Annotated in this window: 46 protein-coding genes and 1 pseudogene; 15 read left to right on the top strand and 32 right to left on the bottom strand. The window is 63.6% G+C overall.

The features are described from left to right. The 5 genes and pseudogenes from UB48_RS28020 to UB48_RS21680 all read left to right on the top strand — a co-directional run. Positions 1-538 (top strand): annotated as a pseudogene (locus UB48_RS28020) (hypothetical protein); the annotation flags it as partial. Then, entirely contained in the window at positions 513-1,172 is a 660-nt protein-coding gene (gmtX, locus tag UB48_RS21665; RefSeq protein WP_045200850.1) for a gamma-mobile-trio protein GmtX, read from the top strand. The pseudogene UB48_RS28020 and the gene gmtX, both read left to right, overlap by 26 nt. 608 nt (positions 1,173-1,780) lie before the next feature. Beyond that, positions 1,781-3,001 (top strand): hypothetical protein, encoded by a 1,221-nt coding sequence (locus UB48_RS27765; RefSeq protein WP_156160231.1) that lies wholly within the window; start codon positions 1,781-1,783, stop codon positions 2,999-3,001. 25 nt (positions 3,002-3,026) lie between these two features. Continuing rightward, a complete protein-coding gene (locus UB48_RS21675; protein ID WP_045200855.1) occupies positions 3,027-7,637 on the top strand; it encodes a hypothetical protein in 4,611 nt (1,536 codons plus the stop codon). Between the two features lie 240 nt (positions 7,638-7,877). Further along, positions 7,878-8,195: a hypothetical protein gene (locus UB48_RS21680; RefSeq protein ID WP_045200858.1), complete on the top strand. Its 318-nt coding sequence runs from the start codon at positions 7,878-7,880 to the stop codon at positions 8,193-8,195. A gap of 7 nt (positions 8,196-8,202) precedes the next feature. Here UB48_RS21680 and UB48_RS21685 read toward each other — a convergent pair whose 3' ends face one another. After that, positions 8,203-9,819: a hybrid sensor histidine kinase/response regulator gene (locus UB48_RS21685; protein WP_045200860.1), complete on the bottom strand. Its 1,617-nt coding sequence runs from the start codon at positions 9,817-9,819 to the stop codon at positions 8,203-8,205. 114 nt (positions 9,820-9,933) lie between these two features. On the opposite strand from UB48_RS21685, the gene UB48_RS21690 reads away from it, so the two are divergent. After that, a complete protein-coding gene (locus UB48_RS21690) occupies positions 9,934-10,548 on the top strand; it encodes a response regulator transcription factor (protein ID WP_045200862.1) in 615 nt (204 codons plus the stop codon). 130 nt (positions 10,549-10,678) lie between these two features. After that, positions 10,679-12,445: a GMC oxidoreductase gene (locus tag UB48_RS21695; RefSeq protein ID WP_045200864.1), complete on the top strand. Its 1,767-nt coding sequence runs from the start codon at positions 10,679-10,681 to the stop codon at positions 12,443-12,445. Between the two features lie 77 nt (positions 12,446-12,522). Here the strand turns inward: UB48_RS21695 and UB48_RS21700 are convergent, their stop codons facing one another. From UB48_RS21700 to UB48_RS21730, 7 genes are all read right to left on the bottom strand, one after another. Beyond that, positions 12,523-14,169, bottom strand: coding sequence for a fatty acid--CoA ligase (locus UB48_RS21700; protein WP_045200866.1), 1,647 nt, complete (start codon positions 14,167-14,169; stop codon positions 12,523-12,525). 11 nt (positions 14,170-14,180) lie between these two features. Beyond that, the gene (locus UB48_RS21705; protein ID WP_045200868.1) at positions 14,181-15,953 is read right to left on the bottom strand and encodes an acyl-CoA dehydrogenase C-terminal domain-containing protein; all 1,773 of its coding nucleotides are present in this window, start codon (positions 15,951-15,953) and stop codon (positions 14,181-14,183) included. Next, a complete protein-coding gene (locus UB48_RS21710) occupies positions 15,946-18,420 on the bottom strand; it encodes an RND family transporter (protein WP_045200870.1) in 2,475 nt (824 codons plus the stop codon). The genes UB48_RS21705 and UB48_RS21710 overlap by 8 nt, the downstream gene beginning before the upstream one ends. Positions 18,421-18,435: 15 nt before the next feature. Then, positions 18,436-19,512: a YCF48-related protein gene (locus tag UB48_RS21715; protein WP_045200872.1), complete on the bottom strand. Its 1,077-nt coding sequence runs from the start codon at positions 19,510-19,512 to the stop codon at positions 18,436-18,438. 32 nt (positions 19,513-19,544) lie between these two features. Then, positions 19,545-20,903, bottom strand: coding sequence for a DUF1329 domain-containing protein (locus tag UB48_RS21720; protein ID WP_045200874.1), 1,359 nt, complete (start codon positions 20,901-20,903; stop codon positions 19,545-19,547). Between the two features lie 21 nt (positions 20,904-20,924). Continuing rightward, positions 20,925-22,880 carry a DUF1302 domain-containing protein gene (locus tag UB48_RS21725; protein WP_045200876.1) on the bottom strand — a complete coding sequence of 652 codons (1,956 nt, stop codon included), beginning with the start codon at positions 22,878-22,880 and terminating at the stop codon, positions 20,925-20,927. A 74-nt stretch (positions 22,881-22,954) separates the two neighbouring features. Beyond that, on the bottom strand, positions 22,955-23,524 hold the full coding sequence (locus tag UB48_RS21730) for an alpha/beta hydrolase (protein WP_045200949.1): 570 nt from the start codon (positions 23,522-23,524) through the stop codon (positions 22,955-22,957). Positions 23,525-23,799: 275 nt separating this feature from the next. On the opposite strand from UB48_RS21730, the gene UB48_RS21735 reads away from it, so the two are divergent. Then, positions 23,800-24,810 (top strand): AraC family transcriptional regulator, encoded by a 1,011-nt coding sequence (locus UB48_RS21735; protein ID WP_045200878.1) that lies wholly within the window; start codon positions 23,800-23,802, stop codon positions 24,808-24,810. Positions 24,811-24,880: 70 nt separating this feature from the next. Here the strand turns inward: UB48_RS21735 and UB48_RS21740 are convergent, their stop codons facing one another. The 7 genes from UB48_RS21740 to UB48_RS21770 form a co-directional block, all read right to left on the bottom strand. Further along, on the bottom strand, positions 24,881-25,891 hold the full coding sequence (locus UB48_RS21740) for a YeiH family protein (protein WP_045200880.1): 1,011 nt from the start codon (positions 25,889-25,891) through the stop codon (positions 24,881-24,883). Further along, positions 25,888-26,214, bottom strand: a complete 327-nt coding sequence (locus UB48_RS21745) for a Rieske 2Fe-2S domain-containing protein (protein WP_045200882.1) — start codon at positions 26,212-26,214, stop codon at positions 25,888-25,890. The genes UB48_RS21740 and UB48_RS21745 overlap by 4 nt, the downstream gene beginning before the upstream one ends. After that, positions 26,211-26,864: a DsbA family oxidoreductase gene (locus tag UB48_RS21750; RefSeq protein ID WP_045200884.1), complete on the bottom strand. Its 654-nt coding sequence runs from the start codon at positions 26,862-26,864 to the stop codon at positions 26,211-26,213. Before UB48_RS21750 ends, UB48_RS21745 begins: the two co-directional genes overlap by 4 nt. Continuing rightward, positions 26,861-28,141, bottom strand: coding sequence for an MFS transporter (locus tag UB48_RS21755; protein WP_045200886.1), 1,281 nt, complete (start codon positions 28,139-28,141; stop codon positions 26,861-26,863). Before UB48_RS21755 ends, UB48_RS21750 begins: the two co-directional genes overlap by 4 nt. 124 nt (positions 28,142-28,265) lie before the next feature. Further along, a complete protein-coding gene (locus UB48_RS21760) occupies positions 28,266-29,318 on the bottom strand; it encodes a 3-keto-5-aminohexanoate cleavage protein (RefSeq protein ID WP_045200889.1) in 1,053 nt (350 codons plus the stop codon). Positions 29,319-29,363: 45 nt separating this feature from the next. Then, on the bottom strand, positions 29,364-30,212 hold the full coding sequence (locus UB48_RS21765) for a TauD/TfdA family dioxygenase (protein WP_045200891.1): 849 nt from the start codon (positions 30,210-30,212) through the stop codon (positions 29,364-29,366). Positions 30,213-30,225: 13 nt separating this feature from the next. Beyond that, complete coding sequence (locus UB48_RS21770) at positions 30,226-31,206, bottom strand: quinone oxidoreductase (RefSeq protein WP_045200893.1); 981 nt, start codon at positions 31,204-31,206, stop codon at positions 30,226-30,228. Positions 31,207-31,394: 188 nt separating this feature from the next. On the opposite strand from UB48_RS21770, the gene UB48_RS21775 reads away from it, so the two are divergent. The 3 genes from UB48_RS21775 (at position 31,395) to UB48_RS21785 (ending at position 35,348) form a co-directional block, all read left to right on the top strand. Then, the gene (locus UB48_RS21775) at positions 31,395-32,891 is read left to right on the top strand and encodes a PLP-dependent aminotransferase family protein (RefSeq protein ID WP_045200895.1); all 1,497 of its coding nucleotides are present in this window, start codon (positions 31,395-31,397) and stop codon (positions 32,889-32,891) included. A 104-nt stretch (positions 32,892-32,995) separates the two neighbouring features. Beyond that, positions 32,996-34,060, top strand: coding sequence for a TIM barrel protein (locus UB48_RS21780; RefSeq protein WP_045200898.1), 1,065 nt, complete (start codon positions 32,996-32,998; stop codon positions 34,058-34,060). A 31-nt stretch (positions 34,061-34,091) separates the two neighbouring features. Further along, complete coding sequence (locus UB48_RS21785) at positions 34,092-35,348, top strand: MFS transporter (protein WP_045200900.1); 1,257 nt, start codon at positions 34,092-34,094, stop codon at positions 35,346-35,348. An 8-nt stretch (positions 35,349-35,356) separates the two neighbouring features. Here the strand turns inward: UB48_RS21785 and UB48_RS21790 are convergent, their stop codons facing one another. Then, complete coding sequence (locus UB48_RS21790; protein WP_045200902.1) at positions 35,357-37,258, bottom strand: potassium transporter Kup; 1,902 nt, start codon at positions 37,256-37,258, stop codon at positions 35,357-35,359. 182 nt (positions 37,259-37,440) lie between these two features. Next, entirely contained in the window at positions 37,441-38,322 is an 882-nt protein-coding gene (locus UB48_RS21795) for a Dyp-type peroxidase (RefSeq protein WP_045200904.1), read from the bottom strand. Positions 38,323-38,448: 126 nt separating this feature from the next. On the opposite strand from UB48_RS21795, the gene UB48_RS21800 reads away from it, so the two are divergent. Together UB48_RS21800 and UB48_RS21805 are read left to right on the top strand one after the other, a co-directional pair. Then, on the top strand, positions 38,449-39,357 hold the full coding sequence (locus UB48_RS21800; RefSeq protein ID WP_045200907.1) for a bile acid:sodium symporter family protein: 909 nt from the start codon (positions 38,449-38,451) through the stop codon (positions 39,355-39,357). Between the two features lie 25 nt (positions 39,358-39,382). Then, a complete protein-coding gene (locus tag UB48_RS21805; protein WP_045200909.1) occupies positions 39,383-40,279 on the top strand; it encodes a TauD/TfdA family dioxygenase in 897 nt (298 codons plus the stop codon). Positions 40,280-40,292: 13 nt separating this feature from the next. Here UB48_RS21805 and UB48_RS21810 read toward each other — a convergent pair whose 3' ends face one another. The 6 genes from UB48_RS21810 to UB48_RS21835 form a co-directional block, all read right to left on the bottom strand. Beyond that, the gene (locus UB48_RS21810; protein WP_045200911.1) at positions 40,293-41,093 is read right to left on the bottom strand and encodes an AraC family transcriptional regulator; all 801 of its coding nucleotides are present in this window, start codon (positions 41,091-41,093) and stop codon (positions 40,293-40,295) included. Continuing rightward, positions 41,094-42,011 carry a pyridoxal-phosphate dependent enzyme gene (locus UB48_RS21815; RefSeq protein ID WP_045200913.1) on the bottom strand — a complete coding sequence of 306 codons (918 nt, stop codon included), beginning with the start codon at positions 42,009-42,011 and terminating at the stop codon, positions 41,094-41,096. A gap of 79 nt (positions 42,012-42,090) precedes the next feature. Next, positions 42,091-42,555 carry a sterol desaturase family protein gene (locus tag UB48_RS21820; protein WP_045200915.1) on the bottom strand — a complete coding sequence of 155 codons (465 nt, stop codon included), beginning with the start codon at positions 42,553-42,555 and terminating at the stop codon, positions 42,091-42,093. Between the two features lie 54 nt (positions 42,556-42,609). Then, positions 42,610-43,551 (bottom strand): HlyD family secretion protein, encoded by a 942-nt coding sequence (locus UB48_RS21825; protein ID WP_045200917.1) that lies wholly within the window; start codon positions 43,549-43,551, stop codon positions 42,610-42,612. 3 nt (positions 43,552-43,554) lie between these two features. Next, a complete protein-coding gene (locus tag UB48_RS21830) occupies positions 43,555-43,755 on the bottom strand; it encodes a DUF1656 domain-containing protein (protein WP_010226052.1) in 201 nt (66 codons plus the stop codon). Next, positions 43,745-45,892 carry an FUSC family protein gene (locus tag UB48_RS21835; protein WP_045200919.1) on the bottom strand — a complete coding sequence of 716 codons (2,148 nt, stop codon included), beginning with the start codon at positions 45,890-45,892 and terminating at the stop codon, positions 43,745-43,747. Before UB48_RS21835 ends, UB48_RS21830 begins: the two co-directional genes overlap by 11 nt. Positions 45,893-46,351: 459 nt before the next feature. On the opposite strand from UB48_RS21835, the gene UB48_RS21840 reads away from it, so the two are divergent. Further along, positions 46,352-47,059 carry an MgtC/SapB family protein gene (locus UB48_RS21840; protein ID WP_045200921.1) on the top strand — a complete coding sequence of 236 codons (708 nt, stop codon included), beginning with the start codon at positions 46,352-46,354 and terminating at the stop codon, positions 47,057-47,059. Here the strand turns inward: UB48_RS21840 and UB48_RS21845 are convergent. Beyond that, positions 47,056-47,268 (bottom strand): hypothetical protein, encoded by a 213-nt coding sequence (locus UB48_RS21845; protein ID WP_045200923.1) that lies wholly within the window; start codon positions 47,266-47,268, stop codon positions 47,056-47,058. The genes UB48_RS21840 and UB48_RS21845 overlap by 4 nt on opposite strands. Before the next feature lie 191 nt (positions 47,269-47,459). Between UB48_RS21845 and UB48_RS21850 the strand changes: the two genes are divergently transcribed. Beyond that, positions 47,460-48,371 carry a LysR substrate-binding domain-containing protein gene (locus UB48_RS21850; RefSeq protein ID WP_045200925.1) on the top strand — a complete coding sequence of 304 codons (912 nt, stop codon included), beginning with the start codon at positions 47,460-47,462 and terminating at the stop codon, positions 48,369-48,371. Between the two features lie 86 nt (positions 48,372-48,457). Here UB48_RS21850 and UB48_RS21855 read toward each other — a convergent pair whose 3' ends face one another. The 8 genes from UB48_RS21855 to UB48_RS21890 all read right to left on the bottom strand — a co-directional run bounded on the left by UB48_RS21855 (position 48,458) and on the right by UB48_RS21890 (position 57,524). Continuing rightward, positions 48,458-49,498: an ABC transporter substrate-binding protein gene (locus UB48_RS21855; RefSeq protein WP_045200927.1), complete on the bottom strand. Its 1,041-nt coding sequence runs from the start codon at positions 49,496-49,498 to the stop codon at positions 48,458-48,460. Positions 49,499-49,551: 53 nt separating this feature from the next. Further along, the gene (locus UB48_RS21860; protein ID WP_045200929.1) at positions 49,552-50,934 is read right to left on the bottom strand and encodes an aspartate aminotransferase family protein; all 1,383 of its coding nucleotides are present in this window, start codon (positions 50,932-50,934) and stop codon (positions 49,552-49,554) included. Beyond that, positions 50,931-52,370, bottom strand: a complete 1,440-nt coding sequence (locus UB48_RS21865; RefSeq protein WP_045200931.1) for an APC family permease — start codon at positions 52,368-52,370, stop codon at positions 50,931-50,933. The genes UB48_RS21860 and UB48_RS21865 overlap by 4 nt, the downstream gene beginning before the upstream one ends. Before the next feature lie 76 nt (positions 52,371-52,446). After that, a complete protein-coding gene (locus UB48_RS21870) occupies positions 52,447-53,913 on the bottom strand; it encodes an aldehyde dehydrogenase (protein ID WP_275560545.1) in 1,467 nt (488 codons plus the stop codon). A gap of 43 nt (positions 53,914-53,956) precedes the next feature. After that, on the bottom strand, positions 53,957-55,120 hold the full coding sequence (argE, locus tag UB48_RS21875; protein ID WP_045200934.1) for an acetylornithine deacetylase: 1,164 nt from the start codon (positions 55,118-55,120) through the stop codon (positions 53,957-53,959). Continuing rightward, positions 55,113-55,787: a DUF1028 domain-containing protein gene (locus UB48_RS21880; protein ID WP_045200936.1), complete on the bottom strand. Its 675-nt coding sequence runs from the start codon at positions 55,785-55,787 to the stop codon at positions 55,113-55,115. Before UB48_RS21880 ends, argE begins: the two co-directional genes overlap by 8 nt. Before the next feature lie 10 nt (positions 55,788-55,797). Next, entirely contained in the window at positions 55,798-56,208 is a 411-nt protein-coding gene (locus UB48_RS21885) for a RidA family protein (RefSeq protein WP_003201555.1), read from the bottom strand. Continuing rightward, positions 56,208-57,524, bottom strand: a complete 1,317-nt coding sequence (locus tag UB48_RS21890; RefSeq protein WP_045200941.1) for an NAD(P)/FAD-dependent oxidoreductase — start codon at positions 57,522-57,524, stop codon at positions 56,208-56,210. The genes UB48_RS21885 and UB48_RS21890 overlap by 1 nt, the downstream gene beginning before the upstream one ends. Positions 57,525-57,671: the final 147 nt, after the last annotated feature.

The following is a 57,671-nucleotide window of genomic DNA, read 5'->3' on the forward strand; positions in this document are numbered from 1 at the left end:
GGGATTAGTTGACCACTACACAATCGAAGAGGGTCGCGCTACAGATGATTCTGCCACGAAGCTGGTAGCTGTGGGTTCCCTGGAGGATATCCATCAGCCCATCTCATTCATCGAAACTAGTAGTGAGCTATGGCAGATCTCTCAACTGTGCGAGAACGCTGAAATCTATGCTGATTTGACGGATGAGCTGAGGGCCACACCAGTCATCGAGAAGCGCTCCCGCGCTTTGAATCATCTCCTGATACGTGGTGGTTACGCACCCATTTTGATGGGAATGGATGATCGCCTCCAGCTCATCGTTGGGAATGCGATGATGAGGTCCATGGCTTTGACGCTGTCTCCTAATGACCAACTGGAAGGATTCCGCGAAGTTTCTAGCCTGCTTGAGGCCGGAGAAGGCCTAATGCTTTTACCAGCCGCCATGGAGCCGCTGGAGCGCTTGACGAAGCAACCAGTAGCGAAGCTATCCGAGTTGATCACAACCACCTCAAAACAACTCCGGGAGGCCATACGTGATCGACCCACATCTCATCTTTGAAGAACTTGTAGGTCAGGCCACCAAACAGCAGGCCAAGTCCCTAGCAGTGCTGCATGAAGTCCTGAAGGCTCATGAGAAAACGGGGAGTCGCAACTTCTCAATTGCCACGATTGCCAGGCTCTCCGTTGAGGCTGGAGGGCCATCTGCCTCAACAATCCGAAATAGCGGAGGGTTTCGCTTCCGCCAGCTGATTGAGGCTTGGGCTGCGAGTGTGGGGACGGATAGGAAAGCGCCTGTAAAGTCCAAGAGTCAGGGAGTACCAAGGGACAACGAACTGCTTAGACGAATTGACGATCCAGCTTTACGTGCGGTCTTTACTCAGGTCTTGGCCGAGCGCCGTCGCTACTTGGCTGAACTCAACCTTCTGAAGTCCCAAACGGACGTCGTTGTCGACCGCCGCCCGAACGTGGTGGAGATACCTCAAGAGAGCGGCTCAGTTCAGTTGCTTCCCTCCTTGAAAGGGGTTCTGAGTGACATGGAAATCACCGCACTCAGGGCAGCAGTGTCAAACGACTTATTCGATAGACAAGGCTGGGTAGTGACCGCGGCAGGCCAGGTGAAAGGGGATTTGGGTGAGATCTACAAGCATGGTTACGTGCCTGCAATTAGGAAAATTCTGAAGGAAATCGAATGATCTGACGCAGTGTAGGGATGGCTTGTAGTACAGCGACACAGTACATATTCTCACCGTCAATGGGGTCGAGCGACGAACGCAGCATCACCCAGCAATGCAATCCGGCCGGCGTTCATATGAGGCACTTCCAAGTCGTAGATGCGCTGAAATAGCGGTTGCGAAGTCTTCTCGAACACCCCTATGAAGGCGAGTGCGAACAGCTCACGTGCAGCGGTCTTTAACCCTCCAGGACGCATTGGAGGGGGCCATTCTCCCAGCACTTGCCGCTGTCGTCCGTCATGATGTTCACCAGATCAGTGTCATGGCGCGTGTAGCGTCGTTCGCCTACCAGCGTGCTGTTCAGCGTATAGTACAGAGGCTTAGTATATGTACTTGGCGACCTTATCAGCTGTAGCCCACAAATTACCTGCTCTCGCCCTTCTTAGTATAGTGAGCAGATCCTGTCTCTAGTTATTTAGTTGAGTTATATTTTCCATTAATGTCGCAGCGCATTACCACTCTTCCTCGTTAAACTTTCGCGCAACCCATCAACTTGTACTAGCCTCTTCATCAGCGTCTTCGGCTTTACGCTACTTCAATAACTGGAGTGCAGGTAGAACGGAGGCGAGATGGCTCTTTCTCTGTGCACGGCGTGGATATTCTTTCTTGGCGCATCCGCAATCCCCCTGCTGTGGTGGTTGATTGTGCCGCGTCGGCCGCTTCGCACTGAACCTCCAGGCAGCCCTTTGCCCTTGGGTATTTTGTACCTCACTCCCGCCTGCATTGCGGCACTTGGTCAATGTGCGAGCCCAACGCGCCTGCACAGAATGTCCACTCGCTGTATCGGACATCGCCTGGACCGCTTTACTTTTCCAGTGGGCGAAAGCAAACCGGATATAGACCGTTACAGCACTTGGCCGGAGCAGGCACGCTTGCTGTCAACGGGGGCTGAAGATCAGTTGCGGGCATTGCAGGCGGCGCTGATAGAAAAGTATGGCCCCCCTGCCCCCACGCCGCTGGCATCAACTCGATCCGACGCGCAGCCTGCGGGTGCGCGCATTGCTGTGTTTGTCCTGCTGCTGGCGCTTTTATTAGCAGCGTTGATGTTTTGGCTGCTGGCCCGGAGCATGGCCGATTGTCGTTGTGCTGCGCCCGGCACCACGCCCAGCCCACCTGTTTCAGTACCACCGACAACCACCGTTCCGGGAACAGATAATATTGTAAAAGCCGACCTGCAAACGGATTTTGTTTTCGATTTTAAACTATCAACGCCCAGGAGCCCCGCGCACAGCGCCAAGATGAGAGAAGACCTCAAAGCGTTGTTCTTACCCTTCAATGGTATTGAAGTACTTGCCATCGTTGCACACACCGACCCTATTGGCGGTACTGAGGACAACAAGCTTCTGGGCGAAAAGCGTGCGCAATTTATTCGAAACATGATTCAGGAGATCATCGCGGCGCCCGCACGAAGTCAGCAATTCAGCGACAACCCGCTACCGACCGATGGTGTGCTGGATGGGCCGAAAAAGTCAGACTTTGCTTTTTGGCAGTCGTGCTTCAAGGACTACTACCTTGACGTCAAGGATGGGTTCTACCCACTGCTCAATCTGAGCAGAAAAAAGAACATCGACAATAGACCTGCCTGTACCGAGGCCACTGCCGAAACCGGCCGTGATGGGCTGTACCCGGCCTGCGCGAGGCTAAAGATCCCTGAGCCGGATCAACCCTATCCCAAAGGCTACGCACAACGTGCCGAACGCTTGCAGCAACTGACGGCCTGTCTCGCCCCCATGCGTCATGTTTTTATTAAATTCAGATTCGACCATCAGGTCCAAGCACCGTCTCAGTGAACGGATCAGTTGAAGGAGATGCAACGTGAGCCAGCATAAACACTTGCAAGGTAAATTCAACTTCGTTGCTGAAGACGGGCAAGACCCGGATGACCTGAAAGAACAATTCGATCTTATTTTCTCGCGCCTGTCAGTCGCCTTTCGCGCCAGCCTGCGAAGTTCCGGCGCTGATGCCCCGGCGGCCGCCCAGGAAGAGCCCTTAAAGCAACTTCCTTTTGCCGTGACGTTGAGCTTTGAAGAAGCCTCCGGGGAAAACCTGATCGGAAAATTTCAGGAAAAGATCGAAGCCTTGATCCGCCGCTTGATAGAGGCCGCAAGTGCCCTGCCCGGCCCCCTCGGCTTGGGTGCGAAAATAATGACTGCACTCGATACGTTCTTGAATGATCCGCAGCCGAGCGCCGAGTTGAAGGACGCCAAGACGTGGGTTCTTGATCGATCACAACAGGGCGAGTGGACCCGCGTGCAGAAGCTGTTTTCTCAATGGGCGGGCTCCCGATTCAGCGATATCGGACTGGGCGCTGTGAGTAAAAGTGAATGGGCTGACGTTCTCGGCAAGCTACGCGCTGCACCTGCCGTCGCCGAGCCTGTACCCGGGGACGCTGAAGCGGCTGATCAGACTGCAACACAGGTGCCGCAGCCCACGGGCAAGTTTGAACTTACCCAGTTAATGGGTTGGCTTACTGCCGAGGCCGATGCCGGACAGCAGATGACCTATGGTTTCAATATCCAGGGGGTTTGCCGATTCGCTGACAATGCTGTCATTTATGGAACCTGGGCCCGACTTGACGTGTTTGGCCCGGATGGCAGCCAATTGCTGACCTGTACGGTTCGCAACGACAGCCTCGAACAATGGCTGGGTGGCCAGGGGGCGAATGATCTGGAGGTTGATGTTGCACCGTCCAGAGAACTGCGGGCAGCACTCGCAGCCCCACAGCGCCCACGTCAGAAAATCAATACGGTCAATGGTCGGTTGTGGCTTTCGAACGGACAGCCGTTCGGTCAGCGGACATTGGCCATCTATGTGAAACCGGCATTCCCACAGTTCATAGACGACTGTTGCCCGCCGGCGGAGTTCGAGCCGGACCTGTGCTGTGCACCCGACTGGGAGACAGGTCCGATCCTACAGGTTCCTCAGGCGCTAGCCGTTACCCAAACCGACCAGGCGGGCTATTTCGAGTTCAGCTACCCGGCTAATACAGGTCTGAATTCAAGATACGCATTACTGCAATTGAGCGGGATCGCGTTGCCACTTGCCCTTGAGTTGCTCTACGAGCCCTCGGCAGAGGGCGTCAGTATCGAAGCTCAGTTCCCCAAGCCGGTGCTGCTGCAGATTGATAGTAACCTGGTGATGGACACGGCGGCTCAGCAACCCATTGATTGGCTAGGCGACAAGGGAAAGGACTGCGACTGCCAGGGGCTCGACTTCGCAGAAGCGAATAGAACCCTGGAAGAGTTCAAGTTTGACATTGTCATACGCACCACCGACCCGTTGGTAACGCGCGGCGCTATCAGTGACGCAATTACGGACGACAGCCTGGCGCAACCCCCCGTCAAGGATACAGTCGTGCCACCCTCGCAAAGCAGTATCAATCGCTATTTTCGGGTTCCGCTTTCGCGCGATGAGCAAATCACTTGGGATGAACGGCCCCGTATTGCCCAAGCGGTCTCTATTGCACATGGGCGAATACTTACCCTGCGCCAGGTGTGGCGCGCCGATGGTTACTCATTAGGAGACCTTCGTTACTCGCTACCCCTTGCGCCGCTGCAGAAAAAGAACATTGCCGTGATCGACTGGGACCGGCGAGACACGCTACAGATGGAATCCACTCAAGACTACCGCGAGTCCATGTTCAACTTCGTGGGCCGCGAACGTGATATTTCCGAGATTGTGAACAGTGCACTCAACGAGTCGATCAATGCCCACTCCGATTCCGGGGGGCGCTCCGGCAGCTCGGGCTTCGGTCTTTCCCTCGGCCCGGTTGGATTCGGCAGTGCTTCGGGGGGCTCGTCCAGTGCATGGTCGAATGCAAGTCAAAACTCGACGCGTACCCTTGCCGCCAATTTCATCAACCAGTTGCGTGATCAGACCGTCCAGTCGGCAAATGCGCTGCGCTCCCAGCGAGTGACAACTGTACAACAAGTGAATCAGTCAGAAGCTGCACGAGTAGTGACGGAGACCGTGGCGAATCGAAATGCCTGCCACGCAATAACCGTTCAGTACTTTGAAGTACTACGTCACCTCCGGGTCGATCATGAACTGGCCGCCGTGCGTGAATGCTTGTATATCCCTTTTCCTTTGAGTCTGTTCACCGTGGAAAAGGCCTTGCGTTGGCGCGGCCCGCTAAATCAGTATCTGGCCGACGAGCAGCGTGCGGGATTGGACGCTTGCGCACGCCTGAGCAGCAATGCTTACCCGCACAGCGCGGTCTACGCCGATGAAGCGATAATCAACTTCGGCCTGGAAGTAACCATTACTCTGGATTTTCCTTTTCCACCTGGAGCCTTGGAAGACACCACAACCTGGCAAGACTACTTCGGCGTGAAGTTTCCTAGCTCGTCGCCGTTGCCTTCATTACTGGCGTCGCTGAAGCGCACCCCTGCTGAAAAGCGCGCCACCTATTACCAGGACGTGATTGCTCCGGTGCTGGCCGATAAAATGGTCAGCGCGCTGAGGGTCGTTTGCAGGGTAGATGGCGCAGAGGTGGCGCTATCGCTTGAACCCCGCCTCGCCACGCGATACACCGCAGGTGGCAAGCACAAGGTAGTGTTTGCCGAGCGTGGAGATACCATTGACAGCGTTTTTTCCCGTCGAAGCCTGAGTGCAGTTCGCATCTATAGCGATGCCACGATTGCAGAATTCAACAGTGTCCTGGTTCATGACGCCGAGTGTCTGCCCATTACGGCCCACCTGCACAGCCGATTGATAGCGGGTGCAACTGATCGGCACAGCCTTCAACGTGCCGGCACAGTGGATTTTACCCTGGGTCTTCGCCCTCATGAATTGATTGATCAGCGCCTTGAAGACCAGCAGCGCTCTGTGCGGATGCTCGAACATCTAAACAACAACCTTGAGTATTACCACAAAGCCATTTGGTGGCTGATGGATGCCGAGCGTCGCTTTGTATTGCTCGACGGATTCATTGCCCCCAACGCAAGTGGGCGTAGCGTTGCCTCGGTGGTAGAAAACCGCTTGGTTGCCATTATTGGTAACTGCCTTGTCATGCCTGTGGCACCGGGGATCCGGCTGGATTACTTCGATGACAATATCAGTGAAGACAGCGCAGACAGAGACATCGATGAAGACTGGTTGCTGGCACATTACCGCCCGGCCATTCCAATGCCGTCGACACGTATCGCAGTCCCAACGCGCGGTGTTTTTGCTGAATCGGTCATGGGCAGTTGCAATGGTTGTGAGAAAATTGACAACAGCCGCAACTGGCAATACTGGCAGCATCCACTACCCGATGAGCCGACCGCCATTGAGCCCGTTTCTTTAGACTCCCGAGACAAAGACCCGGTAGTTGCCGGGGCCCAGCCCATGCCCGCGGCCATCATTAATCAGGTCGCGACCAGTGTCCCGCCCGCGCCTGATCCGACCGGGCTAGGCGCAGCCATAGCTGCGGTAACCAATGGCGCGGCGTTTCGCGATGCAACAGGACTTGCAGGTACTCAGCAGAATTCGCGTGAGGCACTCAGCCAATCCTATGCAACGACGCAAAAGTTCGGCGAGCTGGGTGCCGAATTGTCGAAGAAGCAAATCGATGCCTCTATCGAGGCAATGAAGATGGTCGCTTCAGCGTATGGCATTCCCGTTTCGCTGCTAGACACGGCAAGTAAAGTAAAAGATGAGATCAGTAAAGATGCTGCCGCCGGGCGTATCACTACGCAGCAGGGCCAAGAGCAAACCGCTCAGGTCAACAACAAACTGATCGAGCAACTGAATGCAGCGGCACCGGCTTCGCTGCCGGATACTCCGGTCATTCAAGAGGCGATCAAGTCTGCAATCCAGGGAGGCGCGCCGGTGTCTGTTCGGCGTGCCGATGGTCAGGTCGATGTTGGCGCGCCGACCGTGCGCAGTTCCGCTGCTGCCAAGGGTTCGTGGTTCTGGCCGTTCACCGCCAAGCGTGAGGCCTCGGCCTCTGCGCGCTCGTCAAAACCTCGACTCCCCTTGCTGAAAATCGAAGTGGTCACAGCCATCAGGGATGTTGGCGGGGCCGCCCAGGTGGGTGAGAAGTCACGCCATGTGTTGACGCTCGACTGCGAAAACAGAACGTTCTCAGCCGCGTCGCCAACCACCGGCAAGACGACCATATACGGCTGGAGTCTTGACTCCACTCGAAACGCGTTCACAGCAACTCTGGACGACGCCAGTGGCGATGTGTTTGCGATCAGTACCAGCGGACAGACTGCCAGCGGCGTTCGTTTCATGCCTGACATCGATTATCGCTTTCGGCTGACTATTGATGCTCAACGTAAACAGATCCGGATACAAGGCGCTCACGATGGATTCCCGAGTTACACCCTTTTACTCAATGGCAAGGCAATCTACGACTATCAACAAAGCCCGTTCCTTCAGTCTGTCCCCAAACTGTTCGGTACTGGCGACGTTACGGTAGAGAAAACAGTCTCGTTCTGAATGACTGGCGCAGGTAAACAACGTCGAGGGTGCTCATCGCGCGGTAGCACCCTGGTTAAAACGCAATTGATCGTCCAGCAGGCCTATATCAATATGCCATTAGCCCATTTGTGCTAATCGACCCCCCTCCTCCCTGGCGCTATATTCCTCGGCAACCCCCAGTGTTCCCCAACGCCGCGCCTATGCGGCGTGCGGGATCGTTGTGCCGGTAAAACAGAACAACACCAAGGAAGATGCACCATGAAATCAGCATTCAGCAAGATCACCCTGCTCAGCGCCCTGCTGGTCGCCGTCGCCGGTTGCCAGACCATGAAACCCAACGAAGACCGTCTCAAGTCCACCGCGCAAACCACCATCGGCGAGCCGGTGACGAAGATTTCCAACGTGCGCAGCGACCACAGCTCCACTTACTACATCGCCAGCACCGCATCGGGTGACTACAACTGCGAGCTGCCCAGCGGCGTCATGGTCGGTATCGCCTCGATGGGCATGGGCATGGGCGCGCAATGCTACAACAAGAACAGTGGTCGCCCGCAAAATCCGCTGCAACGCTACTGATTCCGGGCTAAACCGGCGCTGCCGAGGCTTCGCGCAATGCCCGCAGGGTAGCGCGTAGCTCGGCCGGGCGCACCGGTTTGGACAGGATCGCGATCTGGCGGTCGTGCAGGGCCGCCTGGATCTTCTCCACTTCGTGACCGGTAAGAATCAACGCCGGCACCGCCCTGCCCCGTTGCGCCCGTAGCTCATCGATGCACTCGATGCCGGTGGCGTGGTTGCCCAGGTCATAGTCGGCGACGATGATGTCGCAGTCGCTGGCGAGGTTTTTGCCGCTCAGTTCGGCCTGGACGTCACAGCCCCAGCGCTCGAGCAAGGCCTTGGTGGCCAACAGCACGTTGCGATCATCCTCCACCAGGCAGACTTTCAAACCGGTCAGCAGGCCGACCTGGCTCGGGTCTTCACGGTAGGCCTGGCGCTTGGGCGCGGAAATTTCGCGCAAACCTTCAAGGCTGACGGCCGTGCCATGGCCCACTCGCGAACGTATCGTCACCTGCATGCCCATCATCTGCCCCAGGCGCCGGACAATCGACAGGCCCAGGCCCACGCCCTCGACGTCCTTGTCGCGCAACTGGCGCACGCGGTAGAACTCTTCGAAAACCTTCGGCAGTTCCTGCGCGTCGATGCCGCTGCCCTGGTCATAAATGACAATGGCCAGGCCCTCGCCACGCTTGCGCACGCCGATCAGCACCGGGCGCTGCGGCGCGTACTTGAAGCAGTTGGACAGCACGTTCTGGACCATCGTCGCCAGCAGCGCCGGGTCCACCTGTACCCAGTGCTCGCAGGGCCGCAGGCGCAGTTCTACTCCGGCCCAGCGTGCCGCTTCGGCGTTCTGGCGCAACAGGTCGTGGAGGAACTCGCCCAGTTGCACGCTCTGCAGGCGTGGCTGCAGCCGGCCGTTGTCGAGGGTGTAGAGGTCGAGGATCGAGCGAAACAGCTGCGAGACGTTGAGCAACGAGCGGTCGATGTTGTCGACCAGCCGGCGTTCTTCATCGCCCAGCCGCGCCTCGCGCAGGCAGGCAGTGAACAGGCCGATGGAATGAATGGGCTGGCGCAGGTCGTGGCTGGCCTGGGCCAGAAAGCGCGATTTTTCCAGGTTGGCGGCGGTGGCCTCCTCCGAAGCCTTGCGCGTACGTTCAAGCAACAGGTGCGCGTACATGGGGATGACCGTGCTGGTGATCATCAGCATCAGCACCATGAACGGTTGCGCCTGCCAGTACGGCGTCAGGCAGTAGACGCACAGCAGCGCCAGCAACGCCAGGGCGGTGGCGATCGCCAGGTAGCGCGAGCCGAAGCGCATGCCATTGCCCAGGTTGACCCAGACCATTACCGCGTACAGCGGCAACGCCGCCTCGCCGCCCACCACCAGGCCGAAACAGGTACCGGTGTAGTCCTGGACCATGCTGAAAATGCGCCGCGCCGGGTACACCCCCGGCCAGCGCACGATAACCTGGCGTATAACCACCGACAGCAGCAGGAACAGGATGATGTAGATCACGATCGGCCGGTAGGTTTCAAAATGCTGCCCGGGCAGAAAGCCCAGCACGCTGATATAAACCACGGCAATACAGGCGACAATGATGCGCAGGTTAGCCTGGTCGAGCTCGGAGTTTTTCTCGAACTTCATCGGAACATCCTTGTGCGACAGTCGTCATATCCAGCATGAACACCGGGCGGTGCCCGTACCCGGTGGTAAAGTAGCACGTCCGAAAGGAACGCCAGGCCCAGGGAGGCACTCACCATGGCATGCCGGATCATCATAGCCGACGACCATCCGCTGTTTCGCGAAGCGATGCTGCGTACGGTCCAGCGCCTGCTGCCCGATGCCCGGAGCGAAGAGGCCGGTGATTTCGACACGGTGCTCAAGCTGGTCGCCAACGGCCCGGAACCGGACACCCTGATCCTCGACCTGCGCTTCCCGGGGCTGACCTGCATCAGCCAGCTGGTCGAGCTGCGTCAGCAATTACGGCGCACCACCTTGATCGTGGTATCGATGGTCGATGACGAGGAACTGATCGGCGAGGTCATGGCCGCCGGCATTGACGGCTTCATCGGCAAGAACATCGCCCCGGACGAGATCGGCCAGGCGATCCTGGCCATCCGTGAAGGTGAAGTGCTGGTGCGTTTTGCCCCCTCCGGGCTCCTGCCGCTGGACAGCAGCGCCGTCGCCACAACCCTGACCGCACGCCAGCAAGAGGTGTTGCGCCTGATCGCCCAGGGCAAGACCAACAAGGAAATCGCCCGCGCGCTGGACATCTCGCCGTTTACCGTGCGCATTCATGTGTCGTCGTTGCTGCGCACCCTCAATGTGCCGTCGCGGGCGGCGGCAGCGGTGAAGTACTCCGGGGTTGCCTGAGGCCCGCGGCTCCCCCGACCAAGTGATCTTGAATTGCCACTTCGCTCTGCTAGCGTTAGCAGCGCAGCCCCCCCGGCTGCACGCTGCACAAGGACGATAGACCCTCTGCCAACAATGATTGGAGGCAACAATGAGCGCAGTCACCAGTTCGACCAACTTCGGTCACGGCTACCCTACCCCAGGTCCACAAACACCCAACGCCCAGAAGGTGCTGGACCACGTGTTCTTTCTCTCCGAGTCGGCCTGGAAGCAGGTTCGCGAAGAAGAACAGTTCGATTTCATCATCATCGGCACCGGTTTCTGTTCCCTGGCCTTCGCCGAACGCATCCTCGAAAGCCAGCCCAAGGCGCGGATCCTGATGGTCGAGCGCGGGCCGTTCTTCCTCCCCGAGCACTTCCAGAACCTGCCGATCCCTTATCAGAAAACCCTCGGCGGCTTCTCCGAAACCTTCCCCTGGACCCTCTCGGCGCGTACCGCCAGCCAGCCACCGGGCAACATCGGCTGGCAGCACGGCATGGTGCCGTTCTTCGGTGGCCGCAGCATCATGTGGAGCGCCTGGTGCCCTCGGCCGACCAAGGAGGAAATGGCCTACTGGCCCGAGCAGACCATCGCCGCCGCCGAGGCCCGCTTCGAGTCGGCCGAAAAGCTGCTCAACGTCATCCCGGCCGACAAGATCGACACCCAGCTCGACCCGCAGGTGCGCGCCCATGTCACCGAGCAACGTCCGGTCTACGGCACCCTGCAGCTTGAGCTGCAAAACATGCTCGAGCACAACATCGGCAAGATCGACTCGGCCACCCGCTGGTTGTCGGCGCCCCTGGCCGCCGCGGCCGATCGCGCCGGTGGCGTGGACTTTGCCAAGTTCTCGACCCCGGCGGCAATCATGGAGCTGGCCGGCAAACAGGCCGACCGCGCCGCTGCCGGTACTGGCAGCCCGCTGCGGATCATCACCGAGTGCATCGTCGAGCGCATCCACCAGCAGGATGGCGCGGCCACGGCGCTACAAACCTCGCGCGGGGTGATCAACATCGGCAACGCCAAGCTGATCCTGGCCATGGGCACCCTGCCGCCGGCGACCTTGCTGATGAACTCGTTCCCGCAAATCAAACGTGCCGGCGATCGCTTCACCGCCCACTTCATCACCTCGGTGGTGGCACGGGTGCCGCGCAAGGACTACCCGTTCGCCGACAAGCTGGCCGAGCTTGAGCTCGCGGCCATTTACCTGGCCGGCAAGAACAAGCAAAGCGGCATGCAGTACCACGTGCAGTTGTCGGTGCTGTCAGACCGCAAACCTGCAAAGAACGCGCAGAAAGCCGCGCGTTATATGCCGGACGTGGTCGCCACGGCGTCGATGGCGCAACTGGAATCGTCGAAGGACCATCTGGTGTTCGTTTGCGCCGTGCTTGGCGAGATCGACTTCCGAAACCCCGACAACCACTTCCACCTCAACGACCAGGCCGACCCGACCACCAACGTCAACCTGCAGGTGCTGGCCAGCAAAACCGACCAGCAAACCTGGGACACCATGGACGAAGGCACTTTCCAGATGATGGAGCGGGTGTTCGCCCCCGAAGGCAAGGTCGAGTACTGGCACGGCGACCCGAACCTGGGCCACTGGACCGGCGAACGGCCAAGCATCCCTGAACGGCGGGTGGCCGGGCTGGTGCACGAGGGCTCGACCCTGTGGATCGGCGACAAAGACGAAGGCGTGGTTGGCCTGGACTACCGTCCCCATGGCGTGGAGAACGTCTACGTCACCGGCGGTGCGCTGTGGCCGGCCAGTGGTTCGTGGAACCCGACCATGACCATGGTTGCCCTGGCCCAGGATCTTGCCGACCAGCAACTGGACAGCGTCAACACCCCCACCCCGCCCACCTCGGATCTCACTGAAGTCTGACAGGTAGCAGCGGGCTTGCCCTGCGATGAGGCCGGTCAAGCCCATCGCGGCGCAAGTCGAATGCCCACTTGGTTTACTCAGACGCCACAATGGCTCTGGCGAATCAGCTTCTTGTTGATCTTGCCGACGCTGGTCTTGGGAATTTCGCTGACAAAGCGCACCAGGCGCGGAATCGCCCATTTGTTCAGGCGCCCGCTGTCGACAAATGGCTGCAGGTGCCGGGCCAGCGCCGGCTGATCCAGCTCGACGCCGGCGACGCAGACCACCAGGGCCAGCGGCTGCTCGCCCCACTGCGCATCCGCCACCCCCACCACCGCCACCGAATCGACCCCGCTGTGCTGGCTGATCAGGCTTTCCAGCTCCACCGAGCTGATCCACTCACCGCCGGTCTTGATCACGTCCTTGATCCGGTCGCGAATCTGCACCGCGCCGCGTTCATCGATGCAGGCCATGTCGCCGGTGTGCAGCCAGCCGCCGGCCCACAGTGCGGCGCCCTGCTCCGGTTCCTTGAGGTAACCCTGGGTCAGCCATGGCGCGCGCACGACGATTTCACCGAGGCTTGCGCCGTCGTGGGCCACGTCTTTGCCCTGTTCGTCGACAATGCGCAGGTCCACCAGCGGGATCGGCACCCCGGCGTTGATCCGCAACGGCAGTTGCGCCTGCATCGGCAACGCCAGGTCAGCGGCGCCAAGGCTGGTCACGCACAGCAGCGGGCAGGTCTCGGACATGCCATAGCCGCAGTGCACGCGAATGCCCCTGGCGCTGGCCCGCGCGGCCAGGCCCTGGGTTAGCGCGCTGCCGCCGAGCAGCATCTTCCAGCCGCTAAAGTCGGTGCGCTGGCCTTCGTCGCAATCGAGCATCATCTGCAACAGGGTCGGCACGCAGTGCGAGAAGCTCACCTGCTCTTCGCGCATCAGCCGCACCAGTTGGTTGGGCTCGTAGCGGCCGGGGTACACCTGCTTGATGCCCAGGGCCGTGGCCACGTAGGGCACGCCCCAGGCATGCACATGGAACATCGGCGTGATCGGCATGTACACATCGCCCGAACGCAACAGCGGCTCACCGCCGCAGGCGGCGAAGGTGCCGAGTTCGTTGAGGGTGTGCAGCACCAGTTGCCGATGGCTAAAGTACACCCCCTTGGGGTTGCCGGTGGTGCCGGTGGTGTAGAACAGCGTGGCCACCGAGTTCTCGTCGAAATCGGCAAAGTCGAAGTGGCTGTCGGCACCGGCCAGCAGCGCTTCGTACTCGCCCAGCAGCGGCAGCTCCGTGTGCACTTCAGCGCCGTCACTCAGGCGCAGGTAACCCTTGACCGTCGGTAATTGCTCGCGCAACTGGGTCATCAGCGGCATGAAGTCGTCATGCACCAGCACCAGGTGATCCTCGGCGTGGTTCATGGTGTAGCGCACCTGCTCGGGCGACAGCCGTACGTTGACGGTGTGCAGCACGGCGCCGAGCATCGGCACGGCAAAAAAGCACTCCAGCGCCCGGTGGCTGTCCCAGTCGAGCAAGGCCACGGTGTCGCCAGGCTTGACCCCGGCGGCGCTCAGCACATTGGCCAGGCGCTGGATGCGTTCAAGCAAGGTGCTGTAGCTGTAGCGCAGCTTGTCGGCGTAGACGATCTCCTGGCCGGGCTGGTAGCGCACGCCCGACAACAGCAGGCGCTTGATCAGCAACGGGTAGCTGTAGGCGCCGGGCGCAGGTTCGATGATGCGGGTGCGGGTCATGGGCGTGTCCTTCACAGTTGCTCGGCCTTGAGCAGGAACAGGCTGTGGCTGCCGGCCTTGACACTGGCGCTGAGCGAATCGATGCGCGGCAGCAGGCGGGCGAAATAGAAGCGTGCGGTGCCCAGTTTGCTCTGGTAGAAGGCGCCGTGGTGCTGCATAGCGACATCGGCCATGCGCGTCCACAAATAGGCATACAGGGTGTAGCCGAACACCTGCAGGTACTCCACCGCCGCCGCGCCGATCTCCTCGGGGTTGCCCTGGGCGCGGTCGAGCACCCAGGCGGTGAGGTCGTCGAGATTGGCCAGCGCCAGCAACAGCGGGGTCTTGAACTCGGCGCGTGAGGCCGCCAGGGTCTGGGCGTAAGCCTTGATCTCCTGCGCAAGCGCCGCGTAGCTGCGGCCACCGTCGGCGACCAGCTTGCGCCCCAGCAGGTCCAGCGCCTGGATGCCGTTGGTGCCTTCGTAGATCTGGGTGATGCGGCAATCGCGAATCAGCTGTTCCTGGCCCCATTCGCGGATATAACCATGGCCGCCGAACACCTGCTGGCCGTGCACGGTGGTTTCCAGGCCCATGTCGGTCAAGAACGCCTTGGCCACCGGCGTCAGCAGCGCTACCCGCGCTTGCGCCTGGCTGCGCTCATCGGCATTTTCGCTGTACTTGGCCAGGTCCAGCTGCAGCGCCACATAGGTGGAGAACGCCCGCCCGCCTTCGTTCAACGCCTTCATGGTCAACAGCATGCGCCGCACATCGGCGTGCTCGATAATCGGGTCGGCCGCCTGCTGCGCGTTTACCGGGCCAGTGGCAGCGCGGCTTTGCAAGCGTTCGCGGGCGTAGGCCACGGCGTTCTGGTACGAGCGCTCGCCCAGCGCCAGGCCCTGGATACCGACGCCCAGGCGCTCGTAGTTCATCATGGTGAACATGGCATTCAGGCCCTTGTTGGCCTCGCCCACCAGGTAGCCGACGGCGCCGTCGAAGTTCATCACGCAGGTGGCCGAGGCCTTGATGCCCATCTTGTGTTCGATCGAGCCACAGCTCACCGCGTTGGCCTCGCCCAGTGCGCCGTCCTCCTCCACCAGCAGCTTGGGCACCAGGAACAGCGAGATGCCCTTGGCGCCAGCCGGTGCGTCCGGCAGTTTGGCCAGCACCAGGTGAATGATGTTCTCGGTCAGGTCCTGTTCGCCGCCGGTGATGAAGATCTTCGTGCCCGTGACCCGGTAGCTGCCATCAGCCCGGGGTTCGGCTCGGGTACGGATCAGGCCCAGGTCGGTGCCGGCATGGGGTTCGGTCAGGCACATCGACCCCGACCAGCGCCCTTCGTACATGGGCGGCAGGTAGCGCGCCTTGAGCGCCTCGCTGGCATGGTTGAGCAGCGACAGGCAGGCGCCGGCGGTCAGCATCGGGTACAGGGCGAACGACAGGTTGGCGGCGTTGAGCATCTCCTCGACCTGGGCGGCAATCACCTTGGGCATGCCCATGCCGCCATATTCACAAGCCCCGGCAACGCCGACCCAGCCGTCGTCGGCATAGTTGCGATAAGCCTGGGCAAAACCATCCGGGGTACTTACCCGGCCCTCATGCCACTGGCAACCCTGCTCGTCGCCACTGCGGTTGAGCGGTGCCACCTGCCGGGCGATGAGCTTGCCGGCCTGCTCGAGGATGGCCCGCGCGGTGTCGGCATCGACCTGCTCGGCCAGGGCCGGAATGCGCGCCCACTGGCCAGGAATGTCGAACACTTCGTTGAACAGAAAATCCATGTCACGCAACGGCGGTAGGTAATCAGACATGCGATGAACACTCGGCTTTTTGGCTGTTAAGGTTCAGCCCCTCGACACTGCCGGGGCTGGGTGAAGGCGCCCGCGCCTGGCTGGCGGGCAAGAGGAAGTGCGACAGCGCCGGGATCAGCACCAGCGCGCCGAGCATGTTCCAGAGGAACATGAAGGTCAGCAGGATGCCCATGTCGGCCTGGAACTTGATCGGCGACCAGGCCCAGCCAACCACGCCGGCGGCCAGGGTGATGCCGACCAGGCCGACCACCCGCCCGGTAAAGGCCACGGCGTTCTTGTAGGATTGCGCCAGCGACAGGCCCTGGCGCTGGTAATGCAGCTGCACGCTGAGCAGGTACAGCGCGTAATCGACGCCAATGCCCACGCCCAGGGCGATTACCGGCAAGGTGGCGACCTTGACGCCGATGCCCATCATCACCATCAGCGCCTCGCAGAGTATCGAGGTGAGCATCAGCGGCAGTACCGCCACCAGGGTTGCGCGCCAGCTGCGAAAGGTGATCAGGCAGAACAGCGTCACCGCCAGGTACACCAGCAACAGCATGCTGCGGTTGGCCTCGCGCACCACGATGTTGGTCGCCGCCTCGATCCCGGCGCTGCCGGCCGCCAGCAGGAACTGGCGGTCCTCGCGGCTGTTGGCCTGGGTAAAGCGCTCGGCAATCGCCACCACCTGGTCGAGGGTGTCGGCCTTGTGGTCCTTGAGGTAGGCGATCACCGGCATCAGCGAGCAGTCGTTGTTGAACAGCTCCGGGGCGTTCACCGAGGCTTGCTGGGCGGCGTAGTTGAGCACGTCCTGGTTGCGCTGGATGCTGCTCAGCTTGGGGTTGCCCTCGTAGGTGCCGGCGGTTATCTGGCGCACCGCGTTGGTCAGCGACAAGGTGGTCTGCACCTGCGGGTTCTGTTGCAGCGCCCAGGCCAGGCGGTCGGCGAGCACTAGGGTCTGGTAGCGCAGGCAGCCTTCCGGGGCGGTCTTGATCATTACCGCAAAGGTGTCGCTGGACAGCGCGTAATGGCCGGTGATGTAGGCGTTGTCGCGGTTGTAGCGCGAGTCGGCGTGCAGCTCCGGTGCGCCGCTGTCGAGGTCGCCGATTTTCAGTTGCAGGCTCAGCCAGAAACCGCCGGCACCGAGCAAGGCGGCCACCAGCACGGCGCCGGTTGCCCACTTGCGTTCGGTGAAGCGATCGAGCAGGTCCCAGAGTTTGCCAAAGCCGCGATGCTCGGCGGCGCGCAGGTCGATACGCAAGGCCCGTTCAGCGGCCTTGCGCCCGACGCCGACATACGACAACGCCACCGGCATCAACAGCAGCGAGGTGAAGATCAGCACCGCCACGCCAATGCTGGCGGTAATCGCCAGGTCCTTGATTACCGGGATGTCGATCAGCATCAGTACGGCAAAGCCCACCGCATCGGCCAGCAAGGCGGTGACCCCGGCGACGAACAAGCGCCGGAAGGTGTAGCGCGCAGCGATCTGGCGGTGGGTGCCGCGGCCGATGTCCTGCATGATGCCGTTCATCTTCTGCGCCGCATGGGACACGCCGATGGCGAAGATCAAAAAAGGCACCAGGATCGAATACGGATCGATGGCATACCCCAGCCAGGCGACGATCCCCAGTTGCCAGACCACCGCCGTCAACGAGCACAGCACCACCAGCAAGGTGCTGCGCACGCAGCGGGTATAGAGGTAGATGATCAGCAGCGTGGTCAGCACTGCCAGGGCGAAGAACAGCATCACCTGCAGCAGCCCGTCGATCAGGTCGCCCATCAGCTTGGCAAAGCCGATCACATGCAGTTTGTAGACGCCGCCCGCTTCGTAGCGCTGGCGCAACTGCTCAAGTTTTTGCGAAAAGCCGTGGTAGTCGATGCCGGCGCCGGTCGCCGAGGCCTGGTCGAGCAGCGGCACAATAAGCATGCTTGAGGTGAAGTCGCGAGCGACCAGGCTGCCGACAATATTGGCCCGTTCGATGTTCTGGCGCAGTTGCTGGATATCGGCGGCCGAGCCCTGGTAGGCATCGGGCATCACCGGGCCGCCCTGGAAGCCCTCTTCGGTGACTTCGGTCCAGCGCACCGCCGGGCTCCACAGCGACTTCATCCAGGCGCGGTCGACACCTTGGCTGAGGAACAGCTCGTCGTTGATCTGGCGCAGGGTCTGCAGGTAGGCCGGGTCGAAGATATCGCCACGGGTGTTCTCTACCACCACCCGCAGGGAATTGCCCAGGCCGCGCAGCGCCTGGCGGTTGTCCAGGTAGTTGCGGATGTAGGGATGACTCTGCGGGATCATCTTCTCGAAGCTGGGCCGCAGCTCCAGGCGTGTCATGGCCATGTAGCCCAGCACCAGGGTAACCAGCAGCATGCTCAGCATGAACGCCAGCCGGTGGTTGAACACCAGGCGTTCGAGGCGATTGCCGGAGCGTGCATCGAAGTCGCCGAGGTTGCGGATCACCGGCAAGGTGTCTTGTTGGATGTCGGCCATCAGGGTTTTCTCTTGTTATGGCTGCTGCGGTTGGTCGGGGGCCAGGGTGCGGATGCCGCGCTCACCGACCAGCACCAGCGCGGCGCCGCTATCAAAGGCTGCGCCGCTGACCGGCGCGCGCTGGTTTTGCGCCAGCGGGCTGAAGCTTGCGCCGTCATCGTTACTGACCAGCAGGTCGCCGGCCTGGCTGGCCAGCCAGAACCGCCCGCGGGCGTCGAGGCTGGCGGCGGTGATGCTGGTGTTCAGGTCGGTCTTGATCACTTGCCAGCCGGCACCGCCATCGGTGCTGCGCAGTACGTGGCCGCGCAAGCCGTAGGCCAGCAGCGCCCCAGGTTTGCCAATGACGCCGAAATAACTGCCGGCATAGGGGGTGCTCAGGCGCTCGAAATGGTCGCCCGCAGCGCTCAGCTTGAGCAGCAGGCCCTGCTCGCCGCTGATGTACAGCGCGCCGTCGACGCTGGCCAGGCCGGTCAGGTGCAAGCCTTGCGGGTTGTCGCTGCGTTCCAGCCACGGCGTCCAGTGCTGGCCGCCGTCAACGGTGTGCAGCAGCAGGTTGAACACGCCCACCGCAAAACCATGCAGCGGGTCGCTGAACCAGACGTCGAGCAACGGCTTGTCGGCGCCCTCCGCGACCAGGCGCTCACCCTCGCCCACCCAGCGTGCCCATTGATCGCCGCCCGCTTGCGCCCGTGCCTGGTAATAAGCCAGCACCTGCTCGCCGAGCACCCGCCCGTCCAGCTGTTTTTCCCAGCGCTGGCCGCCATCGCGGCTGTGCAATATCACCCCGTCGTTGCCCACCGCCCAGCCCAGCTGCGCGGTGGCGAAGCTCACCGCATTGAGGTCGGCGCTGACCGGCACCTGCGCCTGTTGCCAGTGGCTGCCCTGGTCATCCGAGTAGAGGATGTGCCCCCGTGGCCCCACCGCCACCAGGCGCGTGCCGGCGACGCTGACATCGCGCAAGGCGCTGGTGACGGCCAGGGCGCTGGGCTGCGCCGGCAGGTCGAGCACGTCGACGTAAGGCTCGGCCCGGGCCGCGCCCTGCAGCGCGGCCCAGGCCAGCAGCATCACGCTGCAGCGTTTGAAAAAAGCCATCCCTGATCCTCCTCGGTGCGTGCTCGACAGGCTCAGCGAATGCCGGCCCCGGCCAGGGACTCGGGCGACCACTGGGTGCGCGACAGCGGCTCGATGTAGCGAATGCCGCCGTAGGCCCCGACCACGCCATTGAGGTTGTAGGTGCCGCCGATCAGGTCGTAGATCATGAACGGCGTGGCATCCGGGGTCTGTTTGTCGTAGCTCTGGCTGAGGAAGGCGAAGCTGCCGCGGTACAGCTGGCCACGGGCGTCATACTGGTCTGAGGCCAGGGCGATCCAGCTGTCCTCGTCGAGGTAGAAGCGGCGCTTGTGGTAGATGTGCCGGGCGCCGTCCTTGAGTTTGCCTTCGACCACCCAGACCCGGTGCTTTTCCCAGCGCACGAATTGCGGCGCGAGGTGGTTGGCGGTGGTCAGTTGCTTGACGTCGGTGTTGTAGGTCAACCGGTAGGTGTTGTACGGCACGTACATCTCCTGCTTGCCGACCAGGGTCCAGTCGTAGCGGTCGAGGGCGCCGTTGAAGACGAACACGTCATCGTAGGTGCCCGAACCCGAGGTGCCCGGGTTGGGCGTGTCGTAGGCCAGGTTCGGCGCCAGCTTGACCCGGCGCTGGCCCGGCAGGTACTGCCAGGCGCTGCGTGGTTGCACCAGCGGGTTGGCGGCATCGCGCAGCATCATCGCCTCACCGGCGCGGCGGGCCGGCGCGGTGTAGGTGAGTTTCATCTGGTAGTAGGTGTCCTTGGCGCCGATCGGCTTGCTCATGTCCTCGTAGATCGGGTAGCTGATGTTGGCCTGGCCGGTGGTGCTCAGGGTGGCGTTGCCGGCGGCATCGACGTTCCACGAGTCGTACTTGGCGGTCATGCTCACGCCCTGGTAGCGCAACAGGAAGTTCCACATGGCCTCGGCACCGCTCTGCGGGATCGGGAAGGGAATGCCCGGCAGCACATTGTCGACCGCGCTACCGCCCTCCTGGCTGCGCGCACCTACGGCGTTCTTCAAGGTGTTGTCGAGCACCGGCTGCGGCAGCGCCACGGTGCGATGAGTGGGATAGACATCGACGCGAAAACTGGGGAAGCGCTTGAGCAGTTCCTGGGTGGTGGCGGTCAGTTGAGCCTTGTACTGTTCGGCATTCTTGCCATCGATGACCAGCAGCGGTTGCTCGGCGGCGAACGGGTCCGGGCGCATGCTTGCCCCGGCCTGGTACGCCGCTGGCGGGGTCAGCAGTCCGCCCTGGTAGGCGGGAATCGAGCCGTCGGCGTTGGCGGCCTTTTCTGCGCCTATCGGCGTCAGGCTGGTGCCCAGGCGCGCGGCCTGGTCGTTGGAGACGGCGGCATGGGCCGGGTTCAGGGCAGCCAGCGACAGGCACGTGGCCAACAGGGTGTGCACGTAGTTCATGTTGTTGTTTTCCTGTGTGACTCAGAAGGTGGTTTTCAGGGTCAGGTACAGCGCGCCACGGTCCTCGGTGGTGGCGGCGCCGCCAGAGAACGCGGCGTAACCGCCGCCGTAGCAGGTGTAGTCCTGCTCGCCGTCCAGGGCGTTGGGGGTGCTGCCGTCGGTCTGGCCATCGTTGCAGGACTGGGTCTTGCCGAAGCCATCGACGTACTTGAGGTCGACGAAGTACTGGTTGTAGATCGCCGCGCTCAGGCCCACGGCGTAGTTGCCGGTGTTCTCGGCGCCGCCGCCCTGCACGGGCGATACGCCGTCCAGGCCGACGTTGATCGACAGCGGCATGCTCAGGTCCATGCCGGGCAACACCTGGTACCAGGTCGGGGTGAAGTTGACCGCGATGCCCCAGTTATCGCGGGTCGGCTGGTCGATGCCGCGGTAGCTGCTTTTGCCCTTGTACAAGGCCGCGTTGTGGTTATCGAGCTTGAGCAGGTTGCTGTAAAACAGCTCGCCAAGCAGGGTCGCCGAGTCGAACAGCGGCGTATCGGCAATGGTCATCAGGCCGTTGAGGGTCCAGTGCAGGGTATCGCCGGTGGCGCTCATGCTGTCGCCGTCGGACGGCGCTTCATAGACCACGCCGCTGCTGGGCAAACGCGCCGGCAGCAGGCCGAAGCCGCCACCCAGGCCGGCCTGGCCCGGCGCACTGAGGATTGCTGGAATGCTCGCCAGGGGCATGTTGTGGCGGATGTTCAGGTCGCTGCCGACGCTGATGCCGCCGACATCCTTGGACAGGCTCAGGCCGTAGATGTCGATGTTGTCGGCGTAGGCGAACTGGTAGGTGGCGCTTTGCAGTGAATTGTAGAGGTTGCCGACCGCGCCCTGGGCGCTACCTGGCGGGCTGCCGAACGGGCCGTTGGCGACGGTCAGGCCGCGGGCGTCGAGCCAGGCCTGGGGCAGGATCTCCGAAGTCTTGCGGTAATACACACCCAGGGTGCCGCCCAGCCATTCGGGCGACCACTTGGCCATGACGCCCCAGTCGCCGCGTTTGTCCGGGGTCAGGTCGTGGCCGCGACGGATGTTGGTCAGCGCGCCACGTACCGGGATCAGCCCGGGCGTGCCGGTGTGGCCGAGCAGAAAGCTCTGCGCGCCCTCGCCCACCAGGTCCGAGCCGCCGTAATAAGTGCCGGCTTCCGGCAGTCGCGCGGCATCCCAATCAAAGAAGTACTGCGCGCCGATGGTCAGCTCGGGGTTGACCAGAAACGCCGCCGACAGCTGGTTGCGCGGCACGAACAGCTCTTTGGCTTCGGTGCCGGGTGAGGCGGCCAGCTTGGCCAGGTCCAGGCCAGACTGGCCGTAGCTCAGCGAATGCACCGGGTTGAGCAGGGTTTCGCCCCAGAACAAATTGTGCTGGCCGAGCTTGGCGCTGATCTGTGATGAATCGCCCACCTCGCGACGCATGAACACGAAGGCATCCAGTACCTCACCGGACGGGCCGCTGTAGTAGCGCTGGGCATAGTTGCTCAGGTGCGGGCTGCCCAGCGGCACGCCGGTGCCGGGCAAGCCGTTGAGGCTGGGGTTGATGCCCGACTGGCCGCCGTTGCCGTTGACGAACGGGTTGGAGTTGGAGCCGGTGTTGTCGTAGGCCTTGTCGTACCAGCTGGCGGCGCTGACGCGAAACCCCATGTTGCCCTGGTAGATCACGTCCAGCTCGCTGAGCAAGTCGATACGGTTGGTGACCGTGGTCCCGGCCTTGCGGAAGTTGTAGTCGCCGTCGTTGTTGTTGGGGGTTGCCAGCAGGCGCTTGTCAGCGCTTTCGGTGCGTACGCCGTAGTTGTACTTGACCGTGTTATCCAGGCGCACGGCCCAGTCTTCACTGCCGGTATCGAGCTCGAACGCCTGGGCGCCAGGCAGCACCAGCAAGCCGATGGCGCAGGCGAGCAGGCAGCGCTGTGGCTTCACAGCACGGTGAATGCGAGGGTTGGACATCGCGATGGCTCCACTTATTGTTATTGTTGTTATCGCCGCCCGTCGAATGCGGGCGTGGTTCAAGCGTCCGTGCGTTACTGCAGGTCCAGGGCCTGGACCAGTTGTTCGGCCCGTGGCCAGGGGCCAAAGCCTGCGGCCGGGTTGAGGTGGCCGACAGCGCCCAGTTCCAGCAACTGGCTGCCCCAGTTGCGGGCCATGGCCCTGACCGCGTCAAGACTGGCCAGGTGGTCGTCGCTGCTGGCGGCGACGATGCTCGGGAACGGCAACGGCGTCATCGGCAGCGGGCTCCAGCCATTGGCGCGCAGGGTTTGCGGGCTTGGGTAGTGCGCCGGCCAGCTGGCCGCAAGGTCCGGTGGCGCCGCCAGCAGCGCGCCCTTGATCGGCCGCTGGTAACGCGCCGCCCAGTGGGCAACCATCAGCACCCCGGCGCTGTGCGCCACCAGCAACACTTCGCCTTCAATCTGTTCAAGCGCACGCTGGATGGCGTCGACCCGGGCGTTGCAGTCCAGGCCATCGACCTGCAGCGGCGCCAGCGTATGGACCTTGGCCAGGCGTTCGGCCAGCCGGGTCTGCCAATGCTCGGGCACATGCTCGCGCAGGCCGGGGACGATCAGGATAGTAGCGGTGGTATGCAGTTTTTCCACGTCGGCACCTAGGCTCAGGACAGTCCGCTCGCAGGTGATCTCGAGCGCTTGCACAGCCACAGTAATCAGCCCTCCCCGCTGGCGCTTTACATTGCGCGTCAGCGACTTTTCATTTGATGACAGGGTTTGTGGCGTATGTCCGAGTGGCCCGGGGGTGCGGGTCATCGGGCTTTTTTCAGCCGCCGAAAACGGCTTCTCATTTGGCGACACCCACGCTATAACGAATCACCCGCCATAGAAGCGGGGCGCCTGATGAATGCGTGGAAAACAATAAAATGACCGCCCTCGTACGTGCTGCAAGCCTGACCAACTACCTTGAGGTGTCCCGGCACCTGGGGCTCAACCCGCATGCCCTGCTGGCTCAGGTCGGCCTCAGCGCCAGCCTGCTCGACGACCCCAACCAGCGTATCGCGGTGTCCAGCGTGGTGACCCTGCTGGAGGAGTCGGCGCGGGTCAGTGGCTGCGAAACCTTCGGCCTGCGCATGGCCGAGCTGCGCCAGTTGTCGGATTTTGGCGAGATCAGCCTGCTGCTCAGCCACCAGCGCACCCTGCGCGACGCCCTGCAGGTGATCGTCCAGTACCGGCATTTGCTCAACGATGCCCTGGCCATTCATATCGAAGAAGCCGGCAAGACCGTGATCATTCGGGAAGAAGTGGTCACCGACCAGCCCCAGCGCGGGCGCCAGGCCACAGAGCTGGCGATTGGCGTGATGTTGCGCCTGTGCGCCGCCCTGCTTGGCGCCCACTGGCACCCGATCAGCGCCAACTTCACCCATGCGGCGCCGGCGGACCTGGCCATTCACCGGCGGATTTTTGGCTGCAAGCTGGTGTTTGGCAGCGAATTCAACGGTATCGTCTGCCCGGCCGCCGACCTCGACACCGCCAACCCGCTGGCCAACCAGGCCATGGCGCGCCTGGCGCAGCGTTACCTGGACACCCTGCAGGCCAGTGGCAAGCTGTCGCTGGAACTGGAAATGCGCAAGACCATCTACCTGCTGTTGCCCATGGGCCGGGCGACCATCGAGCAGGTGGCGCAAACCCAGGGCATGAACGTGCGCACCTTGCAGCGGCGCCTGGAGGAATGCGGGGTGACCTTCAGCGATTTGATCAACGGCGTGCGCCGCGACCTGGTGATCCGCTACCTGGAAAACCCCAGCTATACAATGGGGCGCATTGCCGACATGCTCGGTTACTCAATGCCCAGCTCCTTTACCCGCTGGTTCATCGCCCAGTTCGGCATGCCGCCGGCCAGTTGGCGGGCGCAGCATGAGCGCCGGCAAGACTAGCCGGCGCTGTCAAACACGAGTGCTGCGCGCTTGGGTTCGGTGCATGCCAGTCCACTACTGGGGCAACCGTCTACAACCCCCAGTGCATCAATGCCAATACCAGCAGCACCAGGAACACCGTCTCCCCGACCATCAACGCAATCGGCTTGAAGCCCACCGCCGCCAGCTCCTTTAACTGAGTCTTCATGCCCAGGGCGCTGATCGCCACCACCAGGCACCAGCGCGACAGGTCGTTGACCCCGCCCTGCACCGCCGCCGATACCCAGCCGGTGCTGTTGATGCATGCCAACAGGACAAAACCCACCGCAAACCACGGCAGTAACGGTGGCCGCTGCCCACCGGCATCACCGCCGGCGCGGCGGGTGATCATCGCCGCGCAGACAATCACCGGCAGCAACATGGCCACGCGCATCAGCTTGACCACCGTGGCAATGTCGCCGGTCTCGGTGGACATGCTGTACCCCGCGCCCACCACCTGCGCCACATCATGAATGGTCGCGCCAAGAAACACCCCGGCCTGTTGCGGCGACAGCTGCAGCCAGCTGGCAATCATCGGATAGAGGATCATCGCCAGGGTCGACAACGCCGACACGCCAATCACGGTAAACAGGGTGGCGCGCTCTTTTTGCGGGTGATGGGGCAAGGCCGCGGCCAGGGCCAGCGCCGCCGAGGCCCCGCAAATCGCCGTGGCACCACCGGTGAGCATGCCGAACAAGCGCTGAAAACCCAGGGCCCGTGCCGCCACCACCGAGACCAGGATGGTCACCACCACCAAAATCACCACCAGCGCTACCGGCTTCCAGCCAAGGCTCGCGATCTGGCCCAGGGTAATGCGCATGCCCAGCAGCGCCACACCCAGGCGCAATACCGTGCGTGCGGTGAATTCGATCCCGGCTTTGCAACGGCCATCGCTGGCCAGAAAGTTCAGGGCCATGCCCAGCAACAAGGCAAACAACATCACCGGGGCATCGTAATGCTCACTGAGAAAACTCGCCGCCGCCGCGGCAATCAGGCTGACGATAAAGCCCGGCGCCAGTTCCCGGGCGCGGTGGTTGGCGGCGGCAATTGCGACCACGCTCATTGGCCCGCCTCCTTGCTCGCCAGCACGATGAACAGCTGCCCATCCCGTTGCTCGACCGGGTAGCTGGCAACCTTGAGCTGCGTCGAGTTGAGCAGATAACCGCTGGCCAGATCAAAGCGCAGGCCGTGGGCGCAGCACTGGATCACCCGTCCGTCCAGGCGCCCGCCGCACAGCGAGGCGCCCTGGTGCGGGCAACTGTCGTCGATGGCGTAGAAGCTGTCGGCAACGTTGAACAGCGCCACGCTCCTGTCCGCCCATTCCAGCAACACCCGCCCACCACGGGGCGGGACTTTGTCGGCCGGTACCGGATACACCCCGCTCATGCCGCCACCTCGTGTTCCAGGGCTTGGGCCATGGCCTGCAGCAACACCTCGACCGGCTGTGCCCCCGAGACCCGCAGACGCTGGTTGAAGCGAAAGCACGGCACGCCCTCGGCAGCCTGGTCGTTGGCGCCGATGAACGGGCTGGCATCGCCGCGCAGGCAATCGGCAAACCGCCCAGGCTCCAGGCCACAGGCGCTGGCGATGTGCATCAAGGTCACCGGGTCACCCAAATCCTTGCCCTGCTGGAAGTAGCCGGCAAACAGCCTGGCCAGCAGCGCTTCGGCCTGCTGAGTCGAACCCAGCGCCACCGCGCGCTGCAGCAGGCGATGGGCGTCGGCGGTGTTGGGCATGCGGCTGATGCGGCTGAAATCGATCTCCACCCCTGCGGCCTTGGCGGCGCTGCGCACCTGCGCCTGGCGCAGGCGTACCGCCTCATCGCTGCCCAGGCGCTTGCGGTAAAAGGCCTCGAACGGCTGGCCGGTCCTGGCCATTTGCGGCAGTAATTGCACGCCGCGCAAGAGCAGCTTGACCTCGACCTCGGGCCGCTCGCGGCGCAGTTGTTCCAGCGCCCGCTGCAGATGCGCCTGGCCAATCAGGCACCAGGGGCAGATAAAGTCGAAGAACACTTCGATCGACAAAACGTGCTTCACGGATTCAACTCCAGGCGGGCCATGTCACGGTGGTAATGACGCTTGGCAATAAAGAACACCGCCGCCGCCGCGATGCTGATCAGCGGCACCAGCTGGAAGGCGGCCTGCAGGCCGATCAGGTCGGAGACGCGGCCGGTAATCAACGGCCCGGTCGCAAGCCCGAGCAGGTTGTTGGCCAGGGTCAGGGTGGCAAACGCGGTGCCGTGTACCGAGTAATGGGTCAGGTTGGCGACCATGGCGCTGGATGGGCCGTTGGTGCCGGCGGCAACCATCATCCCCAGGCAGATCAGCACCAGTTGCGCGGTGCCCGAGGGCAGCGCGAAGGCCAGCGACAGCAACAGGCAACTGCCCAGGCAATAACCGATGGCCAGGCTGATCTTGCGGTCCGGGCGCTGCCGGCCGAGGCGATCGCAAAGCATGGCGCAGAGGATCATGCCGATGCCGCTGCACAGCACGATGATGGCCGCGACCACGCCGGCCTGGTCGGTGCCCATGGCGTAGTAGCGGTTCAGATAGCTGGGCATCCAGACAATCACCGTGCCGCCGACGAACAGCTGCAGCCCACTGCCCACGTAAGCGGCGATCACCGAGCGGCTGCCGTACAAGGTGTGCAGTGGCCGGGCGATCTTGCAGGCGGCAGCATTGACCCGCTGTGGAGCGATCTTCGCCTCCTTGACGATCAGCGGGTACAGCAACGCCAGCAACAGGCCGAACAGGGCCATCGCGGCGAACGCCCAGCGCCAGCCAAAGTGCTGGGCCATCAAGCCGCCCAGGGCCATGCCCAGCACCGAGCCGAACATGCCGCCGGCCATGAAGGCCCCGGCCAGGGTCGCGCGCATGTCACGGGGGAACACCGCGACCACCACGGCAATGCCGACGCTGCCATAGGCGGCCTCGCCGACACCGACCAGAAAACGCGCGGCAAACATCTGCGGGTAGTTGTCGGCCAGGGCGCAGCCGAGGGTGGCCAGGCTCCACAGCACGGCCATCAGCACCAGGCTGCGGATGCGCCCGAAGCGGTCGGCCAACAGTGACAAGGGGAAGGTCAGCAGCCCGACCATCAGCGCGACAATGCCGCTGAGCAGGCCCAGCTGGCTGTCGCTCAGGGCCCATTCGGCCTTGAGCAACGGGAAGACTGCGTTGAGTACCTGCCGCGACATGTAGTCGGAAATCAGCAGGCCAAAGGTCAGGGCAAAGACAATCCAGGCATATCGCCGGGAAATGCCTCGTGAAGTGTCGGCGCCATCGTCTGTGGCGCTGGCGAGATAGGCGGCCATGCTGCCTCCTTGGGGTTGTCTGGCATGAGACTTACTTATTGTTTTTATTGAAAAGCTGAAAAGCCCGACGGTCAGCGCTGTGGATCGCCGGCCCGGCACGTAACCACGTGCCGGGCCAGGCCAATCAGGCGCGCTGCGGCACACCCTTCTGGCCCGGCTGGCGGTTAGGCGCCATGCCGTTGGCCTTGAGGGTCTGCTCGATGCTGCTGTACTGCTCACCGATGCGGTAGATGGCCCGCGCTTCCTTGCCGTTGGCGATCTCACGGCCCAGTTCATGGGCCACGCGTACGGTCTGCTGGATCTGCTGCACCGAACCGAAGCGCTTGCCGTGCTGGTCGATGATGGTGTCTTCGTTGCCGCAACGCGGGTGCAGCCCCATGGCCAGGGCCATGGTGTTGAACGGCAGCACGTTTTTCAGCAGCGATTCGGCGGTCAGCGTGCAGCCGTTGGGCGCACGGTGAATGAAGTTGAAGAAGTTGAACGGGTTGGGGCCGTCGAAGCCGCCACCAATGCCGATCCAGGTCAGGTTCAGCGGGCCCATGTAGTCGCCCTTGCGCACGATGCGTTCGAGGGTTTCCAGGGCGTGCATGCCGGTCAACTGGAAGTGCGGCTGGATGTTGCTGGCCTGCAGGCGGCGCAGGTGTTCGCGCACCCAGGCCGGGCCGGCCGGCACGGTCATTTCGCTGTAAGCGGCGTGGATCGCCGGATGGGCCAGGGAGGTGCCCTCCAGGTACTCCGGGTACAGCAGCTCCATGATGTTCATCTGCGTGGTGTTGATCGCCACGGTGACCTGGTCGGGCTTGGGCGTAAGCTCGGCGAGCATGTGCCGGGTGTCATCGGACAACCACTTGGCCGCCTCGCCGTCGCTTTCCGGGGCGAACGAGATCGAGCCACCGACCTGGATGATCATCTCCGGCACCGCTTCGCGCACGCCGGCAATCAGTTCGTTGAACTTCGACAGGCGCTTGGAGCCCTTGCCGTCCAGCTCGCGCACGTGCAGGTGCAGCACCGTGGCGCCGGCTTCATAGCAGTCGACTGCCTTTTGCACCTGCTCGTCCATGGTCAGCGGGATGTCTTCGGGAAAGTCCTCGGGCATCCACTCCGGGCCATAGGGAGCCACGGTGATCACCACCTTTTCCATGTTTTCCGGGTGCAACGAATCGTCGAAGAATTGCATGCTGTAGTCCTCGGTCTTGTTATTGTCCTGGGGTGTTGCTGGCCTTCAGAAGGTGCGCTCGCCCTTGATGCCGGCGCGCTCCATCTTGCGGTGGCACGCTGGGTAGTCCATCACCGCGTAATGCTGGGTGCTGCGGTTGTCCCAGATCGCCACGCTGTTGGGTTTCCAGCGCCAGCGCACCTGGTACTCGGGCAGGTAGGCCTGGCTGATCAGGTAGCGCAGCAGGTCACTGGCACCGGGGTTGGCGTCCTGGCCGAAACGCACTCGCTGCGGGGTGTGGTAGTTGCTGAAGTGGGTGGTGAAGGCATTGACGAACAGCACCGGCTCGCCGGTGTCCGGGTGGGTGCGCACCACCGGGTGCTCGGCGTCGGGGAACTGCGCCTTGAGCGCCAGGCGTTTTTCCAGCGCCATCGCCGCGCCAAAACTGGCTTCGATGCTGTGCCGGGCGCGCAGGCCCTCGATCCGCGCCTTCACGTCATCCGGCAGGTTCTGGTAGGCCAGCGCCATGTTCGCCCACATGGTGTCGCCGCCCACCGGCGGGCACTCCACACAGCGCAGCACGCAACCCATGGGCGGCGCCTCGCGCCAGGTGGCGTCGGTGTGCCAGGCGTTCTCGTAGCGATCGGCCGGCTGGTCCGGGCGCTTGTAGATCTGCACCAGGCCCGGGTGCTCGGGGTCGCTGCCGGCCACCGGGTGGTCTTCCAGCTCGCCGAAGCGCTGGGCAAAGGCCACATGCTCGGCGCGGCTGAAGGTCTGATCGCGCAAGAACAGCACCCGGTGCTTGAGCAACTGCGCACGCAGCTGCTCGAACAAGTCGTCGTCATCAATTGCATCTGCCAGATTGACCCCGGTGATTTCGGCACCGATGGCGCAGGTCAGTTGTTCGATGTGCATGCTGTTGCCCTCTTCAGATGACGAAGATTGACGAGCCGGTGGTTTTGCGCGCTTCCAGGTCACGGTGGGCCTGAACCGCATCCTGTAATGCGTAGTGCTGGTTGATCTCGATCTTGATCCGCCCGCTGCTGACATGCTCGAACAGCTCGCCGGCCAGGTCCGCCTTCTCCGCCGGGTCGGCGATGTAGTCGGCCAGGGCCGGGCGGGTCAGGTGCAGCGAGCCCTTGATCGCCAGGATCTGCGGGTCGAACGGCGGGATAGTGCCCGAGGCGGTGCCGACGCAGACCATCAGCCCGCGGCGCTTGAGCGAATCGAGCGAGGCCATGAAGGTGCTCTTGCCGACGCTGTCGAACACCACGTTGACGCCAACCCCGTCAGTCAGCTCGCGCACGCGCTTGGCGACGTCTTCATGGCTGTAGTTGATGGTGTGGCTGCAGCCATGGGCGCGGGCCACTTCGGCTTTGGCGTCGGTGGACACCGTGCCGATCACCGTCAGCCCGAGCAGGCGCGCCCACTGCGAGACAATCAGGCCGACACCGCCGGCGGCGGCGTGCAGCAGCACGCTGTCACCCGGCTTGAAGTCATACAGGCGGCGCATCAGGTAGGCCGAGGTCAGGCCGCGCATGGTCATTGCTGCGGCGGTTTCGAAGGCGATGGTTTCCGGTAGCTTGATCAAGGCTGCCGCCGGAATCAGCCGCTCGGTGCAATAGGCGCCCAGGGTGTTGAGAAAACCGGTGTAGGTCACCCGGTCGCCCACCGCCACCTGGGTCACGCCCTCGCCCACCGCCTGCACCACCCCCGAGGCCTCGACGCCCATGCCGCTTGGCAGCGGGATCGGGTAGGTGCCGTTGCGAAAGTAGGTGTCGGCGTAGTTCAGCCCCACCGCCACCTGGCGCAGGCGAACCTGGCCCGGGCCCGGCTCGCCGACCTCGGCGTCCTCGTAGCGCAGGACCTCGGGGCCACCGGTTTCATAGAAGCGTACGACTTTGGCCATGCATGTCACTCCAGTCATCCTGACGCCGTGCGTCAATTCTTGTTGACTGGACTCTATGCCCTACGCCAGGCAGGTGCTTCGCATCGGACGACAAGCTGTTTTCATTTGATGACAAGCGCCCTGGGCTGGCCGCCTGGCGGGCTTTCTCGTAGCATGTCCAGGCCCTTCCTAGTGTCTGCGAGAGCTCGATGAAGTCCCCCGCCGGTTTGCTGTTTGCAGGTATCGACCTCGATCGCGACAGCGCCACCCCGCTTTATCGCCAGCTGTACCTGCAGATCCGCAAGCAGATCCTCACCGGCCGTCTGCAAGGGGGCATTCGCCTACCGTCGACGCGCACCTTGAGCCAGGAATTGCAGGTTTCGCGCATCACCCTGCTCAATGCCTTCGACCAGCTGATTGCCGAGGGTTTCCTGGTCTCGCGCACCGGCGCTGGCACCTATGTCGGTGATGAGTGGCAGCGCAGCGCCGGCGCCGAGCCGTCAGCACCTGCGCCGCCCAAACTGTCGGACCTGACCCAGACGATGCTGTCGCTGCGCAGCGATCATTTTCGCGGGGTGTCCTACGCCCATTGCGGCGATCAGGCGCCGATCTCGTTCCTGCCCAGCCATGGCGCTTTCGAGGCCTTTCCCCAGGCATTGTGGAAGCGCCTGCTCAACCGCCACGGCCACAAGCCGAGCAAGGCCCTGCTCGGTTATGGCGAGTTGCAAGGCCTGCAGACGCTACGCCAGGCCATTGCCGAGTACGTGTTCGACGCCCGTGGTATCGATTGCGACGCGCAGCAGGTGGTGATCGTCTCCGGCGCCCAGCAGGCCTTTAACCTGCTGGCGATGCTGCTGCTCAACCCCGACGAGCCGCTGTGGATGGAAGACCCGGGGCATATCGCCGCGCGCATCGCCTTTCAGGCCCACGGCTGCCGGGTGGTGCCGGTGCGCGTCGATGACCAGGGTATCGACGTGCAACACGGTATTCGTGATTGCCCCGAAGCGCGCCTGGCCTTCACCACCCCGTCGCGCCAGCACCCGCTGGGCATGACCCTCAGCCACAACCGGCGCCTGGCGCTGATTGCCTGGGCGGCTGCCAGCGGCAGCTGGATCATTGAAGACGATTGCGACAGCGAGCTGCGCTACGCCGGTCGGCAGTTGCCGGCGCTGTATGCCATGGACCAGAGCGAACGGGTGATCTATGTCGGCACCTTCAGCAAGGTGCTGTTCCCCTCCTTGCGCCTGGGCTATGTGATTCTGCCCCAGGCCCTGGTCGAGCCGTTCTGTACCTTGCGCGCAGTGCTCGACCGCAGCCCGCCGACCCTGCTGCAGGCGGTGACCGCCGATTTCATGAGCGAAGGCCACTTCATTGGCCATATCCGCCGCATGCGGGCGCTGTACCAGGCCCGCCAGCAGTGCCTGCTCGAGGTGCTGCAGCGGCGCCTGGGCGGTTTTTTCCAGGTGGCCCCGGTCGAGGCCGGCATGCACCTGATCGCCTGGCTTGCGCCGCAGCTCGATGACCAGGCCCTGGCGCGGCAACTGGCCGAGCATGGCGTGCACACCTACGCCCTGAGCGACTACTGCCTGAACCGCTACTTGCCGCCGGCACTGTTGCTCGGCTTTGCCGGCACGCCACAGGACCAGGCCGAGGCCAAGGTCGAGGCGCTGGTCCAGGCGCTGCGGGCGATTGGCCACCGGGTCTGAAAGTGGCCTTATCAAATGATCCGTAATGGATCTATCGAGTGTTCCTTGCCGGCGCGATAAAGACGGCGCCGGTAGAACCGGTGCCCGCACCAGGAACGACTCGAATGAACACACTACAAGAACGCTTCGCTACGTTACTGAACCACAATGCCCAGGGTGCCCAGGCACCGCTGCTGACCCGCGAGCTGGCCAGCCGCCTGCTTGAGCGCCTCGACCAGGCGCGGCTGTTTGCCCACGCCTATCCGCTGCTGACCAACCTCACCCACGGCCGCGTCACGCCGTTTGACCTGCTCGACTTCGCCTATCGCCATGAACTGGCTGGCCTGAGCCTGCACATGCTCGATGGCGAGCACAACAGCCTGTCGCAGATGAACGCCGGGCAGTTGTGTGCCTTCGCCGAAAAAGCCCGTGCATTGCAACTGGACGTGCACCTGGAAATCAGCAGCACGCGCAAGGCCGACGTCGATGCGGTGGTGGCTGTGGCCAAGGTCATCGGCAGCCGCAATATTCGCGTGTACTCGCGTTATGAAGGCCTGCTCTCACAGGTCATGGACCAGATCGGTGGCGACCTGCTGTACCTGGCCCGGCTGGCCGATGCCCACGACCTGCATTTTGATTTCGAGCAGCATGAAGAGCTCAAGAGCGACGAGATCGCTCAGTTGCTGCGCCAGGTCAATCATCCGCGGCTCAATGCCCTGTTCGATTTCGGCAACATGATCAATGCCTGCGAGCAACCGCTGCAAGCCCTGCACAACCTCGCCCCGCATATCCGCCAGAGCCACCTCAAGGGCGTGCGGGTGGTGGCCGAAGACCAGGGTTTTGGCCACTGCGGGGTACTGCAGGGCAGCGCCGAGGACGAGCTGCCCGGCGCGCGCATGCTGTTCGAGCTGCTGATGCTCGGTGAACAGCAGCCGCAAGTGATCGCCTTCATCCTCGAACAGGAAAACCACTACCTCGCCCCGGCCTTCCGCCAGCGCAACGAGCCGGCCGACCCGTTCATTGCCTACCGGGAAATGAGCGACACGCCGCTGCCCGCCGGCCTGACCCTCGAGCAGATGCTGGCCGGCGAACAGCGCTGGGCCAACAACCAGGTCAGCTACGTGAAAACCTTGCTGGCCGAGTTGCGCACCCTCGCCGAGTTGACCCTGGCCAGCCCTGCCAGCCTTTGAGCCCCTACCCCACTACGCCTGGAGAATAACAATGACTGCGCAAAACAAGGCCAAATGGTTCAAGTTCCTGATACTGATCCTCGGTGGCGGCACCGTCTACAAACTGGCCAACCTCAAGGATGCGTTCTACGTACCCATGCAGGAGTTCATGGGCCTCTCGCACACCCAGATCGGCTTGCTGCTCAGCGCCAACGCCATCATCGCCACTGGCCTGTTCGTGGTCGGCGGCATGCTCGCTGACCGTTTTGATACCCGCAAGCTGATCCCCCTGGGCCTGATCGGTACCGGCGCCCTGGGCCTGTACCTGGCCACCTTCCCGCCGTTCAGCAGCCTGATGCTGGTGTTCTGCCTGCTGGCGGTGTGCGCCGACTGCATCTACTGGCCGGCGCTGCTCAAGGCCATTCGCGGCCTGGGCAACGATCAGGAGCAAGGGCGCATGTTTGGCCTGCTCGAAGGCGGCCGCGGGGTGGTCGACACCCTGGTGGCGTTTAGTGCGCTGGGCGTGTTCGTTGCCCTGGGCAGCGGCGAACACGGCCTGAAAGCGGCGATCCTGTTCTACGCGCTGATCGACATCGCCGCCGGAGTGCTGACCTGGTTCTTGCTCAAAGGCAATCAGGCCCAGGCCCAGACCAGCGCCAAGAACCCGCTGGCCAACCTTATGCAGGCAATCAAGGTACCGGCGATCTGGCTGGTCAGCTTCAACGTGTTCATGGTCTACATCGTCTACTGCGGCCTGACCTACTTCATCCCCTACCTGAAGGAAGTCTACGGCCTGCCGGTGGCACTGGTCGGCGCCTACGGCATCATCAACCAGTACATGCTGAAGATCCTTGGCGGGCCGGCCGGCGGGTTTATCGCCGACAAGCACTTCAAGAGCCCCAGCCGCTACCTGAAGTGGGCGTTCCTGGCGCTGCTGCCGATGATGGCGATCATCCTTCTGGTGCCCAAGAGCCCGGGCTTCATCTATGCCGGCATGGCCGCGACGCTGTCGTTCGCCTTCATCGTGTTTTCCATGCGCGGGGTGTTCTGGGCGCCGATGGGTGAAGTCGGGATCGCCCCGCACATCACCGGCTCTGCCTTTGGCATCGGCTGCCTGATCGGCTATGCGCCGGGGATGTTCGCCTACGTCGGCTACGGCGCGCTCCTTGACCACTTCCCCGGCCAGCAAGGCTACAACTATGTGTTCGTCGCCATGATGCTGCTGGCGCTGATCGGCTTTGCCATCGCCAGCCGCCTGCAGCGCCTGGTGCGCAAGGCGGCGCCGCTGGCCGCAGCGGCCACCGCCTAGGCCCCGGGCTACATCTCGACCTGGGTGCCCAGCTCGATCACCCGGTTCAGCGGCAGGTTGAAGTACTTGAGGTTGCTGTTGGCGTTCTTCAGCAGGAACGCGAACAGCGCCTCGCGCCAACGCGCCATGCCGATGCGCCTGGTCGGGATCACCGTCTCGCGGCTGAGGAAGTAGGTGGTCACCATCGGGCTGAAATCCAGGTCCTTGAGGTGGCACAGTTGCAGCGCCGCCGGTACGTCGGGTTCTTCGATAAAACCGAAGTTGAGGTTGACCCGATAGAAGCCCTCGCCAAAGGCCTGTACTTCAAAACGCTGGGCCGCCGGCACCCGCGGCCGGTCCTGGGACACCACGGTGAGCAGCACCACCCGCTCGTGCAACACCTGGTTGTGCAGCAGATTATGCAGCAGCGCGTGGGGCACGGCGTCGGCGCGGGCGGTGAGGAACACCGCAGTGCCCTGCACCCGGTGCGGCGGTTGCGCAGCCAGGCTGCTGATGAACAGCGGCAGCGGCAAGGCCGATTCGTCGAGGCGCTCGACGATGATCTTGCGCCCGCGTTTCCAGGTGGTCATCAGAATGAACAAGGCGATACCGGCGATTACCGGGAAGGCGCCGCCCTGGAAGATCTTCGGCGCGTTGGCGGCAAAGTACAGGCTGTCGACCAGCAAAAAGCCCAACAGCAACGGCAGCGCCAGCCAGCGCGGAGCCTTCCACAGCAGCAATACCACCGCCGAAGACAGCAAGGTGGTGATCAGCATGGTGCCAGTGACCGCCACGCCATAGGCTGCCGCCAGGGCGCCGGACGACTCGAAGCCGATCACCAGCAGCACCACGCCGACCATCAGCGCCCAGTTCACCGTGCCGATGTAGATCTGCCCCTGCTCCTGGCTTGAGGTGTGCTGGATGAACATGCGCGGCACGTAGCCCAGCTGAATCGCCTGGCGCGTCAGCGAGAAGGCGCCGGAAATCACCGCCTGGGAGGCAATGATGGTCGCCAGGGTGGCCAGGGCGATCATCGGCAGCAGCGCCCAGTCCGGGGCCAGCAGGTAGAACGGGTTGCGGACCGCCTCGGGGTTGCCGAGGATCAGCGCGCCCTGACCGAAATAGTTGAGTACCAGCCCCGGCAGCACCAGCAGGATCCAGGCGCGGGCAATCGGCTTGCGGCCGAAATGGCCCATGTCGGCATACAGCGCCTCGGCGCCGGTCAGGGCCAGCACCACCGCGCCAAGAATCGCCACGCCCATGCCCGGGTGGACGATAAAGAAGTTCACCGCCCAGGCCGGGTTCATCGCCAGCAGCACTTCCGGGCGCTGGACGATGCCATAGATGCCAAGCGCGCCAAGCACGCTGAACCACAGCACCATCACCGGGCCGAAAATGATCCCGATGCGTGCGGTGCCATGCTTCTGGATCAGAAACAGCGCCACCAGCACCACCACCGCCAAGGGCACGACCCAATGGTCGATGCCGTCAAAGGCCAGTTGCAGCCCCTCCACCGCCGACAGCACGGAAATCGCCGGGGTGATCATGCTGTCGCCGTAGAACAAGGCCGCGCCAAACAGCCCGAGCAGCACCAGCACCCGGCTCAAGCGCGGGTACGGCGCCGCCGCCCGCCGCGCCAGGGCGGTCAGGGCCATGATCCCGCCTTCGCCCTGGTTGTCGGCACGCAGCACGAACAGCACGTACTTGATGGTCACCACCCAGATCAGCGACCAGAACACCAGCGAGAGGATGCCGAGCACACCGTCATGGTTGGCCTGCACGCCGTAATGACCGGCGAAGACCTCCTTCAAGGTGTACAGCGGGCTGGTGCCGATATCGCCATAGACCACGCCGGCGGCGGCGATCAACAGGCTCAGTGACGAAGTTTTTACGGGGGAATGGGCGCTTGCGGAAGTTGCGGCTTGGCTCACGGTCAGACGTCTCGAAGAAATGCGCCGGCAGTATGGCTTTGTGCTTGACGCACCTTCGTAAAAAGTCCGTAAAATTTTCTTACACTTGTACCGGCCTCATCGCGGGTCAAGCCCGCTCCTACAGGTCTGCATCAATCCTGTGGGAGCGGCGGTGCGACGACTCGACTTGACCCGCGATCGATCTACCGCCCGAGCACAGCGCTCAAATCCAACCCATGCTCGCCCAGCGGCGGGCACCAGTAATAGCCGCCAGTCAGCGGCCGGCTGAAGCGGTACAGGGCATCGACCACGCCATCTTCCAGGCCGCTCATGCGCCGCAGCTGCACTTCAAACGCATCAAACGAGTGACCGAAAGCTAGGAACGCCAGGCCGGCACCACGCTCATCCGCCCAGGGCATCGAGCGGCGGACGATAAAGGCTTCAGGGGCGAAGCTTTCCTGGGCGGTGCGCTTGACGTGGGCCGACTGCGGCGCGTCGTCGAGCTCTTCGTTGTCGGCCTTGCGCCGGCCGATGATGTCGTCCTGTTCGGCTTGCGGCAAAGCTTTGAAACAATTGAGGTCATGGCGCCACAGCTGGAACGCGGCAAAGCTCGAACCGTTCAAGCCTGGTACCTCGCTGGCAAGGATCGCCGCTTCGACGGCGGCGTCTTCTACCGGGTTCTCGGTGCCGTCTTCATAGCCGGTCAGGTCGTGGCCGCTCTTGTGGCGGAAGGCATCGGTGGCCTCGACCCGTGTCAAGGCCGGGGCCAGCAGTTGCTCAAGCGCCTGGCTGTGCAGCCACAGCTCGCCACGGTCTTCACCGCGCAGCCACAGCCACAGGTCGTGCTGGGTGCAGGGGTTGTCGACTGCCGCGGTCAGCTGCGGAAACCCGCGCAGGCCGTCGATGCTGCCACCCAGCGCCTGCACCAGCGGCGCGCCGAAACCGGCCACCACGCGGCTGCCATCCACCTGCTGCAGCAGCGCATCGAGCACGCCCGGCAATGCAGCGGGCGAGTGCAAGGTGAAGAACAGGTGGCGGGCCTGGGCGGGAACGGGGGCGGCGAGAATGCCTGGCTGAAACTGCATCGGGTATCGGGTCCTGGGGCAAAAGCGGCGATGCTACTGTTTGCCGGGCATAAACCGCAAGATCTGTAATGGATATCGAAATCCTTGCCTACACTGGCGGACACCGCCTTCTTGTGAGTCCGCGCCATGACTGCATCGCCCTTGCTCAGTGCCTTCCTGCCCATCGCCCTGGGTTTCATCATGCTCGGCCTGGGGCTGACCCTGACCCTGGCCGATTTTGCCCGGGTGGTGAAGTTCCCCCGGCCAGTGCTGATCGGCCTGGCCTGCCAGATCCTGCTGCTGCCGTTCATTTGCTTTCTGATCGCCAAGGGCTTTGGCCTGGCCCCTGCGTTGGCGGTAGGCCTGATGCTGCTGGCCGCATCCCCTGGCGGCACCACCGCCAACCTGTTCAGCCACCTGGCCCATGGTGACGTGGCCTTGAACGTGACCCTGACGGCGGTTAACTCGCTGATTGCGATCCTGACCATGCCGCTGCTGGTCAACCTGTCGCTGGCCTACTTCATGGCCGCCGACCAGGCCATCCCGCTGCAGTTCGCCAAGGTGCTGCAGGTGTTTGCCATTGTCCTGGTGCCGGTGGCCATCGGCATGCTGATCCGCCGCCTGGCACCGGGCTTTGCCATGCGCATGGAGCGGCCGATGAAGATCATCGCCGCGCTGTTTCTGGTATTCACGATTGTCCTGGCAATGGTCAAGGACTGGCAGACCGTCGTCGACTATGCCCCGGTGGTAGGCGGCGCGGCGCTGCTGTTCAACCTGCTGAGCCTGGGCGTCGGCTACTGGTTGCCACGGCTGCTGAAAATCCCCAAGCGCCAGGCGATTGCCATCGGCATGGAGATCGGCATCCACAACGGCACCCTGGCGATTGCCCTGGCGCTGGCCCCTAGCCTGCTGAACAACTCGACCATGGCCATACCGGCGGCGATCTACAGTTTGATCATGTTCTTCACGGCGGCAGGCTTTGGCTGGTGGGTGAGCCGTGGACATGACCCCGACCCGGTTGCAGCCGCGCTGCGCGATGAACTGCAATCCCGATGACAGCAGGCCCACACGAGTGTCCGTCATGAGCGAATTCATCTACTGCCATCCCGACCACAACCGCGCAGCCGATTACCGCCACTTGCGCGTCTTGCCCAGCACCGGCGCCCTCGGTGCCGACGTCGAGGGCCTCGACTTGAACCGCCTGGAGGACGCAGGCTGGGTCGAACTGCGCCAGGCGCTGCTGGCGCACAAGGTGCTGTTCATTCGCGAGCAGAACCTGCGCCTTGCCGACCTTGAACGGGTCACCCGACAGTTCGGCGAATTCGGCCGCGAGCCCTACGTGACCACCATGGCCGACCATCCGCACGTGGTGCACGTGGTCAAGGAGGCCGACGAGAAGGCACCCTTCGTGTTCGGTGGCGCCTGGCACAGCGACTGGACCTTCCAGCAGCGCCCGCCGGCCTACACCCTGCTCTACGGCCACGACATCCCGCCTTACGGTGGCGATACCTGCTACGCCAACCTGGCACTGGCCTATCAATGGCTGTCAGCGGGCATGCAGGCGCTGCTGGACACTCTCGATGCACTGCACAGCCCCGAGCGGGCCTACGGGGTCGGCGCCAACCACAACGCCCTGCTGGAAAACATGGCCATCCACTATGGCAGCGACACCTCGCAGGACATGCGCAGCCACCCGCTGGTGACCCGTCATCCGCAAACCGGCGAGAAGGTGCTGTTCATCAACCCTGCCTACACCGTTGGCATCCAGGGTTTGCGCAGCGAAGAAGCCAGGCCGCTGCTCGACTACCTGTTCAACCTGGCCAGCGCACCCGCTTTTACCTGCCGCATGCGCTGGCGTCAGGGAACCCTGGCGATCTGGGACAACCGCAGCACCTGGCACCTGCCGATCGCTGACTACCATGGCATGCGCCGCGAGATGTTCCGGACCACGGTTGCCGGTGATGTGCCCAGGCGCTGAGAATCCGCACGGGTTAGCGCTTAAGCACCTTCAGGCCCCGCGGTGGCGCGCCGTAGGTGCGGCGAAACAGGCGGCTGAAATGGGCCTGGTCGTAGAAGCCCAGGTCCAGGGCAATTTCACTCAAGGGCTGCCCGGCCAGCACCCGCGGCAAGGCCCGCTCCAGACGCAGGTGGGTCAACCATTGCTGGGGCGGCAAGCCGCAGTGATTGCGAAAGCGGCGCAATAGCTGCCACGGGCTCAAATCAACGAATGCAGCCATTTCTTCCAGGCTCGGCGGCTGATCCAGGCGCGACTCCAGCCATTCACGCAACTGCCGCCAACGCTGTGGATCAAAACCGTTGCTGTGCTCGTTCACTTTGAGGGTGGAACCCAGCCCGAGCAGCAGCGCCAGGGTTTCCCACAGGTGACTTGCAAACGCCAGCGGGTCGTGCTGCTGGTGCAAACCATTAAGCAGCTGCTGCAACTGCGGGTGGCGCAGTTGCAAGGCATTGAGGTTGGGCAGGCCCTGGCGGCCGTCGCTCAGGTCACGGCTGACCTCGGCCAGCCAGCCAGGATCAAGGGTCAGGATACGGATGCCGTAGCCCTGGTCATCGGCACTGGCGCCGTCGTGCACGTGCTCCGGGGCCATCAGCAGGATGTCCCCGGCCCCGGCCAGCTGGCGCGTGCCGCCAGCGGCGTAGCGCTGCTGGCCGGTGACGATCAGGCCGATGTGGTACTCCAGGTGAAAATGCCGGGGAAAGGCAAATTGCTGGTAACGGGCATCGATCAGGCGTACGCCTGGATGCCCGGGAGCCTGATGGACGACGCTATCCAACTAGCAGGCCGCGCGCCATTGGCGGATCTGGTCGAGGGTTGCGGTGACGCCGCCACACACGATCACCAGCACCTTCTGGTGCTGCTTGAGCTCGGCCGTGGGCGCGTACGCCAGGGCCAGGGCTGCACCGCAGGCGGGCTCGACCAGGATGCGCTGGTCGAGCAGGAACTGCTCGCAGGCGTCCAGCGCCGCCTGGTCACTGACCACATGGCTGACCACCGGCCGCTCCTGGCTCCACTCGAAGGCGCGCTGGCACACTTGCTTGGCCGCCAGCGAAGTGGCCACGGTGTTGACCCCGTCCAGCGCCACCAGCTGCTTTTGCGCCATGGCCGCGGCCAGTGACGCGGCGCCGCTGGTTTCTACGGCAAACACCGGCACCTGGCCCCAGCCGTTGCGCGCCAGGCCTTCACAGACCCCCGACAACAAACCACCGCCGCCGACCGCGACCACTACCGCATCGGGCTTGAAGCGGGTAGCGGCGACCTCGTCGATCATGCTCGCGTGGCCTTGCCACAGCAGCGGGTCGTCGAAGGGGTGGATATAGGCGTCATCCTCGCCCATCAGCGACAGCGCCAGGGCATTGGCCTCGTGCCAGGCCTTGCCATGCACGATCACCTCGGCCTGTTCCTGGCGAATCAGCTGCTTGGCCCGCTCGGTGGTGGTCTCCGGCACCACCACGGTCACCGCCAGGCCGAGAATGCGCCCGGCCACGGCCACGGCGATGCCGGCATTACCGCCCGAGGACGACACGAAGCGGCGCTTGCCCTGTTTGGCATAGGCTTCACAGGCAGCGCCGATGCCGCGCAGCTTGAACGAGCCGGAGGGCTGCAGCGCGTCGAGCTTCAGCCAGACCTCCAGGCCACTGGCCAGGCTCAACGGACGCGAGGCGATCAACGGGGTTTCGATGTGCAGGCTCATACGCTTCTCCATGTACAGAACACTACTACCTTACGCATGCGGCACCGGACAATCTTGTATGAAATTGCGCGCCTGCGGGTCAACCCCGGCGCCGCGCGCGCAATTGCTGCTTGATCTTGTGCATGGGCGGTGCATACAGGAACCCGAACGAGACATTGTTATCCCGCCCCTTCAGCGCATGGTGGAGAAGGTGCGCGCGGTACAAGCGCTTGAGGTAACGGTTGCGCGGCCGTGGCGCAAACGGCCAGTGGCGGTGGACGATGCCGTCATGGATGATCACGTAGATCACCCCGAACGCCGCCACGCCCGCCCCCACCCACTGCAACGGCGCATGCCCGGCGCGGCCGATGGCCACCAGGGCCAAGGCGATCAGGGCCAGGGCCAGCAGGTAGAGGTCGTTGGTTTCCAGCGCCCCCAGGTGCGGTTCATGGTGCGAGCGATGCAGGAACCAGCCCCAGCCGTGCATGATGTAGCGATGCGCCAGGTAGCCGATGCCCTCCATGGCCGTCAGGGTGCAGAGAAATACAGCGAGGTTGAGGATCATGCGTCGAGCTTCGCGTGGCTGGGCAGAAACGCCGCAAAGCCTACCACCTCGACCCTATTCGCGCACCGTCACCGTCGCCGTGGTACCGGCCCGCAGGTCGGCTTTGCCGGCAAAGCCTGGGTCGATGTCGATGCGCACCGGCACCCGCTGGGCCAGCTTCACCCAGGTGTAGCTGGGGTTGATGTTGGCCAGCAGGCGGTTGCCAGGGGCGTTTTCGCGGTCGGTGATGGCGTAGGCGATGCTCTGCACCGTGCCCTGGAAGCGTTCGCCGCTCATCAGGGCGATGTCGACCTTGCTGCCCGGGTGGATGCGCGGCAGCTTGGTTTCCTCGAAATAGCCGCTGATATGGAACGAGCCGCTGTCGACCAGCGCCAGTAAAGGTCCGCCGGCCGTGGCGTAGTCGCCCTGGCGGGTCAGCAGGTTGGTCACATAACCGCTGACCGGGGCAACAATCTGTGTGCGTTGCAGGTCAAGCTCGGCCTGGGTCAAGGCGGCAGTGGCCAGTTGCACGTTGGCGGTGGCCAGGCTCAGGTTGGCCTGGCCGCGCATCAGTTCGGCCTGGGCCACGGCCACGTCGGTGCTGGATTTCTCCCATTCTTCACCGGAGATGGCAAAGCCTTGCTTGAGGGTGCGGCGCCGTTGTTCTTCGCTCTGGCGCTGCTTGAGCAAGGCCTGGCTTGAGATGATCGCCGCCTGGGCCAGGCCTTCGCTGGCCCGCGCCACTTCGATGGCGCGGCGCGCATGTTCGACCGCCAGGGCATAGCGCTCGGGGTCGATTTGCAGCAGCAACTGGCCTTGGTCGACGTGCTGGTTATCCGCCACCTTGAGGCTGACGATGCGCCCGGCGACATCCGCCGACAGCGTCACCACGTCGGCGCGCACCCGCGCATCGCGGGTCCAGGGCGCGCGGGTGTAATGCTCCCAGGCAAACCAGCCGAGCAGCAGCGCCAGTACCACCACAACCAGGGTCGAAACCTGGGCCACAAGTTTGTTCAAGGTTCAGCTCCCCATGTACAGGATGATCAAGGCGCACAGGCAGGCGTACAGCGCGCCTTCAAACAATGCCGGATGCCAGACCCGCTGCATCACCCCAAGCTTTTGCAGCAGCCAGAGCACGGCGATCAACAGCGGTATGGCCAGCAGCAGGGCCTGGGCGATCGGCGGCAGGTAGACGCCGCCAATCTCGAAATCAATGGGCAAGGGCCGGGGCTCCTTCGGCAGCGGGTTCAAGGTAGGGGCTGTAGTGACGCAAAAAGCCTGCGATCACCAGCAACGCCACACGAATGCGAAACAACGAGCGCAACTGCTCGGCCGGCGCCTGCAGTTGTTCGCCGTGCAGGTTGTCCAGGCGCTCGCCCAACGCCTGCAGGGTCTGCAGCAAGTCTGGCAGCACCAGCGCGGTGCGCCCGGCGATATAGCGGCCAGTGTTGCGCAATACCTGCTCAAGCTGCGCGCGCAGGGCCTCGGGCAGCAATGGGTTGGCCCTGCCCTGCTCCTGCAACTGGCGCAAGGCCACGCCCAGGGCCATGCACGCCAGGTTGACCTCGAACAGCCCCCGCGAGCGCTCATCACGGGTCGCTGGCAGCAGGCCGATAATCAGGGTCAGGCGGTCGAGCATGCGGCTCTCAAAAGCGAACTGGCGCGCGTCCGAGGCCGGGCCCTTGAGCAAGGCATACACCTGTTCGCGGGTTTCACGAAACAGCCGTTCGATGCGCAATTGCGGGTTGAACGGGAAAATCCACGCATACACCATCAGCGACAACGCCGCGCCACACACATAGGCACCAGCGAATTCGAACCATTGCATCGCCGTGTTCTGCCAGGCGCCGATGTTCTGCGGGCCAAACAGCAAGAAGCTCGACAAGCCCAGGCCCATGCCGATGCCGGCGGTCATCGGCCCCGACAGCCCCACCGCCACTACATAGAGCAAGGGCAACAGCAGCAGCGCGAGCATTTCGAAATCGACCACCTGCGGGATCAGCCAGAACTGGTACAGCGCCGACACCAGCAGCGCCAGGCCCAGGCCGCGGGCGTAGTTCTGCGCCGCCATCAGCGGGCGCGGAAAGGTCGCCATCAACGAGCAGAGGATGCCCACCAGAATCATCCCGGCGCGGGCGCCGTCCCAGGCGGTTTCGATCCAGATCAGCCCGGCCGCGACCAGGGCAATAAAGGCGCGGCTGGCGTTCATCGCCGCCAGGCGCCAGTCCAGGTGCAAGGGATTGCTGCGGCCCTGGCGGTACAGGCAGTCGCCGGCACGGCCTTCCTGGATGGCATCGCTGAGTTCGAGCATTTCGCCGAGCTGTTCGAGCAGGCGCGCCTGCTCCCAGCGCAAGGCCCAGGCCAATGAGCGAAGCGGCGTTGGCAGGTCGCTTTGCAGCTGCTCGGCCTGTAGCGCGGCCTGGTCGAAACGCCCCTGCAAGGCGCTGAAATGCTCGCGTGCCTCGGCTGGCAAGGCCCGGCCCTGCTGCGCCAGTTGGTCGAGAAAGGCCAGCTCGTCGGCCAGCAAGCGGCTGATGAACTCCGGGTAACTGCCCTGCCAGCGCTCGGCGATCATCAGCTTCTGGTTACGCAGCACCGTCAGCCGCGAGCTGAGCAGCACCAACTGGTTGCCGAGCAGTTGCACCAGGCCGTTGGCCCCGCGCAAATGCGGGGCGTCGAAATACAGGTGGCGGCGCAGGCCTTCCAGGGCGCTGATCTCGCCAAGGATCTGCATCTGCCGCTTGCTGAACTCGGCCGCGCTCTCTTCACCGCGAATCGCCGCCGCAGCGTGGCTGGCCATCAGCTTGATGAGGTTGTCGACCTTGGCAAAATAGCCCGTGGCCACTGCCTGCGGCCGTGCACTGAGCAGGCTCACCGCACACACGCAGGCCACCGCCAGCAGGGTTTCGGTGACCCGGGTAATGGCCAGCATCAGGGTGTTGTCCTGCTCGGGGATCGCCAGCATCGCCACCACCACGGCGGTAAAGCCGCTGAGCACAAAGGCATGCGAGCTGGTGTAGCGCAGCAAGGTGCCGCCGGCGGTACACAGGGCCAGCCACAGGGCCAGGGTGATAATGAACGGCAATGGCGCCTGCGCGAATACCGCCATGATCAACACCGCCACCGCCGCGCCGAGGGTGGTGCCGAGCACCTGGGCGAAGCTGCGTTGCAGGGTCATGCCGCCCAGCGGCTGGCTGACGATGAACACCGCCATCACCGACCACTTCGGTTGGTCGAGGTCGAAGATGAACGCCAGGTACAGGGTCAACAGGCAGGCAACGATGGTCCGCAAGGCGAAGCGCAGGGTATCCGCACCGGGATGCAGCACCAGCCGCCAGTAATTGATCAAAGGTTGCACACAGGTCTCTCGAAAGTCCTTTCAGGGAACAGTAGCTTTTGAAGCGCACCTGGGAAAGACAACACGATGACCCACAGCGTTGCATATCTGCAACGATCCGCTGCCAATGCAACAATTGTCATGTTTTTACCCTTGACCCTGCGCTGCCCGAGGGTTAGTTTCTCGCCCGCATTTTTGCATGCCTACACAGGAGTCCTGCATTGGACAGTAGCCCTAGTCGATTGCGACAGGTCCACACGGCGCGCTAGTTCAGCAGGTTCCCCCTGTCACTGGCACGCCGAACATGGCGGTCAGTGGCGATTCGCATCCCTTGTGGATGACAAATCCTCATTCTCCTTCCCGCACACCTTGCACCTTCACCGGTGTTGAAGGCCCGTGGCCCTGCGCATTCTCTTTGTTCACGTACATCGCCCACTGGCGATGACAACGCGGCGTATTGCCGTGGATTCGAGGTTTGCTATGGATTGGAAAGTATTTCTGCTGCGCGTCACCGTCGCGCTGGTACTCGGGGCGCTGATTGGCGCCGAACGTCAACTGCGTCAGCGCCTGACCGGCCTGCGCACCAATGCCCTGGTCAGCACCGGCGCCTGCCTGTTCGTGCTGATGACCCAGGCGGTGCCGGGCATGGCCGCCACCGACGCTTCACGGGTTGCCGCCTATGTGGTCTCGGGCATCGGCTTTCTGGGCGGTGGTGTGATCATGCGCGACGGCCTCAACGTACGCGGGCTGAACACCGCTGCGACGCTCTGGTGCACCGCCGCCATTGGCGTGCTGTGCAGCCTGGGGCTGTTGCTGGAGGCGGCGCTGGGCAGCTGCGTGGTGCTCTGCGCCAATATCCTGCTGCGCGACATCGCCCAGCGTCTGAATCATCAGGACGTGCTGCCGGCCAACGAGGCCGAGCAGCGCTTCGAGGTGCGCATCACCTGCCGCGCCGAGGATGAAATCCAGGTGCGCAGCCTGATGCTGCACAGCTTCGGCAACGGCGGCCTGCGCCTGCAGTCGCTGCACAGTGAAGACCTGGCCAACCCGGCCAAGCTGGAAGTACGCGCCGAGCTGATGGGCAGCCCCGATGCGCCCACCCAGCTGGAACGCCTGGTCAGCCGGGTGAGCCTGGAGAAAGGCGTCAGCTCGGTGCGCTGGCAAGTGCACGAGCTGAGCGCCGATTAGCGGCGTTCGTCCGACAGCGGGGTCGGCTGGTCGGGTTCGGGCAGGCGATCGTCCAGGGGCTGGTCGTCGGGCACCCGCTCGACGTCCTCGGGCAGGTCGCGCCGCTGCGGGTCAGAGACATTCGGGTCGCTGAGCGGATCGTGCTCGCGTTGCGGGTTGTTCAGCGGATCTTTCCACAGGGGTTCATCGTCGGGACGTGGCTGGCTCATGGCAGTTACCTCGCAAGAGCGGCGCAAGAAATGCGCGCCGTACAGGTTCGAGGCTGTGCGCGGGTCCGCAGTGCCACCCAGGCGATCAACGGCAGGCCCGGGTAAATATGCTCAATGGCCAGCAAAATCCGCTGCAGCACCGGGCCGTCCAGGGGGTATCGTGTAGCAAAATAATCAGCCAGAGGTGCACTGTGGCGTCCTATACCTTGCGTCAACTGAAGTATTTCGTCACCACCGTTGAATGCGGTAGCGTCGCCGAGGCGTCGCGCAAGCTGTACATCGCCCAGCCGTCGATTTCGACGGCGGTCAAGGGCCTGGAAGACAGCTTCGGCGTGCAGCTGTTCATCCGCCATCACGCCCAGGGCGTGTCGCTGACCCCCGGTGGCGCACGCTTCTACCGCAAGGCCCAGGAACTGCTGCGCATGGCCCGCGAGTTCGAGCAGAACGCCCTGGCCGACAACGACGTGGTCTGTGGCCAGATCGACATCGGCTGCTTCGAGACCGTCGCCCCGCTCTACCTGCCGCGCTTGATCGCAGGCTTTCGCCAGCGTTTTCCGGGGGTGGAGATCCGCCTGCAGGACGGCGAGCAGCAGGAATTGGTGCAAGGCCTGACCGGCGGGCGCTTCGACCTGGCGATCTTCTACGAACATGACCTGGACAGCACCATTGAAACCGAAGCCCTGACCGCGCCCCAGCGCCCCTATGCGCTAGTGCCGGCGGGCCATCGCTTTGCCGGGCAGAAGCAGGTCTCGATCAGGGACCTGGCGCTGGAGCCGATGATCCTCCTCGACGTGCAGCCCAGCCGCACTTATTTCGTGAGTATTTTCGAAGAACTGCAGCTGAGCCCGAACATCGTCTTCAGCTCGCCGTCGATCGAGATGGTCCGCGGCATGGTCGGCCAGGGCTTTGGCTTTGCCCTGCTGGTGACCAAGCCCCATGGCCACAGCACCTATGATGGCCAGGAAGTGGTCTGTGTGGAGATTGCCGAAGATGTCACCGGCTCCGCGCTGGTGGCCGGCTGGCTCAAGCGTGCGCAGCTGACCAAGCCTGCGCAGTTGTTTGTCGATTACTGCAAGGAGCAGTTTGCTGCCTGGCTGGCCTAACGGTTCAACAACATCGCGGGTCAAGTCGAGGCGTCGCACCGCCGCTCCCACATTATCTGTGGGAGCGGGCTTGACCCGCGATGAATTCAGCGCGCCGCCCAGGCGTTGAAGCGCTGCTCCAGCTCCTCGCCATGGTCCACCCAGAACCCGGCATCCACCGCCCGCGCCCCGGCCAGGTTGGCCTCGGCGGTCGGCAACTGTTGCTGGACATTCGCCGGCAGCAGCTTCAGCGCCTCGCGGTGCACCGGCCCGTAGGGAATCTCCTCGGAAAACACCTTCTGGGTTTGTGGCTGGCTGGCAAAGGCAATGAAGTCCTCGGCCAGGGCCTTGTTCGGCGTGCCCTTGACCACCGCCCAGTATTCCGGGTCGTACAGGCTTTGCGGCCAGACGATACTGAGCTTCATGCCCTCCTTCTGTGCCGAGGCGATCCGGCCGTTGTAGGCCGCGCTCATGACCACGTCACCGGCAATCAGCCACTGCGCCGGTTGCGCGCCGGCTTCCCACCACTGGATATTGCCCTTGATCTGGTCCAGTTTGGCAAAGGCGCGGCTCACCCCTTGCGGCGTACCGAGCACTTCATACAGCTGCTCGGGCTTGACCCCGTCGGCGAGCAAGGCGATCTCCAGGGTGTACTTGGCACCCTTGCGCAAGCCGCGCTTGCCGGGGAAGTCGGCAACGTTCCAGAAGTCGGCCCAGGAACTCGGCGCCTTGGCCAGCTTGCCGTTGTCATAGGCCATGACCATCGACCAGACGTAGGTGGCCACCCCGCATTCGCTCAGGGTGCCCGGGACGAACTGCGCCGGGTCGCCGAAGCGCGCCGGATCGAGGCGCTCGAACAGGCCTTCGTCACAGCCGCGCAACAGCTCCGGGCTCTCGACCTCGACCACGTCCCAGCTGGTATGGCCGACATCGACCATGGCCTTGATTTTCGACAGCTCACCGTTGTACTCGCCGGCAACCACGCGTCCTGCACCGCTGGCGTTGAAAGGTTGGAAGTAGGCCTTGTCCTGGGCCTGCTTGGTGGCACCGCCAAAGGAGATGACGGTGAGGTTCTGCGGTGCGGCCGACACCGCGCTGCACAGCACAACCAGGGCAAAGGGAACACAGCAACGCAAGGATCTGGACATGAAGCGGTTCCTCTAATAGGCCGGCACGCCCGCGCGCGCCGGCCGCTTTGGGCTTACAGGCGACCGAATTCGCGGGCGGTACGGTCTACGGCGGTACGGGTCTTGTCGACCAGTTCATCGATGTCGGCGTGGCTGGCCACCAGGGCCGGGGCCATGATCATCCGGCCCAGGGTCGAGCGAATGATCAGGCCTTCTTCAAAGCCGAGGGTGCGGCAACGCCAGGCCATGTCGTTTTCGTTGGCAAAGCGCTTGCGGCTGGCCTTGTCTTCAGCGAGCTGCAAGGCCGCGACCAGGCCTGCGCCCTGCACCTCGCCAATCAGCGGGTGGTTGCCGAACACTTCGCGCAGGCAACGCTGCAGGTAGGGGCCGGTCTCGTGCTTGACGCGGCTGACGATGCCTTCGTCGCGCAGCGCCTTGAGGTTGGCAATTGCCACCGCTGCCGCCACCGGGTGGCCGGAATAGGTCAGGCCGTGGGCGAATACCCCGCCCTGCTCCACCAGCACCTCGGCCATGTGCTTGGACAGAATCAGGCCGCCCATGGGGATGTAGCCGCTGGTCAGGCCCTTGGCGATCGACAGGGTGTCGGGCTCGAAACCAAAATGCTGGTGGGCGAACCACTCGCCGGTGCGGCCAAAGCCGCCGATGACTTCATCGGCGCACAGCAGCACGTCGTACTGCCGGCAGATGCGCTGGATTTCTGGCCAGTAGCTTTCTGGCGGGAAGATCATGCCGCCGGCGCCCTGGAAGGGTTCGGCAACAAACGCGGCGACGTTGTCGGCGCCAAGTTCGAGGATCTTCTCTTCCAGTTGGCGCGCCGCGCGCAGGCCGAACTCGGCCGGGGTCAGGTCGCCTTCGTGGGCAAACCAGTACGGCTCGTCGATGTGCGCAACATCGGGGATCACCCCGCCCATGTCATGCATGAACTTCATCCCGCCCAGCGCCGTGGCGCCCAGGGTCGAGCCGTGGTAGCCGTTCCAGCGGCCGATCATGATCTTTTTCTGCGGTTTGCCGAGGATCTGCCAGTAGCGGCGCACGGTACGGATCAGCACCTCGTTGGCTTCGGAGCCGGAGTTGGTGTAGATCGCGTGGCTGTAGTGCGCCGGCAGCAGGCTGAACAGCAGCTCCGAGAGCTCGACCACCGCCGGGTGGGTGGTGTGGAAGAACATGTTGTAGTACGGCAGCTGCTCCAGCTGCTGGCTGGCGGCTGCGGCCAGGTCCTTGCGGCCATAACCGAGGTTGGTGCACCACAGCCCCGACATGCCGTCCAGGTAGCGCTTGCCGTCGTTGTCCCACAATGCCAGGCCTTCGCCACGGACGATCACCCGCGGGCCTTCGGCGTTCAGTGCTTTCTGGTCGAGAAAGGCATGAATGTGGTGCGCGGCATCCGCTGCCTGGTAATCGCCGGTGCTACGGGCAGGTTTGACGTGAGCGGTCATTGCGAATCTCCTTGCGGGTCTTTATCGGTTTGAGTGCCCAGCACGCTTGCCAGCGGCTCGGGCTTGAACAGTGGCTTGCCCATCACGCCCTTGATCCACAGCACGGCGATGATCGAGACGATCAGCAGCACCAGGCCTGCGTAGGCAAAAATCGAAAAGGTCATGTCCGGGCTGGGCGAGACGTTCCAGATCGCAAACAGCATGCCGGCGATGCCAAACAGCTGCGGCAACGGGTAGAACGGCGTGCGGAACGGCCGCGCCACGTGCGGGTAGCGCCGGCGCAGGGCAATGACGTTGACGTGGGTGATGATGTAGGCCAGCAGCCAGGCCAGGGCGGCCGACAACAGCAGCTGATTGATGGCATCGGCATGGTCGTGCATCAGCAGCAATGGCAGGCCGGTGACCGCGGCAATGAACAGCACCGCCACCCAGGGCGCGCCGGTGCGCTTGCCCTGGCGCTTGAACACGCCGAAGGCCTGGCCGTTGCGGGCCATGCCATAAAGCATGCGCGGGATCGCCGCCAGCGAACTGTTGAGGGTGCTGCAGGTGGCGGTGATCGCGGCGGTAACCAAAAACACTTTGCCGGCCTCCCCGAACACCGTGGTGGCGAACAGGTAATGCGGCAGGCCGTTGCTGGCCAGCTCCGCCTGCGGCACGGTGAGCAAGGCGCCCAGGCCGTACAGGCAGATGATCACGAAGATGATGGTCAGGCCGAGCATCATCGAGCCCGGGATGTTGCGCTCCGGGCGGCGGGTTTCTTCTACCAGCGGGCAGACGAACTCGGCGCCGACAAAGCCCCACACCGCCATCGCGGTCAGGGCGATCACCCCCAGGCCCAACGGGTTCCAGTGGGCGCTGTCGAACAGCGCCGGGTTGGGCGCGACGATGTCGCTGTTCATCGCGCTCAGGCCCATCACCAGCAGCACCACGGTCATCACCATCGCCAGCACGGTTTGCAGGCGGGCGAAGATGTCGATGTTGAACAGGTTGAGCACAGTGAACAGCGCCAGTACACCCAGGGCCACGGTAAGCGGTGGCATCGAGTGTGGGTAGACCTTGTCGATGATGAACTCCATCAGCAACAGCTCGGCCGACAGCGCGAACATCGCCACCACGATATAGCCGGAAAAGGTCGCGAGGATCGCCGGGAACTGGCCGATGGCGACTTCGGTGTAGCTGCTCAGGCTGCCGGCGCGGGGGATCATCAGCGCCAGTTCCGAGAACGAACAGGCGTAACTCAGGGCCAGCAGGTAAGCCAGGCCCAGCGGCACGATAAAGCCCAGGCCGGCGATGCCGACGCCTTGCAGCATCAGCACCATGACGCCCTGGGACACCACCAGGCCGATGGCCACCGCCAGCAGCGCGGTAAGGCCGAGTTTCTTGCGACTTGCAGGCGGCGCCAGGGCGCCGGTTTGCACGCTTGCATTGCTGTTCATCGGGTGCTCCGAATTGTTGTTATTAGGTGTTGCCTGTGCTGGCCTCATCGCGGGTCAAGCCCGCTCCCACAGGCCATCAGCCGCGCAGCTGAATCCAGGTCGTTTTCAACTGCGTGTACTTGTCGAACGAATGCAACGAGAGGTCGCGGCCAAAGCCCGACTGCTTGCCGCCGCCAAAGGGCACGCAGACGTCCAGGGCATCGACGGTATTGACCGACACCGTGCCGGCATTCAGCCGCCGGGCGACGCGGTGGGCGCGGTTGAGGTCGTCGGTCCACAGCGACGCCGCCAGGCCATAGATGTGATCGTTGGCCATGGCCACCGCCTGGTCTTCGTCATCGAACACGCTGACCGCCAGCACCGGGCCGAACACTTCTTCGCGGGCCAGGGTCATGTCGGCGGTGACGCCGGTAAAAATCGTCGGCTCGATGAAGTTGCTCGAACCGTCGAAACTCAGCTGTCGACCACCACACACCAGTTGCGCGCCTTCAGCCTGGGCCTGCTCGATGTAGTGCATGATCCGCTGCGCCTGGCGGCTGTCGACAATGGCCCCGGCCCGGCTTGCCGGGTTCAGCGGGTTGCCCGGCAGCCACTGGCGCGCCTTGACGATCAGCCGCTCGATGAACGCGTCGGCGATCGAACGTTGCAGCAGCAGGCGCGAGTTGGCCGAGCAGACTTCGCCCTGGTTGAAGAAGATGCCGAACGCGGCTTTCTCGGCCGCCAGGTCCAGGTCCTGGCAATCGGCGAACACCAGGTTCGGGCTCTTGCCGCCGCATTCCAGCCACACCTGCTTGAGGTTCGACTGCGCGGCGTATTGCATGAAGTACTTGCCGACTTCGGTGGAGCCGGTAAACACCAGGGCATCGACGTCCATGTGCAGGCCCAGTGCGCGACCGGCCTCCTCGCCCAGCCCCGGCACCACGTTGAGCACGCCCTTGGGCAGGCCCGCTTCAATCGCAAGCTCTGCCAGGCGCAGCGCCGAGAACGGCGACTGCTCGGCGGGCTTGAGCACCACGCTGTTACCGGCGGCCAACGCCGGGGCGAGTTTCCAGGCGGCCATGTCCAGCGGGAAATTCCACGGCACCACCGCCCCGATCACCCCCAGCGGCACGCGGGTGATGGTCGCCAGGGCATTGCTGGCGGTCGGCGCCACCTGGTCGTAGAGCTTGTCGAGGCTTTCGCCGTACCAGGCGAACACCTGGGCCGCGCCCGGCACGTCGATGTTCCAGGCATCCATCACCGGCTTGCCCATGCTCAGCGAGTCGAGCAAGGCCAGTTCGGCGCGGTGCTCGAGCATCAACTGCGCCAGGCGCAACAGCACGGCCTTACGCTCGCCGGGCGCCATCTTTGCCCAAGGGCCTTGTTCGAAGGCCTGGCGGGCGCTGCGCACGGCCAGGTCAACCTCGGCCTGGCCGCAAGCGGTGACCTTGGCCAGCAATGTGCCGGTGGCCGGGTTGATCACCTCGAATCGTGCGCCGCTTGCGGCCTGGCAGGCCTCGCCTTGAATAAATGCGCTGTCGATCAGGCGCTGCTGTTGCGCCAGGCTGGTCCACTGGTTGAAATCGTTCACTGCAGACTCCTTGTTGTTATCCGTTATTGGAGAGGTATTCGGCCAGGCGATCCATCAGGCGGTCACAGGCCGCCATCTGCTCGACGCTGACAAATTCATCCGGCTTGTGACCCTGCTCCATGCTGCCCGGCCCGCACACCACCGCCGGGATTCCGGCCTCATCGAACAGGCCGCCTTCAGTGCCAAAGGCCACGGTGCTGAAGGCATCGCTGCCGCACAGTTGCGCCACCAGTTGCGCTGCGGCGCTTTGCGGTGCGGTGGCCAGGCCCGGGTAGGCCGAGATCGCTTCGAAGCGGATCGCCGTGTCAGCCTTGACCGCCTGCATGGCCGGCAGCAGGGTGTGCTGCGCGTAGGTGTGCAGCTCGTCCACCACCGCCTGCGGTTCGAACGCCGGCAAGGCACGCACCTCAAAGTCGAAGCGGCAATCGGCCGGGACGATGTTCAGCGCCGTACCGCCCTGGATCACCCCGACCTGCACGGTGGAAAACGCCGGGTCAAAGCGTTGGTCGTGATGCTGCGGCGCGGCCAGGCGCTGGCCGATCTCGCCCAGGCGAGCGATCAGCCGCGCCGCCTGCTCGATGGCGTTGACGCCATAAGGCGCATAGGCCGAATGGCACGGCGCGCCGTGTACATGGCAACGCATGGCCAGCTTGCCCTTGTGGCCAAGCACTGGTTTGAGCTCGGTCGGCTCGCCAATCAGGCACAAGGCCGGTTGCGCGATGCGCTGGGGCAGCACCTCGAGCAGGCTGCGTACGCCCAGGCAGCCGACTTCCTCGTCATACGAGAACGCCAGGTGCACCGGCCGGCGCAGCGGGCTTTTAAGAAACACCGGCACCGCTGCCAGTACCGAAGCCAGGTAGCCTTTCATGTCGGCGGCGCCGCGGCCGTACAGCTTGCCGTCACGCTCGGTGAGGCTGAACGGCTCGACTGTCCACGCCTGGCCGTCCACCGGCACCACATCGGTATGGCCCGACAGCACCACACCGCCCGCCACTGCCGGGCCAATGCTGGCCAGCAGGTTGGCCTTGGTCCGCTGCGTGTTGTAGATCAGCTCGCAGCTCACGCCCAGGCCGTGCAGGTAGTCGCGGACGAACTCGATCAAGGCCAGGTTCGAATCGCGGCTGACCGTGGCAAAGCCGATCAGGCTGGCCAACAATGCACGGCTGCGCAGCTCACTCATCGCCCGGCACTCCGTAGCTTGGCGCCAGGGTCGGGTTGAGGGCGCGGGTCAGGTAGTCCTGCAACTGCGGCTCATAGGCGTTCCAGAGCTTGCCCAATTCGCCGATGGGGTTGTCGTCGACCCAGTCGACGCGCAGGTCAACGATCGGCCAGACCAGCTCGCCGACCACCGACAGCGCCGCCGAATGCACCGCCCCGGCTTCGCCGCCGGCGTCCTGGCCGGCCTCAAGGGCGGTCAGCAAACGCGCGGCCAGGCAGCCTTCGCTGCGCTCGAAGGCCTCGACCATGCGCTCGATCACCGCGCTGTTGGCCAGCAGGTTGCCGGCGGCCACGCATTGTTCGCCGGCCACGGCATGGTTGATACCCAGCGCATGATTACCGCTGAACACCGCGGTGCGGCCCTGGGCATCGACCACTGCCACCTGGCGGTACTGGCTGTAGCCGTTGCGGGTCAAGGCGCGGTCCAGGGCCTGGTGCGGCGCCAGGCCTTCGTCCAGGCCATCGAGGATCTGCGGGCCGAGGGCCGGCAAGGTGATGTTCTGGCTCGACACCGCACCGACGCCTGTGCGCAGCCACGGGCAGCGAGCACCGACGGCGATGCTTGAAGAGCTGATGGCAACGCCCAGCTGGCCGGTTTCGGCGCAGCGGCCAACGATGGAGAAGGTCATGGCACGCTCCTTATTCGGGGATGACCGCGATCACGTCGATTTCCATCAGCCACTGCGGCTGGCCGAGGGCGCTGACCACCAGGCCGGTGGAGATCGGGAACACGCCCTTGAGCCATTTACCGACTTCCTGGTACACCGGCTCGCGATAGCGCGGGTCGATCAGGTAGGTGGTGGTCTTGACGATATGGCTGAGGTCGCTGCCGGCCTCCTCCAGCAGTTGCTTGACGTTGCGCATGGCCTGCTCGGCTTGCGCCCGCGGGTCACCCAGGCCGACCAGCTGGCCATTGAAGTCGGTACCCACCTGGCCGCGCACATACACGGTGTTGCCGGCACGCACGGCCTGGCACAGGTCGTTGTCCAGGGTCTGGTTGGGGTAGGTGTCTTTGGTATTGAACATGCGAATACGGGTATGAGTAGGCATCAACGGGCTCCCATGAGGCTGGCTGGTTGGCTGGACGCTTGCTGTTCGGCCTGGCGCTGCGAAGCGTCGCGGTAATTGAGGTAGGTGCGCTGTTTGGCGATGTGATCGGCGATGTGCTTGGCGTCGTGCCACACCCCCCAGATAAACGCCGAGCCGCGCCGCGACAGCCAAGGCAGGCCGACGAAGTACACCCCCGGCTCGCTGGACACGCCGCGCTGGTGCCGGGGCTTGCCGTTGTCCTTGAAGGCGTCGACCTGCAGCCAGCTGTAGTCCACCGAATAACCGGTGGCCCAGATGATGGTGCCGACCCCGGCCTTGGCCAGGTCGAGTTCCAGCAACGGTTGGGTCAGGCATTGCGGATCAGGGAGAATTTCCCGCGCTTGCGGCTCTTGCGGCAGGTCCAGGCCATTGCGGGCAATGTAGGCGTCGGCGGCATCGAGCAGCGCCAGGTAGTTCTCGTCGCCGCGGGCGATGTTTTCGGCCAGGTTGGCTTCAAAGCTGACCACGCCGTTATCAAAGCCCTTGGTCAGGCCGACCAGGGTCATGCCTTGTTGGGCCAGGCGGCGAAAATCCACGGTGTGGCCGCCGCGGGCACCGCTGACGGCGATAGTCACGTGCTCCTTGCCCGGCTGCATGGTCTCGGCATCCCACTCGCCGAGCACCCCCAGCCACCAGCAGAAGTCACGGTTGCGGTAGGCCCGTGGCGGCCGGTCGTGGGCGCCGACCGAGAGGTACACCTGCTTGCCGGCGCGCTGCAGTTCATCGGCGATCTGCACCCCCGATGAGCCGGCGCCAACCACCAGCACCGCGCCTTCAGGCAACTGCTGCGGGTTGCGGTAGGCGGCCGAGTGCATCTGCAATACGTTCGACTGCTTCGGCGCAATCGGCGGGATCACCGGGCGCTGGAACGGGCCGGTGGCAACTACCACCTGCTGGGCCTCGATCAGGCCATCGCTGGTGTGCACGGTGAACCCCGGACGATCGCTGTTGCGCAGCACCTGGGTAACTTCGACGCCAGTGCGGATCGGTGCGTTGAATTTGCGCGCGTAGGCTTCGAAGTAATCGGCCACCTGGTCTTTACCAGCGAAGGCGTCCGGGTCGAGGCCGTCGAACTCCAGGCCCGGGAAGCGGTCGTGCCAGGCCGGCCCATTGGCCACCAGCGAATCCCAGCGACCGGTGCGCCAGGCTTCGGCGATACGGTTGCGCTCCAGCACCAGGTGCGGCACGCCCAGGCGGCTCAGGTGTTCACTCATGGCCACGCCGGCTTGCCCGGCGCCCACTACGAGCGTATCGATCTTGGTTTTATTGATTGTCATGTCTGCGCCCTACTGAGTTGTCCCACGCGGGTGGCCGTGGGAGGGTGTAGGTCGCATTCTGGGAGAGCGCGAAGAAAGGCGAAATTATGATTTTTGTGGTTGTTGGAGAGTAAAAAACTAAGGGCTGCGTTGCAGCCCTTCGCCGGC

It is taken from the genome of Pseudomonas sp. 2(2015) (assembly GCF_000955865.1).
Classification (GTDB): domain Bacteria; phylum Pseudomonadota; class Gammaproteobacteria; order Pseudomonadales; family Pseudomonadaceae; genus Aquipseudomonas.

Bases quoted from the DNA above. Each gene is read 5' to 3' on its own strand.
- UB48_RS21795 (WP_045200904.1), bottom strand. From the start codon at position 38,322: ATGCAGTTTCAGCCAGGCATTCTCGCCGCCCCCGTTCCCGCCCAGGCC.
- UB48_RS21765 (WP_045200891.1), bottom strand. From the start codon at position 30,212: ATGCACATCGAACAACTGACCTGCGCCATCGGTGCCGAAATCACCGGG.
- UB48_RS21700 (WP_045200866.1), bottom strand. From the start codon at position 14,169: ATGACCCGCACCCGCATCATCGAACCTGCGCCCGGCGCCTACAGCTAC.
- UB48_RS21845 (WP_045200923.1), bottom strand. From the start codon at position 47,268: ATGAGCCAGCCACGTCCCGACGATGAACCCCTGTGGAAAGATCCGCTG.
- UB48_RS21720 (WP_045200874.1), bottom strand. From the start codon at position 20,903: ATGAACTACGTGCACACCCTGTTGGCCACGTGCCTGTCGCTGGCTGCC.
- UB48_RS21885 (WP_003201555.1), bottom strand. From the start codon at position 56,208: ATGCCTACTCATACCCGTATTCGCATGTTCAATACCAAAGACACCTAC.
- UB48_RS21800 (WP_045200907.1), top strand. From the start codon at position 38,449: ATGACTGCATCGCCCTTGCTCAGTGCCTTCCTGCCCATCGCCCTGGGT.
- UB48_RS21705 (WP_045200868.1), bottom strand. From the start codon at position 15,953: ATGTCTGATTACCTACCGCCGTTGCGTGACATGGATTTTCTGTTCAAC.
- UB48_RS21820 (WP_045200915.1), bottom strand. From the start codon at position 42,555: ATGATCCTCAACCTCGCTGTATTTCTCTGCACCCTGACGGCCATGGAG.
- UB48_RS21815 (WP_045200913.1), bottom strand. From the start codon at position 42,011: ATGAGCCTGCACATCGAAACCCCGTTGATCGCCTCGCGTCCGTTGAGC.
- UB48_RS21725 (WP_045200876.1), bottom strand. From the start codon at position 22,880: ATGTCCAACCCTCGCATTCACCGTGCTGTGAAGCCACAGCGCTGCCTG.
- UB48_RS21690 (WP_045200862.1), top strand. From the start codon at position 9,934: ATGGCATGCCGGATCATCATAGCCGACGACCATCCGCTGTTTCGCGAA.
- UB48_RS21785 (WP_045200900.1), top strand. From the start codon at position 34,092: ATGACTGCGCAAAACAAGGCCAAATGGTTCAAGTTCCTGATACTGATC.
- UB48_RS21710 (WP_045200870.1), bottom strand. From the start codon at position 18,420: ATGGCCGACATCCAACAAGACACCTTGCCGGTGATCCGCAACCTCGGC.
- UB48_RS21715 (WP_045200872.1), bottom strand. From the start codon at position 19,512: ATGGCTTTTTTCAAACGCTGCAGCGTGATGCTGCTGGCCTGGGCCGCG.
- UB48_RS21745 (WP_045200882.1), bottom strand. From the start codon at position 26,214: ATGAGCGGGGTGTATCCGGTACCGGCCGACAAAGTCCCGCCCCGTGGT.
- UB48_RS21695 (WP_045200864.1), top strand. From the start codon at position 10,679: ATGAGCGCAGTCACCAGTTCGACCAACTTCGGTCACGGCTACCCTACC.
- UB48_RS21775 (WP_045200895.1), top strand. From the start codon at position 31,395: ATGAAGTCCCCCGCCGGTTTGCTGTTTGCAGGTATCGACCTCGATCGC.
- UB48_RS21735 (WP_045200878.1), top strand. From the start codon at position 23,800: ATGACCGCCCTCGTACGTGCTGCAAGCCTGACCAACTACCTTGAGGTG.
- UB48_RS21680 (WP_045200858.1), top strand. From the start codon at position 7,878: ATGAAATCAGCATTCAGCAAGATCACCCTGCTCAGCGCCCTGCTGGTC.
- UB48_RS21740 (WP_045200880.1), bottom strand. From the start codon at position 25,891: ATGAGCGTGGTCGCAATTGCCGCCGCCAACCACCGCGCCCGGGAACTG.
- UB48_RS21865 (WP_045200931.1), bottom strand. From the start codon at position 52,370: ATGAACAGCAATGCAAGCGTGCAAACCGGCGCCCTGGCGCCGCCTGCA.
- UB48_RS21880 (WP_045200936.1), bottom strand. From the start codon at position 55,787: ATGACCTTCTCCATCGTTGGCCGCTGCGCCGAAACCGGCCAGCTGGGC.
- UB48_RS21805 (WP_045200909.1), top strand. From the start codon at position 39,383: ATGAGCGAATTCATCTACTGCCATCCCGACCACAACCGCGCAGCCGAT.
- argE (WP_045200934.1), bottom strand. From the start codon at position 55,120: ATGAGTGAGCTGCGCAGCCGTGCATTGTTGGCCAGCCTGATCGGCTTT.
- UB48_RS21860 (WP_045200929.1), bottom strand. From the start codon at position 50,934: ATGACCGCTCACGTCAAACCTGCCCGTAGCACCGGCGATTACCAGGCA.
- UB48_RS21840 (WP_045200921.1), top strand. From the start codon at position 46,352: ATGGATTGGAAAGTATTTCTGCTGCGCGTCACCGTCGCGCTGGTACTC.
- UB48_RS21890 (WP_045200941.1), bottom strand. From the start codon at position 57,524: ATGACAATCAATAAAACCAAGATCGATACGCTCGTAGTGGGCGCCGGG.
- UB48_RS21780 (WP_045200898.1), top strand. From the start codon at position 32,996: ATGAACACACTACAAGAACGCTTCGCTACGTTACTGAACCACAATGCC.
- UB48_RS21755 (WP_045200886.1), bottom strand. From the start codon at position 28,141: ATGGCCGCCTATCTCGCCAGCGCCACAGACGATGGCGCCGACACTTCA.
- UB48_RS21770 (WP_045200893.1), bottom strand. From the start codon at position 31,206: ATGGCCAAAGTCGTACGCTTCTATGAAACCGGTGGCCCCGAGGTCCTG.
- UB48_RS21855 (WP_045200927.1), bottom strand. From the start codon at position 49,498: ATGTCCAGATCCTTGCGTTGCTGTGTTCCCTTTGCCCTGGTTGTGCTG.
- UB48_RS21760 (WP_045200889.1), bottom strand. From the start codon at position 29,318: ATGCAATTCTTCGACGATTCGTTGCACCCGGAAAACATGGAAAAGGTG.
- UB48_RS21685 (WP_045200860.1), bottom strand. From the start codon at position 9,819: ATGAAGTTCGAGAAAAACTCCGAGCTCGACCAGGCTAACCTGCGCATC.
- UB48_RS27765 (WP_156160231.1), top strand. From the start codon at position 1,781: ATGGCTCTTTCTCTGTGCACGGCGTGGATATTCTTTCTTGGCGCATCC.